Origin of the sequence: Nodularia harveyana UHCC-0300, assembly GCF_034931085.1 — a bacterium.
Taxonomy (GTDB): domain Bacteria; phylum Cyanobacteriota; class Cyanobacteriia; order Cyanobacteriales; family Nostocaceae; genus Nodularia; species Nodularia harveyana.
This window is the reverse complement of record NZ_JAYGHG010000001.1, coordinates 222,066-279,736: the sequence shown is the minus strand read 5'-3', so window position 1 is coordinate 279,736 and position 57,671 is coordinate 222,066. Positions and strand designations below refer to the sequence as shown.

The following is a 57,671-nucleotide window of genomic DNA, read 5'->3' as shown; positions in this document are numbered from 1 at the left end:
TATCATTGTCCATACATTGTTTGATAATAGTACAAACATAGAGAAAATAATATATGACTTAATCAACAATGCGGATATTAAGTTAACAAGCAAAGAAAGATGTGCGAATGTATATCAGAATATTAGCGATGCTAAATCTATAGATGACTTACCTGCTCTAAATTTATTAGAATTTATTGTTTCATCCTCTCAAATCAATTCTTCAGTTTCTAAGCGATACAATATTGCAAGTCAAAGTTCTAGATTATTCAAAATAGAACAATGTATTGAAAATGCCTTAACTGCATCTAACTTAAATAAAAATGAGAAGCAGTTGATTAGAGGAACATATCAGTGTATCAGAGCCGGAGAAAACATAGCTGATTTTGAGATTTTAAATCAACTTGATACAATTATTCAAAATAGTTCATTGCCTGATGAACTTAAACAAATATACTTTCGTTACAGTGTAACTGCTAGGGCAAGTACGGCTGATCTATTTATAGTAGATATAATTGATAGTTTTTCTGGTATCAAAAGTAGTACGCATAAATCTGAGATACTTAGTACCTATTCTGCAATCAGAGATGGTAAACAAGTTTCTGAGCAAGCAAATTTAAAATTATTAGACTCACTCATCTTAGATTCTCAGATACCAGATGATTGTAAAGTAATTTATAAGTTGATGCGTGAACAAGTGAGCAATCAGAACGGAAAGAAAAATGATGATGTTTTTGCCAAAGTCACAATAATCAGCGATTCAGTGAAAAAAGCGGCGGGAATTGTTCCAAATGCTATACAAATTGCATCAACAACTGGAATAAAAGCAGGAACAGGAATAGCTATAAGTACATTATCTGGAGGTGCCGCGACTAATGCAACTTTAGCTCTGTTAGGTGGTGGCTCTGTAGCTGCGGGTGGTTTAGGAATGTTAGGAGGATTAGCAGTAGCAACAGGTGGAGCCGCGTTAATTGGTGCAGCTGCTTTAGTATCTGTTGCTTCTGTTAGCCAAATGGATGCTGAAGATAAGAAGAAACTAGGAATTGCAGCCGGAGTTGGAGTTGCAACAAGTGCTGCTGCTGTTAGTACAGCTTGGGCTGCTATGGGTGCTTTTGGTGTTGCTAGTACAGGGACTGCAATTAGCACTTTATCAGGAGCCGCAGCTTATAGTTCTATCATGGCTGCTCTTGGTGGAGTTGGTGTCATGACTGGAGGTGCAGCTGTCATTGCTGCTGGTGCCGGTTTTGCAGCTTGGAAATTTTTCCAGGGAGATAAGAATAATCCTAAGCGGATATTAAAACAGTTAGAGGCTAAATTGTATTCCTGATCGCCTGCTCTATCCCTATTCAGCGTATCAAGTCAGTTTAGTTAGTTATCATAAACACTCATGAAAATTCTCTGCGACTCTGCGACTCTGCGTGAGATTAAATTATGTTTTGCCAAAAATGATAGTAGTTAAAATCTTAATTAAATTGTTGTTTAACCTGCTCATAAATTTCCAGAGTGATTAGAGATATACTATTCTCTTCAGCATAGACTTCAATCTTTTTACGGGCGAAAGGACGGACAAAAAAAGGAATTTCTTTCAGTTTAGCTTCAGCTTCCGCAGTCCATTTAATTGATTCACTCATTGATTTTTAGGCTTTAATTTCAATATAAATATTTCGATTTTTCCAAATTCACTCTTAACATGAATATCGTTACCAGGTTAACCCCAGTAACGACATTTAACGAGAATTAACTTAACCTTGAGTTACAGGTTCCTTCGCCAAGAACTTCTCAAGTTCAGTCAACGCATCAGCATCAACCTTGGTTTGCATGGGACAGAACTTAGGACCACACATGGAACAGAACTCAGCAGTTTTATAAATATCTGCTGGTAGAGTTTCATCATGATATTCCTTAGCTCTTTCGGGATCTAAAGATAATTCAAACTGACGATTCCAATCAAAGTTATAACGGGCTGCTGAGAGTTCATCATCTCTGTCTCTCGCACCTGGGCGATGTCTAGCAATATCAGCCGCATGAGCCGCTATTTTATAAGCAATCAAACCATTGCGGACATCTTCAGCATCCGGTAAGCCTAAATGCTCCTTGGGTGTGACATAACACAGCATAGCTGTACCGTACCAGCCAGCCATTGCTGCCCCAATTGCCGAGGTAATATGGTCATAACCAGGAGCAATATCTGTTACCAATGGTCCCAATACATAGAAAGGTGCTTCCGAACACTCTTCCATTTGCTTGCGAACATTGAACTCAATTTGATCCATTGGGACGTGTCCTGGCCCTTCTACCATCACCTGGACATTATGTTCCCAGGCTTTGCGGGTAAGCTGTCCGAGGGTTTTCAGTTCTGCTAATTGTGCAGCATCTGAGGCATCATGAGTACAGCCAGGACGCAGGGAATCACCCAAACTGAAAGAGACATCATATCTTTTGAAAATCTCAATGATGTCGTTGTAATGGGTATACAGAGGGTTTTGTTTGTGGTGATGTAGCATCCACCGCGCCAAAATTCCACCACCGCGAGAGACAATACCGGTGATACGGTCTCTGACTAATGGTAAATGTTCAATTAAAATCCCGGCGTGAATGGTTTGATAATCAACACCTTGTTGGGCGTGTTTTTCAATAATGTGCAGAAAGTCGTCGGCGGTGAGATTTTCAATTGTGCCGTGGACACTTTCTAAGGCTTGGTAAACTGGTACTGTGCCAATGGGAACAGGTGAAGCGTTAATAATAGCGGTGCGAATTTCATCTAAGTTACCGCCACCTGTGGATAAGTCCATGACGGTATCAGCACCGTATTTCACGGCTAGATTCAACTTATCTACTTCTTCCTGAAGGTTGGAAGAGTTGGGAGAAGCGCCGATATTAGCATTAACTTTACATTTGGAAGCGATACCGATCGCCATTGGTTCTAAATTGGTGTGATTAATGTTAGCCGGGATGATCATTCTTCCCCGCGCCACTTCGTCACGAATGAGATCCGCCGGCAGGTTTTCCCGCTTGGCCACGTAGTGCATTTCTTCAGTAATTACACCCTGACGCGCGTAGTGCATCTGAGTTACGTTACTCTGACCACGACGTTTAGCAACCCATTCTGTCCGCATATTGAAATTCCTCGATAAACAGCTTCCCTCCGCTGGTATTAGCCAGACTCAGGTGTTAAGGGTGTGATCTCAGCCTGAATATTCAGGCACCCCTAGCATGAATGAAATTGTATCACTTTGGTTAGGAATACTGCTGGGGCTGTTTACAATTCCTGTTGATATCAAGTCAGAACCCGAAGCAGAATTGGATATGAGGAAATGCAATTGGCTATACTGTAGGCGATCGCACTCTATCAGCTTTATCAGGTGAAATCACCATCTCACCTCAGTATTTATGACTAACCATTACAGATATATTATTTTTTATAAACCCTATGGTGTTCTCAGTCAATTTACCCAGGAAACACCAAAACATAGCACCTTGAAAGAATACATTCCCGTTCCTGATGTTTATCCTGTGGGGCGTTTAGACTGGGATAGCGAAGGTCTATTATTATTAACTAATGACGGACAATTACAACACCGCCTCGCTCATCCTCGCTTTGGACATCAACGCACATACTGGGTGCAGGTAGAGCGGATTCCTGATATTGATGCTATCAACAAGTTACAAACAGGTGTGGAAATTCAAAACTACCGCACTCAACCAGCCCAAGTCCGACTGTTGTTAGAAGCGCCGCCACTACCTGAACGCCATCCACCAATTAGATTTCGTAAAAATATCCCCACAGCTTGGCTAGAAATGACTTTGACTGAGGGTAAAAATCGCCAAGTGCGACGCATGACCGCATCCGTAGGATTTCCCACTCTACGATTAGTGAGAGTAAGTATAGCCCATCTACATTTAGAGGGTTTAAAACTGGGTGAGTGGCGGGATCTTTTACCATCAGAACTGAATTTTTCCGATAATTTGCCAAGATTTCCTCAGCGTGATGCAAAAATGAACCGCAGATAACGGGCAGCCTATACTTCCAGCACTTTAGGAAACAAATAACACATATGGTATAAGTATCTAGTACATATTCGTAAGTAAATTTACTAATGACACCACTATTGTTTAAGTCAGCCAAGAAGTCTAAAAAATCTCGGTTTCTGGATGCTATATATGTTGCTGATCCTAGTTTTCATCGTTGTCCAATGGTACAATTTATATGTCAGTATAAGATTTAAAAATCTACCGGGAAAATCGCGGAAAGTATCAGCCCAATACTTGACAAAAAGATGCAAGCAAATCTCACTCAGCCTGATTGGGCAAACTGAGTGCAAATCAAGGACTTGCAAAACCAGATCACAACATTCCGAAAGGGATAAGTTGTTAATCTCCCTAACTTTAGAATGGGAAAGCGTAAGTAAAAGCAGGTTGGAACGGGAATGAAGGAACTTTCACTATGCTGATTTGCCCTCAGTGTACATTTGAAAACCCCAATAGCAACAAATTCTGTCAAAGCTGTGGTGAATCTCTGACGGACAGAATTTGTGATGAGTGCGGTACTGAAGTACCTGTGAATACACTGGTTTGTCATAACTGTGGTGCGGAATGTGGAACAGTTTGGCAGGCGATTATTACTCAGTTAGTCACTGGGGAAGAAATAGAAAACAGTACAGGTGCAGATGATGCTCAAAATATCCCCGGTGGATTTTTGTCTTTATCACAACTGACAGCAGGTTCATTCTTAGAATCAGAGCAGCGCTATCAATTGTTGTCACCGCTTTCAGCCCCGGAGGAAAATTCCTCTCAGGCTGAAATATGCGTCAAGGTTTTGGATTGTCTGCCCTATCAAATATCGCCAATTGAGGCTATATTAGCGAGTCAGGAAGAGGATCTGATGATTTCATCGGGAGAAATCAGTGAAATTTCTCACCTTGCTAAAGCTTATATTGTTTTGGAATCCCAAACGGAATCAGCTATACCAGTAATTCATGATGCCTGGGAAAAAGATGATATGCAGGTGCTACTCATCGAAGACCGTTCAGATTGGCAGTATTTACTAGAACTATGGCAAGATAACACGACATCTACGTTACAACTTTTACACTATCTCTATGAGATGACTCAACTTTGGACGGTTTTAGAAACAGTCGATTGCTGTCAAAGTTTGTTAAATTTGTCCAATTTGCGTTTAGATGAAGACCAGACACTGGCGCTACAGAGATTGTATTCAGACTCATCGAGAAAGTCATCCTGTGAAGAGGGAGAACTAGAATCAGAGCAGCCTGTAACTATTCAAGCTTTGGGGCAAGTTTGGCAGGAACTATTTAGACAGTCCCAACGGACTCAGTTTGGTTCAATCATGAAGGTTTTAGCAGATTTAGAAGCAGGTAAAGTTGAGACCATTCTGCAGTTGCGATCGCTTTTAAAAGAAATTGCTGCTGAATTAGAAGCACCAGTCACCGCCAAAGCACCAACTACTCCAGAAACTATTTTGCCATCAGATGATGCTGATGATTTCTCCGCAAAAGGCGATGATGCACCAACTATTATGCTGTCAATGCAATTAAGTAGTTTGGATGATGCCGGACGCACTGATGTCGGTCGGAAGCGTAATTATAATGAGGACTACTTTGGGATCGTCACTAAAATCAACAAGCTGGATTGTCCACAAAATCGAGCCTTAGAAGCCCGTTGTTTGTATATTCTTTGTGATGGTATGGGCGGCCATGCAGGTGGTGAAATCGCCAGTGCATTGGCTGTTAACACTCTGAGGCAATATTTTGAGGAACATTGGGTTGATAACCAAATGCCTACGAAAGATATGCTCTGTGAGGCAGTATGTTTAGCTAATCAAGAAATTTATGAGGTAAATCAACAAGAAGTCCGTTCTGGAACTAAGCGGATGGGTACTACCTTGGTGATGCTATTAATTCAAGGTACTGAAGCAGCAGTTGCCCATGTGGGGGATAGTCGTCTTTATCGTCTGACACGGAAGCGAGGCTTAGAACAAATTACCGTAGATCACGAAGTAGGTCAAAGAGAAATGGCTCACGGAGTGGAGGCTAGCATAGCCTATGCCCGGCCGGATGCTTACCAGCTAACTCAAGCTTTGGGACCACGGGATCAACATTCAATTAATCCCGATGCAGAGTTTTTTGAGATTACTGAAGATAGCCTGTTTATTCTAGTATCTGATGGTCTATCAGATAATGACCTGTTAGAAACTTATGGGCAGAATATTCTGGCTCCTTTGTTACGTTCTGGGGCTAATTTGGAACAGGGAGTCACAGAATTAATTGATTTAGCTAACCAATACAATGGCCATGACAATATTACTGCTATACTTGTCCGCGCTAAATTGCGGCCGAATATGGACAGTTAAAAATATTTCTAGAGTGGGAAGTAGTAAGTTATTTCCCTATTCTTAATTCCGAACATCTAACTTTTCTTTTTAAGCTTATGCAGGTTGTATTGTGGTTATTCTGAAGTTGTTAGAACCGCAAAAAAAAACGCCCCTTCAGGAGTGGTGCTTTAAGGATTCCTTTGTAATTCGCATTGGTCGAGCAGAGGATAATGATGTGGTTGTAGCTGATAGTTTGGTTTCTCGCCATCATTTGGAACTGAGGCTAGTTAATGTTCCGAAAAATAAAAATGCCTCTTCTTGGCAGCTAATTAGTCAAGGCACTAATGGAACTTTTTTGAATGGGTTGCTGGTGCTTCAGTGTGATTTACCCGATAACTGTTTGCTGCAACTGGCTCAGGGAGGGCCGATATTACAGTTCCAATTTCAGGAAATCCCAGATACTTTGCTGGTAGCAGCTGAAGCAGTCAAGGCTTCAGAGAAGACTGCCGCAAATTTAGCTTATACTTGCAACCACGAAGGTAATTCACCTCAGAATTTATTTTGTATTCATTGCGGTCAACCCATCTCAGTTCAACGGACAATTCGTCAATATCAGGTGTTGCGAACTCTCGGACAGGGAGGGATGGGTACTACTTATCTGGCTTGGGATAGCGCTGGTGGCATTTCGAGTAAACCAAAGTTGTTGGTTTTGAAGGAAATGAATGCTGACATGGCAAAAATTGCCAAAGCTCAGGAGTTATTTGAACGAGAGGCATATACTCTCAAATCTTTGAAGCATTCGGGGATTCCTAAGTACTACGACTTTTTTGTCGTGGGTGGTAAAAAGTATTTAGCGATGGAATTAGTGCATGGCCAGGATTTAGAAAAGAGAATCTATAGCACTGGACCAGTGCCACCTAGTCAGGCGATCGCTTGGATGATTCAAACCTGCGATATATTAGAATATATCCATAGCCAGATCCCGCCACTAATACATCGTGATATCAAACCCGCTAACCTGATGGTGCGAAATTCTGATAATCATATAGTAGTGTTAGATTTTGGGGCTGTGAAGGAGATTGGGACTAAACCAGGGACTCGGATTGGTGCAGAAGGTTACTGTGCGCCGGAACAGGAACGGGGACAGCCTTTAACGCAATCTGATTTGTATGCCATTGGCCCAACCTTAATATTTCTCATCACGGGTGAAAATCCTTTCAATTTCTACCGCCATAGGGGACTAAATTCCCGGTTTGATGTATCTCAGATTCCCACAATTACTCCTAAGTTAAGAGAAATTATTGAACGGGCGACGCAGCATTTGCCGCGCGATCGCTACCAAAGTGCTAAAGAATTAGCTGTAGCATTAGCTGCTGCCAAAATATAAGCAGTGAGGAGTAGTTAAGTCTGAGAAACATCTACTCCCGATGCTTGATTATCTACTCTTCGTCCCAGGCTTCCACTGCTAGCAGTTCGCCAATTGGATCTTGCATACTAAAGCCAAAGTCTTGCAGTTCCTGTTTCCAGTGTTGCCAGTCGTTGCCATAGAGTAATGCAATTTTCCAAATGCTATCAGTTGGTTTGATGATATTGGATTCGATGAGTGATTGCACGTTACGTTGCAATTTCACCATTGGGTGAATCACTTGCTGAGTCATAGCCTCAATTGAATTCAGATTTTGTTTGGTAAATACTTAATCAAAACTGCTTTACGTTTTGCAATTTTCATCGATGCGTGGAGTATTGTAGTTGGTAAAGCTAGTCTTAACCTCTTAACTATACCATAATAAACTCTACTCTTGGATGGAAAAATTCAGATTTGTACGGTAATCACCACTACATTACTAAAATTAATCCTGTCTGCCATCGGAGATGCTATACGAAAAAGCTAGTCGTCAGAAAAATTACATAGAAAAGATGCTAAAGACGACTTGTAATTTTTGCGGGGTTTTATAGTCAACAGAATGTTTTTGATTGCTAAAAGACTATACAACAGGGGGTTTATGATGATTTTTGCGTAATGGAGCAAAAATGTTGATTACGCATATTTAACCCTTATATACATTATCGCAAACATCTGGAATTTAACAAACTTCTGGGAAATATTCATATAAATTTAATTATTTCTCATAAATAGGGAGTAGGGAGTAGGGAGTAGGGAACAGGGAATAGGGATGATTGGACTCGCTGGATAAGAACACGCATACAAAGAACCTAATCCCACTGAAAATTAAAGGGTAAACGAGTATAAATACCGTGAGGGTCGTTCATGTTTTGAATGATCACCATTTGTTGTTGCAGTTTCTGTAATTCTGACATCAGGGGATGAGAGGGTTGGGCTGCAACTCCGGTAATTTTTAACATAGTAGTAATTTCTTGAACTGCGCGACCCAAAAAGCGTTCTTCTAAGGTGCTGGCTCTGGGATATTCCTGTAATTCCCAATCTTTGCCTAGTTTTGCTTCTTGAGCGGCATATTCAATTGCAGTATTTAAACCACCTATTTCATCAATTAAACCATTTTTTTGCGCCGCTATTCCTGACCAAACTCGACCTTGGGCAATGTCGGCGACTTTTGCGGCTGGTAATTTGCGGCCTTCTACGACTCTATCGAGGAAGGTATCATAAATGCGATTGACACTGCGCTGATAAATTGCTAATTCCTGGGGTGTTTTCGGACGCGCTACGGTGTCGCTGTCGGCATAGCTGGCTGTTTTAACTGTATCCCAGGTAATGCCGTTATCATTGGCGAGTTTCTGCCCATTAAACAGGACTCCAAATACGCCGATGGAACCTGTGACTGTGGTAGATTCGGCAAAAATGCGGCGGGAATCGGTAGCTATCCAGTAACCACCGGAGGCGGCGACATTACCCATTGAGACTACAACAGGTTTGACTTCCTGGGTCAATTTTACTTCTCGGTGAATGATTTCGGAGGCGGTAGCGCTTCCTCCAGGACTATTAATCCGCAAGACTACGGCTTTGATGTTATTATCTTGGCGGATTCGATTGAAGATTCTGGCAAAGCGATCGCCACCTATTTGTCCATCTTCCCCTGTACCATCGACGATTTCGCCTTCAGCATAAACCACAGCAATTTTATTGGGGGAGTTGCGTTCTACACCTAGTGTTTTACCGGAAACTTGAGCGTAATTCCTGAGATTAATTTGCTGGAAGCTGCGATCTGTGGGGCTGCTTTCTGTGAATTCTTTGAGGTCGGTAACTACTTCATCGAGGTATGCTACTTGATCGATTAAACCTCTGGCTTTGGCTTCATCGGGTGTGAGAATGACTTGAGTATCGGCGATCGCCTGTAGTTGTTCCGGCGTAATTTTGCGCTGAGAACCCACTGTAGTCCGCCAATTTCCCCAAATATCCGTGAGTAATTGTTGGATTTGTTGGCGGTTTTCTGTACTCAATTCTTTGAGGATAAATGGTTCAATTGCGCCTTTAAATTTGCCCACCCGCACAGTCTGAACCCCAATTCCAAACTTGTCGAAAGCCCCAGCGAGAAATAGGGGTTGGCTACTTAAGCCTTTAACTTGCATCAAGCCGACAGGATTTATGACGATGGTATCGGCTACTGAACTGAGATAATATGACTTTTCATTCCAACCCACACCATAGGCGACAATCTTTTTACCAGATTCGCGGAACTTTGCCAAGGCTTGGCGAATTTCCATGAGGGATGCAAAGCCAGTATTACTAACTGTGCTGGTACTACTTGCATCTAAATAAATACCGATAATATGGGGATCAAGCCTGGCCTTTTCCAAAGTATCCAGAACGCTGCGGAGAGACATCCTGGGGATTTCTACTCCTGATAAGGCGCGTTGTAGCAATTCGCTAGAACTGGGGGGGCTATCGGTAATAGTCATGGACAAGTCAAACACCACTACAGATTTATCTGCGACTTGTGGGGTAGTATCTCTAGAACTGGTAACAGCAAATAACAGTAATAATATTCCCGTGGTGCTGATACCAAAGAAAATCATCAGTCCTAGTACAGTACCTAGTAAACTGGCAAAAGTTTGTTTAAAAAAATTACGCATTTTATTTATTTAGTTAATCTTATTTTTACGTAAACTTTCTGAGTTCTGCAAATTATTTAATGTAGTATTGCCCGTACAAAATAATACTGTAGTAATTTCTGCAATTAATACGTCAACTAAATCATACAATGCTGCTTCTGATACAACTGCGGCTTGGAGAAAAGGCATGGCTAAACCGGCGATATTTGCTCCCAGGGCGATCGCCTTGGCGACATCTAACCCGTGACGTAAGCCCCCCGAAGCAATTAAGGGGACATCAGGTGCGATCGCCCGAATACTCGTGATACATTCTGCTGTAGGCAAACCCCAATCAGCAAATGTCCTACCTAAACGCTGTTGCAAGGCATTTTCCGCCCGTTCACTTTCCACCTTTGCCCAAGACGTACCACCAGCGCCAGCCACATCAATAGCACTGACACCAGCAGCTAAGAGTTTTTCCGCCATTGTCGCAGAAATTCCATTACCCACTTCTTTGGCTATCACCGGCACTGATAATTTACTGCATAAAATGTGTATTTTATCAAGCAAACCCCGGAAATTAGTATCACCCCTGGGCTGAATAAATTCTTGCAGTGGGTTAATGTGTAAAATCAGGGCATCGGCCTCTAAAATATCAATAATTCGACGACATTCGTCTAAACCATAGTCATAATTCAGTTGTACAGCCCCCAAATTGGCAAATAACAAAACATCCGGCGCGTACTTGCGAATAGCAAAAGTATCAGCAACTTGGGGTTTTTCCACCGCCACACGCTGAGAACCAACACCCATAGCAATTTTATAGTTTTGAGCCACCTTTGCCAGACGTTGGTTAATCATTGCAGCTTGTGCGGTTCCTCCAGTCATAGAGGAGATTAACAGAGGTGCGGCGAGGTGTTTACCCAGAAAATCTGTCCTGAGATCAATATCATCGCGGTTGATTTCTGGTAAGCAGCAGTGATTAAAACGATAATGTTCTAGTCCACTAGTAACTTGGTGGGATTGTACATCTTCTTCTAAGCAGATGCGGATATGATCTGCTTTGCGTGATTGGGTTTGTTCTGAGTTGTTGTGGGCGTTCACTGGTAAATATAACTCACAGCAGTTGTAATCACTATTGTGACAGTTGTGGCATTTTTCTGGTGTTAAATATCTATTTCTAGTTAGGCGCAGTTAATCTAGAATTAGTATGAGTATGTGCTTAATCAAGTGCAACACAAAACAACATTTATGATTTTTCCCCTGTTCTTTCTTCAACTTTAAACATACTAATTAATACCCCAGCTATAGGAATAGATAGAAAAACCCCTACTAAACCTGCTACTTTTGCTCCTACCAATAGAGCCAAGAACATAAATACTGGATTCATATTGATTGACCCTTGCATTATCCGTGGCATTAATAGATTTTCTTCTATTTGTTGGAGGATAATACAACTGATTAATACTTGTATACTCAACCAAATACCTTGAGGTAAAACAATCACAGCCACTAGGCTAATTCCAATTGTAGCGCCAATACCAGGAATTAAATCAAATCCCCCGGCGATCGCCGCTAAAAATAAGGCATAAGGCAATTGCAGAAAAACAAAGACAATAAATACTGAAACCCCGAAAAATAAAGACAATAATAAACGCCCCCAAAAGAAACCTAAAAGATTTTGCTGGATTGCCACAGTTAGCTGATTACGAAGATGACGCGGGAAAACTTTAATCACGAAATCCCAAACTTTTTGACCATCCAGTAGCATAAAGAAAGCGACAACTGTAATTAAAACAAAATCAATTAAATTAGTTAATAACACTTGAAAAGTTGCCCAGCCAGTACCAATACCAGCTAAAATACGATTACGTAATTCTTCTTCAATTAATTGAAAATCAACCTTAAAGTTGAATCTAGTTAAGATATTTTGTAAGGTATCTAATAAAGAGATCACATATTCAATAAATTGAGGAGCTTGTTCAATTATTTGTTGAAATTGAGAAAGTATAGCAAAACCAAGGGTTGTAATTAATGCACCCAAAACGAAGAAGCTCAATAAAAATACTAAAGTAACAGCAATGCCATGTGGTAAAAACCGCTCAGACCACTTCACAGGATAACTCAGTAAAAATGCCAAAATTCCAGCAAATATAAAAATTACAATTACTGTACTAAAATAATCCAAAACTTGCAGAATTGCCCAACCAATAGCTAATAGTAATACATAGCGAATCAGCTTGGTGTTATTCAATTGCATCCAAAACTTTTGGATATTCGGCTCATTCATAATTTAGATATATTTAATATTAAAATATTGTTCATTATCGATACTAAATAACAAAAAAAATGTAGATTCTACCCCTAAAAACATAATATAGGCAGCACAAAAAATACCAGTAATCACGACGATAAAAGAATAAGCAACGCCATAAGCAGAATCAAAATTAGTACGACTGAGAAAAAGTCCAAAGAAATATTGTCCTATTAAAAACAACAGCGATGTAATTAATGCACCAACAATAGTATCACGCCAGGCAATCTCGGCATCTGGTAGTATACTATACATCATAATAAACATTAATGTTGTCCCACCAAAGGTAGTCAATAAGCTCAGGAGTGGAGTTTTTGGCTATCTTAGAGGATGTTTCAAAAGTTTTTAATGTATAAATAAACCCCTCTCCAAACCTCTCCCCGACCTCTCCCTAACCCTCTCCTACAAGGAGAGGGGAAAGGAATTACTTTTATTACTGGAGAGGCTTTGAAACCCCCATTCCCTGGTAGGGAAGGGGGGAAGGGGGGTTAGGTTTTTGGAGATTATTGGTTTCATCTAATACTTTTCAAACATCCTCTTATATTGAAATTTGGATATTAACTAACTTCAAAAGACTCATAAAATCTGAAGTTAATAAATCTGGTAATTAGCTTTTATTGGGGTTGATTGTCAATAGTTAATACATCACTAAATTTTAATGTGTAAATATCTGTAGGCATATTAATTTCTGCTTTTTCCAGTGCTTCTTTAATTGCTTGAGCCATCAAAGAAGTCGTTTCTAAAAATGGTAACCTTCGAGAATTTACCCAGCAGCGCACTTCGATATTGACTGTACTAGCACCTAATTCACGGACTAGAATATCTGGCTTGGGTTCTTTTTCGATTCCATAAATTCCTAAAACAGCATCATTAATTATTCTTTTAGCTTTCGTAATATCTGCATCGTAATCTATACCAACTATAATAGAGTTACGGCGAATAGTGGAAGCAGTATTATTAGTAATGACGGCACTAAAAACTTCTTGATTAGGAATATAAACGACACGTCCATCATAAGTTTTTAAAGTTGTAGCTCGCAGTTGAATTTGAGTAACAGTACCTTCAAATTCTTTAATAACTATCTGGTCACCTAAATGAAATGAACGAGATACCAGCAAAATAACACCAGAAAAGTAGTTACTCAAAATATCTTTGAGGCTAAAACCTATGGCTACACTGGTTAATCCTAAAGTTCCCAATAAAGTGGCAAAGTCTAATCCTAAAACTCCTAAAGCTACAATTGAACCTATTACCCAAATAAAGCCATATACTAAACGACTAACTAAGATTTTAGAATTGCGATCTACTTCCCAATATTGTGTAGCTGAGAGGGTGAGGTGGCGCATACTGGCTGCGATTATTCCAGTAGCTATTACTACTAATAGCATTCCTAAAAAAGATGGTAGGTTATCGATGCTCTCTCGCTGAAATTTTCTCAGAGTAGATAATAACCTTTGTCCAACATCAATTGCGAGTGGTGGTTGCTGAAAAGCCTGAATTAACTGCTTTGCCCACCATTGTCCTAATGTTTCTACATCTAGGTTAAAATCTTCAGCATCCTGTTTGGTGACAGTCATTAAAACCCGGTTACTCAGTTGTAATGTAGCGATACCACGCTGGGAATCTTTGACTACAGAAACTTTGCTGTCAGTTTGGGAACGCACTAAAACGCTAGCAATGCGACGGTTGATAATCTGCGCTCGTTGAATAGCACTGAGTTCTCCTAAACTACCAACTTGAAAAACAGGCTTTCCTCTAACGAGGATATCGGCAAAAAATATCCCATCTGTCTGAGTTATTGAGGTTTCAGTTATTGGTGATGTTATATCTATAGGAGATATCTCTTGTGTTAGCGCTTTTTGTATAGGTGAAATTAGCAAAGTTAAGAGAAATAGCACTGAGAGGAATTGACGAGAGTAATATTTGCGATCAATTTTGGGAAAGAAATTCACCATCATTTTTAATTTTTAAAATTCTTAGTTTAATTTGTCTGATTCATATCATAATAGCCAGTGCGATCGCTTGATGCTAAATATTGATTTTTGATAATTTTATAAATATCTCTCTCAAGTATGAAATTAACTTACTACTGTAGATAGTGGTGGCAATAATTTAAAAGATATATTATGGGTAGAGAAATTCCAGCATTCACTACATCAATTCCTGGTGGCGCGTACTGAGGATTGCTCTGCCCTCAATGTGGATTTTCTCCAAGTAACATTAACAGAGACTCGCACAATAGATATGAAAGTAGAAGAACTCCTGAAAAAGTATATTACAGGCGTGAGAGATTTTACTGGTGTTAATCTCAGTGAGGCGGATTTAAGAGAGTCTGACCTGAGTGGGGTGATTTTAGATAAGGCGATTTTAGATGGCGCTAAATTGAATCATGCTAATTTAACCCAAAGCAGTTTGATTGACGCAGACCTGAATGGAGCGGATTTAAGTAATGCTAATCTGACGGAATGTAATTTAGTGGGTGCTATTTTGGATGGTGCTATTTTAGATGGCGCGATTCTGGATGGTGCTGATTTGAGTCAAGCTAATCTGGAGCTTGCTAAGTTGATTGACGCGGATTTGAGTCAGGCGGAGTTGCAGGAAGCAAATTTACAAGCAGCAAATTTAGATGGCGCAGACCTGAGTGGAGCGGATTTAAGTGTAGCTGATTTAAGTCAGGCGAATCTTTCTGAAGCTGATTTACATCAGGCTAATTTGAATGGCGCTAATTTGGATGATACGGATGTAGGTGGGACAATTTTAGATTAGGAATAGGGAAGAACCTCACCCCCATTGCTTTCGCGTAGCGTCTCCCTTTGGGAGAAGGAGAGGGGGAAATTTAACGCGACTCAAGGGCGGGTGTTTTAGGATGATGGTGGGTTACGCTGTCGCTTTAGCGTAGCCATGCCCCCAGGGCTATACCCACCCTACATTTTTATGGTTTTTGCATGAGTTCCAATCCAGCATTGTGTAGCGCGATCGCCTATCATATTTCTACCAGTCCCCAAGGGCGAATTACTTTCGCTGACTTTATGGAGATGGCTTTATATCATCCTGAATACGGTTACTATTCCAGTCATGCTGTGAAAATTGGATTTCAGGGTGGTGATTTTTTTACTTCGCCTCATCTCGGTGCTGATTTTGGGGAGTTACTGGCGGTACAGTTTTTGCAGATGTGGGAGATTTTAGGCTGTCCTGTACCTTTTTCGGTGGTGGAAATGGGAGCGGGTACAGGTCTATTGGCTAGGCATATTCTCAGTTATTATCAGCTACATGATCCCGATTTTTTGGCGGCGCTGGATTATGTGATTGTGGAGAAGTCGCCAGGATTAAAGCAGGAACAGCAGGAACGGTTGCAAGATTTTTCTGTGCGTTGGTGTAATTTAGCAGATATCCCTAGTGAGTCGATGACTGGCTGCTTTTTTTCTAATGAATTGGTGGATGCTTTCCCGGTACATCAGTTTATTTTAGAGTCTGGGGAGTTGCGGGAAGTTTATGTGACAACGCACAAGGATGAGTCTGAGACGTTTTTTGTGGAGGTGACGGGGGAAGTTTCTACGCCGGAATTGCGAAAGTATTTGGATTTAGTGGGAATTGATTTGGCTGCTGGCGGTTATGAAGATGGCTATCGCAGTGAAATTAATTTGGCTGCTGGTGATTGGTTGGGTAGTGTAGCGGACTGCTTGCATCGGGGGTATGTGATAACTATTGATTATGGCTACCCGGCTGATCGTTATTATAATCCCAGGCGATCGCAAGGAAGTTTACAGTGTTATTTCAACCATCGCTACCACGATAACCCTTATGTCAACATTGGTGAGCAAGATATCACCGCCCATGTTGATTTTACAGCTTTGGAACGCTGGGGCGATCGCTTCAATTTACAAAAAATTGGGTTTATTCAGCAAGGTTTATTTTTAATGGCTTTGGGTTTAGGCGATCGCATTGCAGCTCTTTCTCATCAAGAAGTTCCCATCTCACAACTGCTACAACGGCGGGAAGCATTACACAGCCTCATAGATCCTACCGCATTAGGTGGCTTTGGAGTTTTAATTCAATGCAAAGGACTCCAACAGAAAGAAATAGCCCAACCAATCAAAGGGCTGACCATCCCCAACTAAAATTGAGAAACATTAAAACAGTCTTGAGGAATGCTAGCTCACCCTGATATAGATTAGGATGACATTGAATACTGTGCAGATTCAGCTAATAGGAAAGTATTAATTATGACGGCTCATGAACTATTCTTATTGATAACACTACTTAGCCCTGGCATTTTACTTTCAGTGATCATTATGGTGACATTTGCCGCCGGTGGCTGATTGTCAGCAAGTCATCTGTGAACAGTTATCTCTGGACAAAGATAATTGTTCACTAAGCGTACAATCAAACAATGGAAACGCGATATCTACGACTGGCTACACCTAAGCTGTACCAAAGGAACTTAAACAATGAAGGTGGCATTTCTGGGAACTGGACTGATGGGATTACCGATGGCTCAACGGTTGTTAGCAGCCAACATCGAGCTAGTAGCGTACAATCGCACCCCAGAAAAATTAGCCCCATTACAGGCTGCTGGTGCGGAAATTGTCACACATCCCCGCCTAGCAATTCGGCAAGCTGAGTGCATTATTCTCATGCTGACTAACGCCGCCGCAATTTATCATGTTTTGCTTTCTGATACTTCTTGGCGCACCCTAGAAGGGCGAACTGTGATTCAAATGGGGACTATTACCTCTACAGAAAGCAAAGAAATTCGAGATGCGGTAATTGGTGGCGGTGGCGAGTATATGGAAGCTCCAGTATTAGGTAGTATTCCCGAAGCTAAAGACGGTAAACTGATTGTCATGGTAGGGGCTGAAGAAAGACAATATCAACGCCATTTACCGCTACTGAAAAATTTTGGCGCAGAACCTGTACTAGTAGGTCCAGTGGGTGCGGCTTCGGGGGTGAAGTTAGCACTAAATCAACTAATTGCTTCCCTAACAACTAGCTTTGCTCTCAGTTTGGCCTTTGTGGAACGTCAAGGTATCAACATAGATTTATTTATGCAAATCCTGCGCGAAAGTTCACTTTATGCGCCTACCTTTGATAAGAAATTCCGCCGGATGTTAGATGGCAATTATACCAATCCTAATTTCCCCACAAAACACTTACTCAAAGATACAGATTTGTTTATCTCGGAAGCAAAATCATTAGGTTTGGATCTCGCTAGTATTGAAGCCGTCCGCCAACTTGTACACACAGCCGTGAAAATGTCATTTGCTAATGATGACTACTCTTCCGTATTTTCTGCTATTAACCAATGGGGAGAAGCTAGTGGGGAGTAGGGGTGAGGTGAGTGTGGGGAGTGTGAGGAGTGTGGGGAGTGTGGGAGGTGTGGGGAGTGTGGGGGGAAAGTTTTTTCCAACCCCCAGATCCTAGTCACTAATACAGCACGGCGTAAATAAGGCAACTATTACAAATCAATGAAACGCTTGTAGTATTGGAATTACGAATTACGAATTACGAATTACACTACAACCACGCCTAGCGCTCCTCCTAATGCTGCAAACATGGCGGAAACGAAAGCCGTGAGGAATAACCACCAAGAAGCTGTGGCGGCGGCTTTACGGGTTTCTTCTGCTTGGTGTTGTGCTTGATGTTTGACTTCTTCTAGGCGGCGTTGTGTTTCCTGTTGTAGACGTTCGGCTCGTTGTAATACTGTGTTACGCGCCCGTTCAATTTGGTCAATAACTCGGTTGACATCTGCTTCAGAAATGTCATCACGGGAACTCATAATCGCCACTAGGGTATTGCGATCAAAAGATGATAGGCGATCGCGTAACGCTTCAAACCCAGCCTGTGGATCATCAAAGAAACTGCGAACATCCCGCTTAATGCCATCATAGTTGAGTTCGGGGCGTTCCAAGGAGTTGAGATAGTTCCGAATCCGGGCAAAAATCCCTTCTATAACATTTTGAATCCGCCGTTCTATCCCCCGAACCTGTTCGAGAAATTGATCGCGCACAGAGAGGATATTATCAGCAATTCTGGCGGCTTCTGCATCGGTGATATCTTCCCGAATTTTCAGCACAGCAATGATGGTGTCACGGTCGAAATGCGCCAGGCGATCGCTCAAAGTTTCCATGCCCACGAGCGGATCATGCAACAATAATTGTAAATCCCGTTTGATACCTTCTGGGTTAAGTTCTTCTTTACCCGTTTGTCGCAAATAATCGGCTAAATAAGCTGGGAATGTGGCTATTTTTTGCTGTGTACGCACAGCCAGACGACGAGGCGCACCCACAATATTCCGAATCGAACTCTGGACTACATCAATAACCTCATTTACCTGCTGTTCACTCAAATCTCGCCGTTGACTGAGTAACTGCACTAAAGTATCTCTGTCTACCTCAGACAAACGACGGCGCAGGGCTACAACTCCCTCTTTGGGTTTAGCAAATAATCTGTTAATATCTCGTTGAATGTCTTCTGGATTTAGTTCTTCTTTTCCAGTATTGCGTAAGTAATCAGCGATGGTAGTGGTGACAGAATCATACTTGTCATGAGCTTTGGCTGCCAACCCTCGCGGTGTATCTTTGATACTATGCCAAGAGTCTTCCACAGCATGAATAATTTGATTAACTTGCTGTTCACTCAAATCTGGGCGTTGACTCAATAACTGTACTAAACTATCACGGTCAAAGCGAGCTAATCGGGCGCGGATAGCGATGATTCCCGCTTGAGGATCTTCTAGCAGCTTTTGTAAATCGGCGCGAATCCCATCAGGGTTTAACTCAGCTTTTCCGGTATTCCGCAGATGTGATTCAACATTCAACCACAAGCTTTCCGCTTGATATTTAGCTTGTTCTCTCAATCCTTGAGATTCTACCAAAACGCGATCGCGCTGCTTTTCTAACTCATTAATAATTGGGTCTACTTCTTCCAGTTGAATATCACTGCGCGATCGCAAGATTTTCCCCATTACCTGAGACTTACATTGCGCTAGTCGTAGGGAAAGAGTCTCGTAATCTGCTTCTGGATCTGATAATAATGGTTTAAAGTCACGCTCAATCCCTTCTGGAGTCAAATCTGCTTTCTTGGTAAGAATTAAATAACTTTCTATTCGCTGTTGTAAGTCTTGGAGAATTTCTTTTTCTGACGCAGCGCTAACTGTAAATAATACTTTTTGACGCACAGTTTCCAACTGGTCAGCAATACCTTGGATTTGTCCTTGGGTTAACAGTCCCCGTTGTTGCAGAGTATGGGCAAAATTTCGGCGAGACAGTCGCTCTAGTTCGTTTTTAACTATACCAGGATCGGCGGCTGGGTCATATATCACATCCCGAAATTCCTCAGCAATTTTCTCTGGACTCAATTGCCAAGCATAAGTGTTCAGGAGGTAATTTTCCACATCAGCCCGAATGGGGCTATAGGGTTGTGATGGTAAGAGTAAACCTAGTTTATCAGCTTGTGTAGTGGCTTTTTCTTTAGCTGTGGAGAGCGATCGCCAAATTTTTTCCACATCCAGATCCGATAAATCCGCCCTTTTTAACACAATACCAATCAATGGAGTAATTACCTGTGGCAAAGCCTGTTGCATCAAACCGGGTTTTTCTCCTACTGATGCTGACTGAGAACTCCGCATTTGTGCAATTAACCGATCCAATTTAGCATTTAGTTCATCAGTCTTCCCTTCTCCTGGTGGTAGTGACTTGAGATAACTGACTAACTCAGCTAAATCATCTTGAGTAGGTTGTTGCTGACCAACTACCTGTTGCCAAACATTGTATAAAACATCGCTGATTCGGTTGACATCTCGCGGAGAAAAATCAGTGCGACTACTGACTAAATCCATAAACTTTTGGCGGTCAATATTACGCAGGTCTGGACTCCCCGCCACCCCTTGTAATTGCGGATCTTTGAGTAAATTTTCAAACTCCCCGCGAATCCCAGATATATCCAATTCTGGGGGACGTAACTGATCTAAGTAATCTTGTATATTTTCCTGAATAATAGTCGGATCAAAACCATTACCTAATTCCCGACGCACAGCCGAGGCCGCCGCTTCAGCCGTTGCTACCACTTGCTGATTCACCGCTTTAGTACCCAATGCAGACGTAGCAGTCCCCATAATCGCTTGAAAACCAGAAGTAGCAGAATTGACGACCGAACCAACCAGGGAACCCACAGTCGTAGAACTCACCCACACCAGCAGCAAAAAATATGCACCCCAAATTACTAATCCTAAAATTGCCCCTAGTCTGGGGTCTAAAACCAGTAGACTTAATTTAACTGCCAGAAAACAAGCAGTTAATAAAGCAATAGTCACAGTTACTAAAGTCCACAAACCAAGTGCTGTACCAATTCGGTGAATCTTACCGCCGAAACCTCCCACCTCACTCTGGTCTATTTCATCAGCATGAGATGGTCGTCCCAAGTAGGAAATACCAGCCGCGACTGAAAGGTTAGTTAATACTAATTGGAAAGCAAAAGCGAGGATGACACCAGAGATTAAAGCCACAAAAAAGCGCGGACCAGAATTGATAACTGATGCTTGCGCTGGTGTAATTCCCGTAGGAACTATTGGAGTTTGTGCCATCCACCATAGTGGCTGATAAACTTCTAATATGTTGTCCGTAGATTCAAACATTATTTGTCCTTAATTAAGTTAAAATTTATGGAGCAGGATTTATTTGTTTTTGCATCTCCGGTAATACAACACTATTCATAAGTTTTAGAATCCTGTAATTTAGCCATTTCATACATCCATCTCAAGTTGGAAAGACATATCTATCTAGAGACAGAAAAATGATAATTCAAAGAAAATAATATATGTTATTAAATTAGACTCAAGAGGTTTTATTGTACTTTAAAATATTTAATTATCACAAAAATATGCTTCATATCTATAGAAATTCTAAATAAGACATGAAAACCCCGAATTTCTCTACCTCTGCGCTCTCTGTGTCTCTGTGGTATGCCTAACGCCACGCTCTGCGAACGTTAAAAATTCGGTTCTTACGTCTCTTTTATAATAATTGAGGATGGTTATCAGGACTTACGCAAAATCTACGTTTTCTTGGCGTTCTTGGCGGTATGCGCTTCGCGCACGCTACGCGAACGATAAATCAAGATTTTTGGCAATTGTTGCGTAAGTCCTAGTTATGAAGAGTCATGGCATAATTTTAAGTAAAATGCCTACTGAATAAGGATTTTAACAATTTTGAAGCTGGTTTCCCATAAAAATCATCGAAGAACCATAAATTTTAAATTTAAATCATAATAAATTTTGTTTTTTCAACTTAAATAAAGCATCCTCCGCAGCTGCTTTTTCAGCATTTTTTATATTACGTCCGTGACCTACTCCATATTCTTTTTCCAGTACAAATACTGTCGCTTTATATTCTGGTGCGTGAGACACACCACCTACTTGTACCGTGACATATTCGGGAAGAGTTGGAGGTGGAAAGTTACGTTGTACCCATTCCTGAAAGCGATTTTTCGAGTCTACATTAGAGCGAGATACAACGATTTCCTCCGGTACACCATCAAACAATGGTTCAACTACAGCACGAACTATTTCAACATTGCAATTATTATCTAAATAATAAGCACCAACAACTGCTTCAAAGGTACAACTAAGCAAATTAGGATTTTGGTAGCCACCATCGCGGATTGCACCTTTTCCCAACCGCATCCTGAAGTCCAAACCCACCTCAATCGCAAATTTTGCTAGTTGCTTCTCATCCACCAGTGCGGAACGTCTTCGGGTTAATTCATCTTCTGCTTTATCTGGGTGACAGCGATAGAGATATTCACCGCTTAAAAAATTTAATAGCGCATCACCGAGAAATTCCAAACGTTCGTTATGTTCGCCTTCTCCTGGATTTTCATGGACATAAGAACGGTGGGTAAGTGCATGACGGAGAAGTTTTTCATCTTGGAACATTAAAATTTTGTGCATTTTTATATTTTATCTAATTACGAAAATAGTTTCTTGAAAATCAGAAATGTTGTACTGTTTTAAGACAGAAAAGGCTTGTTAGAACCCAGTTAAGTCAATAAACTGGGTTACTCAAAGCTATCTTATGCAGCCAGTCTGTCTGTATTGATCAAAAACAATTCCTCATTTTTTTTCCGAATTTTACCATCTTTGACAGCAGCATTTATAAATTGACTGAAGTTTTTAAACTTTTTACCATCATGTGTGCAGATAGAAGAAAATCCCTGATATTTAGCACAACTCTGACGCATCAATCTATCAATGAAGCCAAATTTTGTTTTCTTGCTTTGGCTTAAAGCAGTTTTAATCGCTTCCGTCAAACAATCTATAGCTTCATTGTAATTAATCTGAGAACAAATAGCAGTGCTTTGAGACTTAGTTTTATTCTGGACTAAGTTATCTAACTCATCTACATAGTGGAAGTTCTCGTTACCAACTAAGTTAATTAACTTTGGACTAGCACTACCTCTTTCAGCAAAAACTATCACTGTTTTACCCAAAGTCTTTAGAACAGAAATTAATCCGGCGAAGTCCCAATCTCCTAATACCAGAATAATTATATTAGGATAAGCAGGTAATTTAGGTGCAAATAATTTTAAACAGTCAGCCATCAATCGATAATCTGCACTGTTTTTTGACCCATCAGGAACATCCACACCAAGAAAACCTAGTTTTTCTAAACTACTCTTGGCAGTATTTTGACTGCTGTGGTGTGAATTATAGTAGACATTTTTGCTAATTACACGCCCTTGGGATTCGGCAAATTGTATTAATAAATCTCCTTTTCCTTTAATTGAGGGGACATTCTGAATATCACAAAAAACGCCAACACAACTTTTTTGTCTGCATTCTAAAGTCTGGGAAACTTGATGAAAGTCTGACATTGTATTTTGTCCAAATTTTAAATTTGCTTTTTGGACAGCATCAAAATCACAAGTTCATAATATTTGCACAAACATCTGTGCTTTTACTGATTTTAGTCTCAGTATTACAAATTCTGCTTCTTACAAAGCCTCTATTCAACCAGGTCAATGAACCTTCTAATCAATATGTATAGGTATTGAGTATCTCGAACACTCATTGAACCAGTGAAATAGAAACTAAGTAAGATACAAAATTAATCTCTCTGAGACAACAATCAGTTTACTTACTAAGATTTTCTCTGTCCTTTACTTATAATCTGATCAAAAAGTAAGTTTGTCAATGGTCAAATGGTAAAAACTAAGTAATTTATTTTATAAATTGGATTAGCTAGCATCAGTATATTATATGAGGATATGCACAGTCGCCAGTCTATGGTTTTAGAGATAAATTAGCCATAGAGTGCTTTATCGGCAAAAAACACAATTAAAACTTTGCGCCTAACGCACTTCGTGCTAGAGCTTACAGCACGCTTCGCTGATGCGTGATAAAAACCATAAATTCAGAGTGCTAAAAATTGTTATGCTAAAAGCCGAGACTCGCTATTGTGCCAACCATGCCCGCGCCTACAATCAACCCCACAATCACAGCCTTCCCCTTGACAGCTGTAGTCGGTCAAGAAGCCATAAAATTAGCCTTGCTGTTAGCAGCAGTTGATCCCGGTTTGGGCGGAGTGGCGATCGCCGGCCGTCGCGGTACGGCAAAATCAGTAATGGCTCGTGCTATCCACGCCTTACTACCACCCATCGAAATTGTTAAAGGTTCCATTAGTAAATGTGACCCCAACTACCCAGAAGATTGGGATGATTATCTGTCAGCAGAATATGAAGATCAAGATACTCAAAATGTCCCCACAGAAATTATTCCAGCACCCTTTGTCCAGATTCCTCTAGGAGTCACAGAAGACAGACTACTAGGATCTGTGGATGTAGAAAAGTCTGTTCAAGAAGGTGATACAATTTTTCAGCCTGGGTTACTCGCCACAGCTAACCGAGGCGTGCTGTATGTGGATGAATTGAATTTATTAGATGACCAAATCTCCAATCAGCTGCTGACAGTATTATCTGAGGGACGTAACCGCATTGAGCGGGAAGGTATTAGTTTTCAGCACGCTTGCAAATCCTTATTTATCGCCACCTATAACCCAGAAGAAGGTGCATTACGGGAGCATTTATTAGATAGAATTGCCATTTCTCTTTCTGCTGATGGTGTTCTCGGCCTAGATCAAAGAGTATCAGCTGTAGAGCAAGCGATCGCCTATTCTAAATCTCCCCAAGACTTTCTCGAACAATACGAAGAAGACCTAGACGGGCTAAAAACCCAAATTATCCTAGCGCGGGAATGGTTGAAAGAAGTAACCATCAGTCAGGAACAAATTACCTATTTAGTAAATGAAGCCATTCGCGGAGGAGTCCAAGGACATCGCGCCGAATTATTCGCCGTGCGTGTCGCCAAAGCCGCCGCAGCCTTAGAAGGAAGAACCGCAGTTAATGCCGAAGACCTCCGCCGGGCTGTAGAATTTGTGATTGTCCCCCGTTCCACAATCGTCCAGACTCCACCACCAGACCAACCACCCCCACCACCACCACCACCTCAGAATCAAGAAGAAGAAGAAGACCAGGAAAATCAAGAGGAAAACGAAGAACAAGAAGAACAGGAACAGGAAGAACAGGAAGAACCAGAACAACAACCCCCTGATATCCCAGAGGAATTTATTTTTGATCCTGAAGGGGTAATTATGGATGAAAGCGTCCTTTATTTTGCCCAAACTGCCAAAAGACAAGGAAAATCTGGCAGTCGCAGCATTATCTTTTCCGATGACCGGGGACGCTACATCAAGCCCATGTTACCCAAAGGTAAAGTGCGCCGCATCGCCGTAGATGCCACACTCAGAGCAGCTGCACCCTATCAAAAAGCCAGACGAGCCAGACAACCAAATAAAAAAGTTGTGGTGGAGCAAGGTGATATCCGTTCCAAGCGGTTAATCCGCAAAGCCGGAGCCTTGGTAGTATTTGTCGTGGATGCTTCTGGTTCAATGGCTCTCAACCGGATGCAATCAGCTAAAGGTGCTGTTATGCAACTGTTAACAGAAGCCTATCAAAACCGTGACCAAGTAGCCTTGATTCCCTTCCGAGGAGAACAAGCTGAAGTTTTATTACCCCCCACACGTTCCATTGCTTTGGCACGTAACCGCCTAGAAAGGCTACCTTGTGGCGGTGGTTCCCCCCTCGCACATGGTTTAACTCAAGCAGTGCGGGTGGGTGTAAATGCCCAGATGAGCGGAGATATTGGGCAAGTTGTGATTGTCGCCATCACTGATGGTAGGGGTAATATTCCGCTAGGGCGTTCTTTGGGTGAACAATTAGAACCAGGGGAAAAACCAGATATCAAAGGGGAATTATTAGATATTGCTGCCAGAATTAGAGCCTTGGGGATACAGTTATTAGTAATTGATACCGAGAGTAAGTTTGTCTCTACTGGTTTTGCGAAAGAATTAGCGCAAACAGCCGCAGGTAAATATTATAATTTGCCCAAAGCCAGTGATAAAACTATTGCTGCCATGACTAAAGGTGCGATCGCTGATCTAAAATCTCGATAACTTAGTCATTAGCCTTTCGGCTACGCTCAGGGTAAATCATTAGTCATTGGTCATGAATAGACCTTTGACTTTTGACTAAGTAGGTGGATGGAAAAAACCGAAATATCTCCCTGTTCCCTGTTCCCTTCTCATAAAAACATTTTTCAAGATCCAGTGGGTACTGTTTGCGGTTGTAGATAGCAAATAAGATCCTGAATACCTTTTTGCAAATATCGCGTCACCGTCATGGGACTAGTACCAATCTTCTTCGCCGCATCCTTGCGAGACAGTTCCTTTAAAAATACCATTTCCACAGCCATCCGAGGCTTGTCCTCTAACATATTAATAGCCCCTTGGAGTTGTTGTCGTTCTTCATCTTGTTGGCGTAGCGCAGTAGAACGAGGACAAGGAAGCGCCTCACCCAGGGTAACGTGGCAATCTACATAATGAACTGCGGTAGCATCTAAACTTAAAGGCATCCGATTTTGCGCCGCCAACTTCGTTTCTTGCCATTCCTGCACAGATACTTGGAGATGTTCCGCAATTTCTGCATCTCTGGGAGAGCGACCCAAGGTAACTGATAATTCCTTGCGAACTCTTTGCCCTTCGTTGTACAGTTCTTGCCAACGGCGAGGGATTTTTAATAGACTACTGCGATCGCGTAAAAAGTGCAGCATCTCACCACGAATATATGGCACAGCAAAAGAACTAAATGCATATCCTTGACTAGGGTCGAAGCGTTCAATTGCCCTAATTAGCCCAAAATAACCGATTTGCTCTAAATCTTCATAAGGCTCATGACATTGATAGCTGAACTTATGAGCTATCTTTCTCACCAAGCCAGTATGTAACTGCACCAGTTGATTACGAAGTTTAATAGAAGGATTTTGGTGGTATAAGTGCAATAACTCCATACCATCAATTCGCATAGAGGACTCACCTGTGGCCATAATATAGAAATTCCTTTTTTAGAACTCCTTTTTTTTTCAGAAAATGGAGCTGCGTATACTGCCTTTTAATCTGTCATTATTTTCCTTAGTCAAGGCTGAATAAACCATCGTCGTTTTACTGAAATTACGAAAATATCTACGTGCGTAATCAGTATTTATACGTATTTTTTTGTATTTTCATCTGTTGAAAGCTATGTTTTCCTACGCTTGATGATTAATCCCAAAAAAAATATGTCATTTTTGCCAAACCATCTAGCTATTTATCCTGAAAAATCAATACCTAACACAATAGCCATATTTCCACCTGAGTCCCATCCTCAGTTGATCTGAATTTTGGTCGTTCAGCATAAAAATTGGTAAAAATGGAACTAAAGCCGATATAAATTTCAAAAAAAATCACCTATGAGCAATTCCAGCAACTTCCGTAACGCCATACAAGAGGCTAAAACTCATGCCCTCATTGGCCCCAACGTCATTGCCAACGCCCTACCCTATGTGGGCGGAGGTCTTGTACTCACAGCAGTGGGAACCTATGGCGGTCTGAACGTCATTCGTACCAACCCCAGTATTTTCTTTCCCACCTTCATCGGTGCAATGATTGTGGAATTAATTCTGTTCTTTGTTGCCCGAAATGTTGCCGAAAAAGGTAACAAAACCTTAGCACTACCACTACTAGCAACCTACGGTCTATTATCGGGATATACCCTCAGTGGCTTGGTATTCCTGGCCTTACGAACCCAAGGTGTTGGCATTCAAGGCATTGGTTTAGCAGCCCTTGGTTGTGGCGTTACTTTTATTGTCGCCCGCCAAATTGGTTCCAACCTCTCCGAAGAAGATGGCATGGCTTTGACCAAAACTATCAGTTTAGGTGTAATTGCCTTAGTTGTAGTTTGTCTAGCCCAATTTGCATTTGCTCTGTTTGGTATTTACACCCCCAGTTGGTTAGAAATTGGTATCTCAGGTTTAGGAGTTTTCCTATTTGTCGGCGTATCTGTAGTTGATTTCTACATCTTGCCCCGTAGTTATAGAGATGATCAATATCTACCTGCTGCCTTATCTATGTACCTCACCTATATCAATCTATTTGTCTTTATCTTGCGCTTGCTAATTGCCATCAACGGTCGTGACTAAGCACCCATAAAAATTAATAGTCAACCGTGGTTCACATAAAGTAGCCACGGTTTTTTTTAATAAGATCAAGAATGAGAATTTTATACTACAATAATTAATTGACCTTCTTTAGCAAGCACTATGGAAGTATTAGAACTCAAGCGCGAAATCGAAATATTGTCCGGTCGTCTGGGTAAAGCCCAGGACTATCTTTGACATACCTGCACTCAATGCCAAAATTAACGATTTAGAACAAATAGCAGCACAGCCAGAATTTTGGAACGATCAAAATCAAGCACAAAAAACGCTGCAAGAACTGAACGAACTCAAAGCCCACCTCCAGCAATATCAGCAATGGCGTTCTAATCTGGAAGACACCAAAGCAGTTTTTGAGCTATTGGAGTTAGAAACCGACGCTGCACTATTGCAAGAAGCGGAATCTACAGTCACAAAGCTCAATCGTGAACTTGACCAGTGGGAATTACAACAGTTACTTTCTGAACCCTATGATGCTGAAGGGGCATTACTCACAATTAATGCTGGTGCTGGTGGCACAGATGCTCAAGACTGGGCTTTTATGTTGATGCGGATGTACACCCGGTGGGCAGAAGACCACGGCTACAAAGTTACTTTAGCCGAAGAATCAGAGGGTGATGAAGCTGGGATTAAATCAGCAACGCTGGAAATTACTGGTCGTTACGCCTATGGTTATCTGCGATCGGAAACAGGCACACATCGCTTAGTACGCATCTCACCTTTTAATGCCAACGGTAAGCGGCAAACCAGTTTTGCTGGTGTAGAAATTATGCCCCAGTTAGATAACTCCGTGCAACTGGATATTCCTGACAAGGATTTGGAAATTACTACATCCAGGGCTGGTGGTAAAGGTGGGCAAAACGTTAACAAAGTGGAAACAGCAGTGCGAATTGTTCACATCCCCACTGGTGTTGCCGTTAGGTGTACAGAAGAACGCTCCCAGCTACAAAATAAAGATAAAGCCCTCGCCCGCCTCAAGGCTAAACTGCTGGTAATTGCCAGGGAGCAAAAAGCCCAAGAAGTGGCCGAAATTAGAGGTGATATGGTGGAAGCTTCTTGGGGAAACCAAATTCGTAACTATGTGTTTCATCCTTACCAAATGGTGAAGGATTTGCGGACAAACGTGGAAACCACGGCCATTTCTGATGTCATGGATGGGGACCTTGATTTGTTTATTCAAGGCTATCTACGGCAAGAAAGCCAGCTAGTAGAAAATACTCCTGCTTAGGCAAGGGAGTTAATTCGACTTACTTCGACTTACTTCGACTGCGCTCAGTACAAGTTGCTCAGTAATCGGGGGAGTAGGAAATTAATAGTCTCTTCTCCCCCAAAATCACCAAAATGGCCATCTAACCCCTGAGAAACTGTTAGATTTATATTATCTACAAAAGTTTTGTAATCAAATTATTATGAGCAACTCCCCCACAGAAACTAAACCTAGCTATGTCAAACTTGCCATGCGAAACATGGTGCGAAAGGGAGGCACTTCCATCAAGCATTTTGCCCTCACTTCTGTAGGGCTTTTAGCTGTGTTAGTGGGTTTGGCTTACCTGACTCGCTAAAAACAAATTAAAATCCCCAGATGTGAGGAGATTTGATAACTGGTGCAAGTTGAATTAGATGTGCAGGATTTGTTTTATGAATCATCCTCAAAAACAGCTATAAATGCTGGGGATGAAGAGACGCGGGTTAGTCCAGAAACATGGGAAGACTGGTTCCAGTGCTGGTTGGAAACTTTAGAGCCGGATATTCCACCAGCCCCAATTTATGAAATTGGGCTGCGATTAACAGATGATGCGGAAGTTCAGTCATTGAATGCTCAATATCGTGATCAAGATAAACCAACAGATGTTTTATCTTTTGCGGCGTTAGAGGTAGATTTTCCTGACATTCCGGAAATGGTGGGAGCGCCTTTGTATCTAGGTGATATTGTAATTTCGATAAATACGGCTCAACGTCAAGCTGTACAGCAAGGACATACTTTGCCTACAGAATTAGCTTGGTTAGCTGCCCACGGGCTGCTGCATCTGTTGGGTTGGGATCATCCAGATGAAGAGCAGTTAATGCAAATGATTCAACAGCAAGTAATTTTACTGAAAAAAATTAGTATTGATATTGACATAGAATATTAAAGATTCTTGATGTCAGTAAATGTTTATAATATTTCTGTAGAAAATTGCTTTAAGATTGATTGCATGATAAGAAAATCGGAAAATCTGTGAAATTCTTCTGTAATTACCCTATTATCCTATTTTTAGGCTTATGTCCCCACAAATATCTCCTTCCCCAACACCAAACTGCTTACCAACGCTAATCAGTAAGGAAAGGGAATTTTCTTGGCAAGTTGCCTCTAATTTATTTATTAGCTTTAAATATGCTTGGGCTGGAATCAGCTATAGTTTTCATACTCAGCGTAATTTTCGTATTCATTTGAGTGTATGTGCTTTGGCGATCGCCTTAAGCCTTTTCTTACATCTGCAAGCAGTAGAAATCGCCATCATCGGTATCACCAGTGGTTTAGTGTTGGCATTGGAATTACTGAATACAGCCATCGAATCCCTTGTAGACTTAACCGTAAAGCAGACCTACCATGAATTGGCAAAAGTTGCCAAAGATTGTGCTGCTGGTGCTGTGCTGGTGTCCGCCTTGGTAGCTGTACTAGTTGCGGGTATGCTCTTGTTACCGCCTCTGGTGATTCTCATCATGTCCAAGTTCTAGGTTTACTTGTTATCCCACTCAAACTAGATTGTGTAGATGTCTTCATAATGTTCAATAATTAATGACTATATAGTGGTGATACAAACCAGGAGTTATAGGTTTTGATTATAGTCATTGATAATTATGATAGTTTTACATATAACTTGGTGCAGTATTTCGGAGAATTAGCACCAGAGTTCCCTGTAGCATCAGATATTAAAGTTTTTCGTAACGACAAGATCACAGTAGAGGAAATTCGAGCTTTAAATCCTCATCTTGTAGTCATTTCTCCTGGGCCTGGTCGTCCAGAAAATGCTGGTATCTCTCAAGATGTAATTAAACAGCTAGGTCACAACCTCCCGATTTTAGGTGTCTGTTTGGGGCATCAAAGCATTGGTCAAGTGTTTGGTGGTAAAATCGTTTCGGCCACAGATTTGATGCATGGTAAAACTTCTCAGGTGTCTCACTCTGGCTTAGGTGTTTTCCGAGGATTAGAAAATCCGATGGTCGCCACCAGATATCATAGTCTAGTCATTGACCGTGACACCTGCCCAGAAGTGTTAGAAATTACTGCGTGGGTGGAAGATGGCACGATTATGGGCGTGCGACACCGGAACTATCCTCATATCCAAGGAGTCCAGTTTCATCCAGAGAGTGTTTTAACATCTTCAGGTAAGCAGTTATTACGCAACTTTCTGGAAGAATTAGAATCGAGAGAGTAACAGATGAAACGACGACAATTGATAGGCTATGCTGGGGCGGGGTTAGTCACAGCGTTGGTTACTAACTTGAGTTCCCACCTGAAAGCTGACGCACAATCAAGCGGTTTATCAGTCAAGTGGTTGGGTCATACTTGCTTTCTATTTACTGGTAGCGGGGTGAGAATTCTCGTCAATCCATTTCAGACGATTGGCTGTACAGCTGGCTATCGTCCACCACAAGTTGAGGCTGATTTAGTGATGATTAGCAGTCAATTACTAGATGAAGGTGCGGTGGATGGACTCCCAGGAAACCCTAAACTAGTATATGCACCTGGTGCTTACGAGTTTCAAGGTATTAAGTTACAGGGAGTTGCCATAGACCATGACCGCAAAGGTGGTAGGCAATTTGGGAGAAATACTGCTTGGAGTTGGCAGCAGGGGGGAATTAATATCCTGCATTTAGGGGGCGCTGCTGCACCTATTTCTACTGAACAGAGAATCCTCATGGGTCGCCCAGATGTGGCGCTAATTCCAGTGGGAGGTAGTGATAAAGCGTATAATGCCGAAGAAGCCCAAGCCGCGACTAGGGTATTAAATCCTAAATTGGTGATTCCGACTCACTACCGCACAGAAGCTGCTGATGATGCTGTATGTGATATTTCGCCAGTGGATGAATTTCTTGGTTTGATGCAGGGCATGACTGTACGTCGTAGTAATACGGATACGATTACCCTGAACTCCAGTAATCTCCCGGAAAGTAGTGAAATTCAGCTTTTGACCTACAAATTTTCCGCAAAATAGGGGAAATTAATTAAATCAGTGAACAGTAAAGAAGGCATAAGGTGGGGGATTTAGACCTGACACCTTATGCCTAAAACTAATGGACTTTCAGTTATGTGATGTCTCTTGACTGATAACTGATAACTGATGACTGATAACTGATAACTGATAACTGTTAACTGATAATCTTAGGCAGTTAACCATTCTCCACCAAGTCTATTTTCTTCGGGAACAAAAGACTCAGTTGCAGTTGTGCCATTCATTGTCCAAACTCGGTCTACACCTGTTTGTCCATCACGCCAGTAGATGTCGGTTCTGCCATCACCATTGAAGTCACCGAATGATGGCATCAATGCAGTATCATTGCTGGGTAAGAAAGCTTCGGTAGTGACTGTTGTTCCATCCATTAACCAAGCTGTGTTTTCACCACTTACTTGATTGCGCCAGAAGATATCAGTTTTACCATCACCATTGAAGTCACCAATCTGAGATGTCCAGGATGAGTCTAGGGTTGCTAGTGTGGCTTCGGTGACAAAAATACCGTTCATTGTCCAAACCTTGTTCTCACCGGTTTCTGCATTGCGCCACAATAGGTCGGTGGTTAAGTCACCGTTGAAATCACCCAGGCTGAAGTCCCAGCCAACTTCTTGGGATTGTAGCCCCAGTTCGGTTTTGCTAGTACCATTCATTAACCAAACTTTGTTTTCACCGGTTTCTGTATTGCGCCAGAATATATCGCTTTTGCCATCACCACTGAAGTCAACGACGGTGGGAGCATAGGCTGTCTCTGTGGTGTCTACAATGGCTGCATCAACTACTGTAGTACCATCCATTGTCCAAATGGCATTTTGGCCTGTTTGACCATTATTCCAGAAAATATCGGTTTTGCGATCGCCGTTGAAATCGCCAATTTGAGCTGTCCAATTAGAATCAACTGTTTCTAGGGCAATTGTATTAGCAACTCTTGTACCATCCATTAGTACAATGCGATTGTCTCCTGTTGCCTGATTACGTAACAAGAAGTCAGTCTTACCATCACCATTGAAGTCGGCAATTTCGTAAGTCATGGATGATAGGTCAAATTGACCTAGTGAAGCCTCTTCCATCACTGTTGCGCCATCCATCAGCCGCACAATGATTTCACCTGTTTGAGCATTTACCCACAGCTTATCTGCTTTGCCATTACCGTTAAAATCTGGGACAATTGCTGCACTAGTTAGGTAAGGATTAGGGTTGGGGTTAGCTCCTTGAAATAGACTTGGCAGTGCTGGTATATTGTTTAATGGTGAGGAACTACTACTCGCGGGTAAAGTAGTATTTAATTCTGGGGAAGAATCAGATACTAAAAATGCTGATTTTGCCAAAGATTCATCAAATGAACTCTTTATTGTTTCCTGAAATCCCGAAGAATTTTGCTGCCCAAACATAGTGTATTTTTATGACTTGTTGTCCTACAAGTTTTATCTTTTTAATTAGATGAGTTTCTGTACTTAAAAAACATTTGTTGAGATTTAAAGATTTTATTATAAACATTTTGTTTTTATAAATGTCAGTCTTTATATACAATTTTGATTTTATTGAAAATGGCATTAAAATATCCTTTTTTTAAATAAATTTGACCTTAAAAATAAACTAATATCAGGCTTTGTTGACAATGTAATTAGTGTTTCTAACCTGATTATCATGAAAAATAGATATTTAGATTTCATGACTTTATTATAATTATGAATAAATTTAGAGGTAAACATGGCTTTTTTATCCTCAATCCGGTCAATACAAGAGTTAATTAACCACGGATAAATATAAATTAATTTGTACTTATATTGTGGGTTTATATCTGATTAATTAGATAAATATTGGCTAAAATAATTGTAGTTAGGAAAAACTTTATCCAGTCTACATTTGTCTAAAGTGTAGAATAATACTAAAATCTAAAATTTGATTAGCTATGCAAGCAGAATATCAGCAGCGTCGTGAACAGTTAATGGCAAAAATTGGTAATGGTACTGCTATTTTTTGCAGTGCGCCAATGGCGGTGATGCACAACGATGTCGAATACACTTATCGTCAAGATAGTGATTTTTTCTATTTGACTGGGTTTAATGAACCTCAAACAGTTGCAGTATTAGCGCCACACCATCCAGAACATCAGTTTGTGTTGTTTGTGCAACCAAAGGATCGAGAAAAGGAAGTTTGGACTGGTTATCTTTGTGGGGTGGATGCAGCGAAGGAAATGTATGGTGCAGATGCAGCTTACCCTATTGCTGAACTTGATGAAAAATTGCCCCAGTATTTGGAAAAAGCCGATCGCATATTCTATCATTTAGGACGCGATCGCAATTTTAATGATACTATCCTCAGACATTACCAAAGTTTACTCCGGACTTATCCCAGGCGAGGTACAGGTCCCAAAGGTATTGAAGATCCTGGAATTATTCTCAGCACCATGAGATTAGTTAAAAGCGAAGGGGAATTAAACTTGATGCGCCAAGCCGCAAACATCGCTGTGGAGGCACATAAACGCGCGATGGAAGTTACAGCACCCGGACGTTATGAATACGAAATCCAGGCGGAAATAGAACATATTTTCAGGTTGCGGGGTGGGATGGGGCCAGCTTATCCTTCCATTGTGGCTTCTGGTGCAAATGCCTGTGTATTACATTACATCGAAAATCATCGACAAATGCAGGATCAGGAATTACTGCTGATTGATGCTGGTTGTGCTTATGGTTATTACAACTCTGATATTACCAGGACATTTCCCGTAGGTGGTAAGTTTACACCAGAGCAAAAAACATTATATGAGATTGTTTTAGAGGCGCAAAAACAGGCGATCGCCCAAGTGAAACCCGGTAATACTTTTAACTCTGTACACGACGCAGCAGTCAGAGTTATCACTGAGGGTTTAGTAGAAATTTGCATCCTTAAAGGCGAAATTGATCAGTTAATTGCAGAAGCAAAATATAAACCCTATTATATGCACCGCACCAGTCATTGGTTAGGTTTGGATGTCCATGATGTGGGTGTTTACCAACATGGCGAAGATAAACCGCAGATTTTACAACCCGGTCAAGTGCTAACAGTGGAACCAGGACTTTATATTGTCCCAGATACCAAACTAGCAGAAGACCAACCAGAAACAGACCCGCGCTGGGTAGGGATTGGGATTCGCATTGAAGATGATGTTTTAGTCACACCTACAGGTCATGAAGTCTTAACAGCTGGGGTTCCCAAGGAAGTTGCGGATGTAGAAAGATAAAATCAATGGGATAGTTTACAGTTATCAGTTAAGAGGGATAACTTGTTAACTGTTAACTGTTCACTGTTAACTGATTTCAGTGCGATCGCATATTTGTTCCACAGAAATAGAAATATCTGGAAAAGCGAGAGGTTGAATTGTTCCGGTACTCAAGGTTTGTTTTGTCGCATATTCTCCATCTAGGATGTCTCTAAACACCACTAAATGGAACTTTTTGAGATTTACAACCCAATATTCTAAAATACCTGCTGCGGCGTAAATTTTGGGTTTTAATTCCAAGTCTTTATCTAAACTAGAATTAGCATACTCAATTAACCAGTAAATATTTTCTGGATAGGGATGATGTTCTCGATACTCCCGTCCCAAAAGTTGGACAATGGCTATATCTGGTTCCGGTTCCGAGTCGTTGGGTAAAGTAATGGGTTTAGCTTGACGAATTTTAGCGCGACTACCCAATAATTTTGCTAAATATTCACCACCTTCATCACTACAATAAGCATGGGGTTCTCCTTCTGGCGACATTTCAACAATTTCTCCTTCCAGTAATTCCACCTTGCGGTCATCTAAAATACCAGAGTCAATCATGCTGTGATATTCGTCAAGCGTCCACTTAGCCACAATCACATTCATGACGATTGATTCCTCCCAATGATTCTTTCATCTACTATACACCTGACCTGATTCAGCCTGTGATTTCCTGTAATTCCTCTTCTGGATAGTAGCAGTAAAGACAAAACTATCCCAATATATATAGCAGTTACTAATCAGATGAGGTAAATCATAGCCCCCTCCTCGCTTGCGGGGAGGGGGTTGGGGGTGGGGTTGTTGTAAAACATATTATTCTATGGGAAACCCAGGAATTAAACTATCAATTTCTTGCATTAAGCTCAAAGTTTCTGTTAAAGCAACAACGATTTTTTGATAATGAATAATTTCATCATCAGACAATAGCCGATGAGCATTTTTTCTATCTTTCAACCATTTATCTAATACTTGATATCCACCTATTTTAAATTCCCAAATATGTTGAGCAATATCTGTAAAATAACTCTGTTTATTGATATATACTCTTTGCAATTCTGAATTATAGGTAACTTCAGTAACTTGATTATTTCCCTGATTTGCAAATGTGGTAATTAAATTATTCAGCGTGGTAGATTTCATTAAATGTAAATTGACTAATTCTTCTCCTTTTTCAGCTAATGAGTTAAATAATTCCCGGTTACTGATTAAAGGAAGACGCGGAAAATCAATCTTCAGAAATTCAGCGTATCTACTGCGATAGGTGGGACTATGAAAAATAGCATAAGCATAATAAAATATTTTTTCTGGGTTTAGTGTTTTACCAAGTTTGTTTTTTATAGCTTCTAAAAATTTGGGGGATAGGTTAGGAGTTTTTTCTATGAAAAGATTAGTTTGTTTATTTTCTATATTAGGGTAGATATAAAGAGGTGCTAAAGTCATTGTTCCTTTATTGCTGTAAAAAGCACGATTATCTACAATACAATCAGAAACCATAAAATGATTATATGTATCATTTAAAGCTACTTGACGCATACAAACCAAAGCTAAGTTATCTTTTTGGAAAATATTATCCATAACTTCTTTTTTAGGAAGTTCTACAACATCTTGGTGGTGATAATAAAATCTTGTATCAAAAGGACGATATAGACAAGTAGTAAAATAATATTTCCAGTCTTGACTATGGAATAGTGATTTTCTTTTAGCAGTAATTTTCCAATCACGAGTATCTCGCAGATTATAAATATGAGATATATTTTCATCTGTGATACTTAAATCTCTAAAATCGCCTATTCTTTTAGACAGTTGTTCAAATTCAAAATCTATAACAAAATGATCTCGATGAGTTTTGATTCCTGTTGAATTTACAGGAAAAATATCTGTAACACTCCAACCTTGATTATATTCCGTTGCTAAATCAAAATCTTTCGGTGTAAAAAAGTAATTAGGTGCTGTTGGTTGTAACTCTATCCAGTCAAGATTATTTAAACTAGCAGATTCCAAAAACCTATATTTTTCTTCACGACTTCCCCAGAGATCATAATATAACACCTTCGCCATTTCCTTCACACCATCTCTGGATTTATAAGCAGTAGAAAAATAATCAGGTTCGCTTTTTTCCCGCACAGCAATCAAAATTGCTACTCCTTGCTGAATATCAAAAACATTTTGATCAACATTTCCTTCTGGTGTAGTTTCTTTTAATAAAGAATTACCATGCAAATCCATTATATATAATGTATCGAAATACTTTAATAATTCCTCTCTCATTCCCCGATGAATTAAACCATTGAGATAGGAATGATTAGTAATAAAGCCAATAATACCATACCCTTTGGGCGTTTTTTGAATTTGATATTGAGCAAAACGAATAAATTTAATATAATCATCATCTAAAGGTTGAATATTCTTTTCTTTTTCTAACCTAACTCGACCTTTATATAATTCTAAAAGTTCGCCAATATGGGTTAACTCAGTAATAGTTTTACCAGCTTTCCCAGTTTTATATTTCTTATTCCAAGCTGAACCAGTATATTCAACATCAGCTAAATATTTCTCATCTTGATTTAAGATTCTTTTGCGTTTACTCGCATTTTGCGAACTAACAGAATAAGGAGGATTTCCTAATACCACCATTACCGGAACTTCTGTTTTCACTTTTCCCGCTTGACTTGACTCTTCCGCAATAATTTGGGTAATACCAGGAATTAAATCACCTTGTTTTATTCCTTCCTCCAACGCATTTGTTAAATAAACTTTTAATCTTTCATCTGGGGAAAATTTATAACCTAAATCTCCTAATAATAAACCTAATTTTAAATGTGCTATGGTATAAGGAGTCATCAATAACTCAAAACCAAAGAGACGATTTACAAGTTTCGCATCTCTTAAAAAATTATTCCATTTATCAATTCCATATTTAGCAACATTATCTCGAATTTGTTTAATAACTGCATATAAAAATGTTCCTGTACCTGTTGCGGGGTCAAGAATAGTTACTTTGCGATTTCCTAAACCATATTGTAAATCAAAAATGTCTTCATTTTCTAAAATATCATTAACAACACGAACTATAAAATTAACTACAGGTTCAGGAGTGTAATAAACTCCGCGACTTTTTCTTAATTTAGCTTCATAAGCTGCTAAAAATGTTTCATAAAAGTGAATAACTGGGTCTTCTGTCCGGGTTTCTTGTCCAAAGGTTTCTAAAATATTGGTCATGTCAACTGTATTTAGTAACTCTACTAAATTTTCAATTGACTTATGAATTTTGCTAACGCTATCAGTAGCAATAACTATATCAAACAAACCTTTTAAAAAAGGGATTCTATCACTAATATAAATACTGGCTGTTGTGCGGTTAAATACAAATTCTCCAGGGTTTTTCGCATGACCAATTCTAGCGGTAAATAAACCATAAGCTATGGTTTGAGCATACATATCAGCAAAGCTTTGATTATCTATATCCAGAATCAATATTTGTTTAAATGTTTCTTTTAATTGATGTAATTGTTCTGTGGATGTTTCTTTTTCCAAAGATAAGAAAATAGCAGTTCTAATAGTTTTAGTATAATCTGCCATTTGTTGAGCCAAATCATAATAGTTATTAATATCTTTGGCTTTTTGATCGAGAAATAATTGCAGTAATTCTTCAATGGGTTGTAAATCATCAACTAGGATAATTTCACCTTGTTCTAAATGAGCTAGTTGAGCAGTTTTTTCACATTCTCCATCTACATACCAACGAAATTCGAGATAATTAGTTAAAATCAAGTTATAACCAATGTTTGATTCTAAATAACGTTTGAGTTGTTCTGTTTTTTCGGTTTTATCTAAATCAACATTAATATCTTTAGCTTCTATATGTCCTAAAAGTCTGTCATTTTTTCTGATGGTAAAATCAGGAGTACCTTCTTGATTTCCTTTTTCTTCAATTCCGGCATTAATTCCAATCATTAAACCTTTAATCAGTCGTTGTAAACTGGGGTAATGACTGCGTTCTCCACCGCGTTTAATGTTTGTTTCTAGGTCTTGGATATAGTTGGTAAATTCTGTCATGGCTATGAGGACATGATGATTATCTGTAATAATTCAGAGTAATTATTTTAAAGTACGAATAAACTATTATATAGCCAATCCTATTTGATTTATTAATTTATCGTTAGTAGTAACGCACCAAAGCCTTAAGAATGGTGCGTTACGCTGCGCTAACACACCCTACTGCTTGTACCTCACTTGAAACAGATGTGTTTAATTGATTAGTTATTAGTAAAAAAAATAGGGATGGTATCAACCATCCCCATTCATCTCAAATTCAATTCAAAATCTTACAGTTGTGGTACAAACTGATTTTTTTCAGGTAATTCAGCGTACTCAGCGACAATTTGGCGGAATTCTTCGCCGTCAATGGTTTCTTTTTCAATGAGCAAATCTACTAGGCGATCGCAGACAGTACGATGATCACGCATAATTTGTTTAGCGTTGTCGTAACACTTTTCTACAATTTCGCGGACTTGAGCATCAATGCGAGCCGCAATGGATTCAGAATACTCAGAACGGGTTGTCCAATCACGACCCAAGAAGACTTCACCCTGTTGGCTTTCCAGCGATAAAGGTCCTAAGTCAGACATCCCAAAGCGGGTGACCATTTGGCGAGCCATTCCTGATAACTGCTGCAAGTCTCCACCTGCGCCAGTTGTGACTTCCGCCGCACCAAATACCACTTCTTCCGCCGCGCGTCCACCCAAGGCCCCTGTAATTCTGGCTTTGAGTTGAGAACGAGAAATTAATCCTTGTTCTTCGTTGGGAGTAAACCAAGTTAAACCTTGTGCTTGTCCCCTGGGGATGAGGGTAACTTTTTGTACGGGGTCATGTTCTTTTAACAAAGTCCCGACTAAAGCGTGTCCGACTTCATGGTAAGCAATCAAGCGCTTGCTTTTGCTGTCTACCAATGGAGTACCTTCCATACCTGCAACTACTCTATCCACTGCATCATCAATTTCGTGGATGGTGATGCTTTCTTTGCGCCTTCTAGCGGTGAGAATTGCGGCTTCGTTGAGTAAGTTAGCTAAATCTGCACCTGTGAAACCAGGAGTCCGGCGGGCGATCGCATCTAAAGATACACTAGGATCAAGTTTCTTATTCCGAGAGTGGACTTGTAAAACTTCCAAACGTCCTTTAATATCCGGTGCATCCACAGTTACTTGGCGGTCAAAACGACCAGGACGCAACAATGCTGAGTCTAGGACATCAGGACGGTTGGTAGCAGCAATAATAATAATGCCGGTGTTGCCTTCAAAGCCATCCATCTCGGTGAGCAATTGGTTGAGGGTTTGCTCTCTTTCATCATTACCGCCACCAATACCAGCACCCCGTTGGCGACCCACAGCGTCAATTTCATCAATAAAGATGATACAGGGAGCGTTATCTTTAGCTTTCTTGAACAAATCGCGGACACGGGAAGCACCCACACCGACGAACATTTCCACAAATTCTGAACCGGAAATGCTGAAGAAAGGTACACCAGCTTCACCGGAGATTGCTTTAGCTAGTAAAGTTTTACCAGTTCCTGGAGGGCCAATTAACAACACTCCTTTAGGAATACGTGCGCCTACAGCCGTAAACTTTTCTGGCTGTTTTAGGAAAGTTACAACTTCTTGTAGTTCTTCTTTAGCTTCTTCAATACCTGCTACGTCGTCAAATTTGACTCCGGTTTTGGCTTCCATTTGGAAACGAGCTTTAGATTTGCCAAAGTTCATCGCTTGACCAGGGCCACCGGGCATATTACTAGAGCGACGGAACAAAAAGAACAATCCAGTAATCAATAAAATTGGAAAAATTAGATTCCCCAACAGTCCCCAAATAGCGCCATCATTACGCATGGGGTGGGCATCAAAACTAATGTTTTTTTCTTTGAGCTTGGTAATTAACTCAGGAGAATTAATTGGCAGATCCACCCGCCACCGTTGCACACGATCTTCGATATCTTGATCGTTAGCTTCGACAATTGCCGTTCTGCCGCCTTCATATAGATCCACACTGGTAACACGGTTAGCGTCCAAGTATTCCAGAAAGCGACCATAAGTCATGCGGGTATTAGCTGTATTTCTACTCATGTCAGCAGGAGCGCCAGCAAACGCCCCTTGCCAGAAGAAAAAGCCAATTACCAAAGCAGGCAATGTCCAGAGTACCGCGACTCTCCAGGAGAATTTCATTTTAATTTGCCTCTAGATGCCAATACAATTAACCGTCTCTAGCAACCGATGATCTGATCACCTGTCACTAGATAGGTGTGCCATTTTGTTTAATTTGATCTTTGATCCTAAATCGCTATCGCCATAAGGGCCTGACGGCGATGTCAAAAAGTATCTTAATTAAAGTTAACTTAATTTTAATACAACTTTGCACAAGACGGGAAGGAACTCCGGCAACAAAAGGACATATAAAACTACCACAACCCATATATCACGGTTATTGCAGGATTTCTAGACCACCTAAAAATTTTATGAGGACTGAGTGGAGAATGGAAATTTATGTGTTTTACCTTGTAAAGATGCGATCGCTCGCCTCACTACTGAACTTCTGTAATGTGTAACGTATAGGGAAAATACTTGTCTTTTTCGTATGAACCCACCCAAATTTCGTAAATTCCCGGTAGCCATTCCCCTACCATGCCAGGATTTTTGTCCTCAAAATCGTCATTACACCAAGTTCCCCCAGGGCCTTTGATCATGATTGTGGTATCTTGAGGACTTTCTATTAGTAGCTTCAGATACTCAAATCCACTGGTTAAGTGTAAGGTATGTGCTGGAGTTTGATCGACAAAGCCAGTACACGGGCCTGTGGGAGTTTTAGCTCGCCCAGCTACTTCTCTACCTGTTACTGAACCGCCACTCATACCCCTAACTGTCAAAGGGTCTGGAGAAAATTTTTGGTTGATCGTGATGTCTCCAAATATCGGTGGTGTTTCTTGACCATTGGCTACGCTATTAATTACTGATGTAATGCCGAGCGTAATGATCATCAACGATAATCTGATCCCTTGGTTTAGCGATATGTTCGACATTGTAGTTACATAATTTGCTCAGTGTTTTGTGATGACACGAATTTTACACAGTAAGTTCCCTGGATGAGGGATTGGGGATTGGGTATTTGAAAATCTTTCCACACTCCCCACATTCCCCACACCCCGGCTTCTTAATTAGTGGCGATCGCTTGCTGTAAACGTGACTTATCTAAACTAATCTGATTCAGGAGTAACCAAGATTGAATTAGATCGGGGCCATGAACATCTCCAGTTAAAGCGGCTCTGAGCGATCGCATCACTACGCCTTTCTTGAGTTTTTGCTCTTTCACCACCTGCTTAATAATCTCTTGGGCGGTGGTTTCCGAAAATTCTGGCTGACTTTCCACTGCTGCGAGAATCGCCTGAAGCGCCAAGGCTGAACCTTCTTTTTGCAGTTGTTCCCTAGCTTCTGCGGTCAACTCTACTGTGGGGGTAAAGAAAGGTTGACTCATAGCCACAGCATCTACCAGACGAGTTAAACTCTGGCTGAGTAAAGTTACTAACTGCTCTAACCAAGGGCGTTCTCTTCCTTCCCCAAATGTAAATCCGGCTGCTTCCCAAAAGGGGATAATTAAATCTGTCAGTTGGTCTATAGGCATATTATGCAGATACTGACTATTCAACCAATCCAATTTTGCCCAGTCAAATTTAGCACCAGCTTTGTTTACCCGCTCAAAGCTAAAGTTTTGCGCTGCGGTTTCCAATGTGAATATTTCTTCAGTGGATTCTGGTGGAGACCAACCCAGCAAAGTCATATAATTAACTAAAGCTTCCGCCGTAAAGCCCATATTCTGAAAATCAGTAATGGAAGTGACTCCATCCCGTTTAGAAAGCTTGCGCCCTTCCATATTCAAAATCAGAGGCGTGTGAGAAAATTCTGGAATTGTTGTCGCTCCCAAAGCTTCATATAACAGAATTTGCTTGGCGGTGTTAGCAATATGATCTTCTCCCCGGATGACATGACTAATTTGCATATCAATGTCATCAACTACAACTACAAAGTTGTACAGTGGTTGACCAATACCTGCTTCGGAAGCGCGGGCGATGACCATATCTCCACCCAAATCACTACCGCGCCAAGTCATGGTTCCCCTGACTAAATCATTCCACACAATTTCTCGGTCATCAGCAATTTTAAACCGAATTACACAGCTACGCCCTTCAGCTTTAAAAGCTGCTTCTTGTTCTGGGGTGAGGTGACGGTGGCGATTGTCGTAACGGGGAGCTTCGTTTCTGGCTTTCTGAGATGTTCTCAGGGCTTCTAGTTCTTCTGAAGTAGTGTAGCAGCGATAAGCTAAACCTTGTGCTAAAAGTTTTTCTACCGCCTCTTTATACATATCCAGGCGTTGGGACTGAAAAAATGGCCCTTCATCCCAGTTCAGTCCTAACCAGCGAAAACCCGCGAGAATATTTTCTGTATATTCGGGGCGCGATCGCTCTAAGTCTGTATCTTCAATGCGGAGAATAAATTTTCCGCCGTGGTGGTGGGCAAATAGCCAGTTAAATACAGCAGTTCTGGCTGTACCAATATGTAAATTACCGGTTGGACTCGGTGCAATACGGACTCTAATCGTCACAATTATTTCTCTCTTTCACAAAGCATGATCAATGTGCCTATACAAATAAATATCCCCAGTCAGATATATATTACTGCTAGGGAGTTCAAAAATTATTACTCGCTATGATAACGGGACTGACGGGGCTCGAACCCGCAACTTCCGCCGTGACAGGGCGGTGCTCTAACCAATTGAACTACAGTCCCTTGATTTCCAACTTCACTATTATGGCTGTTCTGCCTTAAATTGTCAAGTATTTTTTCCTAATAAATTCAGATACTTTTTAATAGCTTTTTATAGACCAAGTTAATCAAATCTTTATTAACACACAATTTAAACTTTGTCAACGTAATGGCGTTGATTGCAGCATTTGCGATTGCATCTGTTTATACTGTTGTCTTAAAAGGTTTTTGCTGATACCAGCTTGATTTGAGGGTGGTAGACTTTTACTCTCTGTTACCCAGGTTTTTAACATTTGCCTTTGTCCCTGTGGGATATAGCTACTGAGAACACTAGCGCAGGAATGGGGTGATTCTAGGGTAAAGCAAATTACCGGATAACGTTCATGAGTGGCTAATGAATCAACTAGTTGACGATTATGGGGATTTTGCAGATCCAGGTAACAGGGTAACCACTTAAAACCAAGAGTTGGAGCATAGATGATTGTCACCCATAGCAACATGGGATGGGGCGATTTCAGCCAGATAAATTGGTTATGGATCTGACAACCAGAACGTTGATGAATTTCTTGTTCCGATAACATCAGACAGATTGTGGCGACACTTTGCTGTGGAGTATTCAGCAGATGGGGAAAAACAATTTCCTGGATGGGTTTATTTTTCGGCCATCTGATTTGCCAACATTGTTTTTCTATGGCTGGGAGTAAACCAGAAACTAGCGGTTCATAGTTATGGGATTTCGCGGCTAAGGGTTGCGGCGCAGCATGAGATAGAGATGCTTCTACACTGTTGATCACTTGCAATATTTTTGTCATATTTTGAGGGCGATCGCTTGGTGCTTTTGCCAGACAAGCCATAATTAAATCATTGATTTCCGGTGGTAATTGGAGTTCGGGTTTGACTTGGGCGATCGCTCGCGGCGCTTCAAATAGATGAGCTTTATACCAAGCACCAAATAAATCTGTCTCTGGTTCCCAAGGTTTTTTACCTGTCAGCATTTCAAACATCATCACACCCAAACTATAAATATCAGAGCGGCTATCCAATTCTCCTTCATCTAATTGTTCGGGTGAAGCATAAGGTAGAGTTCCATGAAATTTTTGATTTCTGCTAATTTTGGCACTCTTTTTCAAAAAACCTGCTATGCCAAAATCCAAAATTTTTACTAACTCTCCTAACATTGGATCAGGAACCACTAATATATTCGCTGGTTTGATATCTCTATGAATTAAAGGACATATTTCACCATGAATGTTAATACCTTGATGGGCGGATTGTAATCCCCAACAAATTTGCCGGATCAGATGTAAAAATTTAGGTAAAGACATGGGAATTAAATCCTTTAAAATTTTGCCATTGAGATATTCCATGACATAAAAAGGTTTCCCGGCTTCATTCACACCATAATCATGCGCTCGTACAATATGTAAGCTTTTTTGACTCAAGGCTGCACTCACTAGAGCTTCATGAATAAAAGCCTGTTTAACTTTGGGACTAGAAACAGTTTGACTCAAAAATTTCACCGCAACTGGTATACCACCCAGCAAAATATCATTAGCTAAAAAAACCTCCCCCATTCCCCCTCTGGCTATCAACTTCTTTATTTGATAGCGGTTGGCGAGCAAATCTCTCTCTTGTGCAGAAGCAAATGTATTGTGGTTCACTGTTACCACCTTTTTGATTGCCACACTATTAAACTAGTCTATAATTTATAATATAGCTAGTATAACTATTGGCTTAATCAGTGACTAGTGTTTTTGGCGATGAGAGAAATTTTGCATAAATTGACATAATAAATGTGAAGCCCAAGTTTTCCAAGGATTTTTTTCCTCTGGGGTAGTAGCTCCAATGTTTTTGAGTATTCTCAATTTAAATTTTTTATATTCTGCTTTCAACATATTTTTAGCCTGGGTAGAAGAAATCAATTCATAGGCTTTGGGTTTGAGCATAAGCCAATCAGTTAGTTGTTGACGCTGGCTATCTGTTAAATTTAAAGTCATTACATGAGCGCAACGATCAGGTTCTTCCATCGCAAAAAATAGCAAATAATAGTATCCCGTATCGGCTAAAGCCTGGATGATCTTTTTTCCGCGATTATCTCTCATATCTAGGAAAAAAGATAGCCAACGTATAAGAGAAGACTGATTGTCAAATAGTACAGTTACCCATAATAACATAGGATATATATCCATTTTACCAATCAATTCAGTCCGATGTTTTTTTTGGATAAGTTGTGCAATTTCTGCTTTGGGTAGCATAGCCCAAAAAGTTGGCAATATACCTTCTTTGCTATGTAATAAGTGAGGAAAAGCAATAGGAGCAATTGGTTGATGCTTCGGCCAAGTTTTTTTCCAACACTCTTTTTCTGATGAAATGACAGGTACTAATTTTACAGCAGATGAATTTTCTATAATTTTCCTATTCTCAGGAGTCTGACTATGAATAATTTTTAATTGAACCTGTTTAAAAGTTGCTAAAATTTTATTAATATTTTCCGGGCGATCGCTGCGTTTTTTTGCTAAACAACTCAACACTAATTGTTGTAACTCTAATGGTATTATTACCTCTGGGTTAACTTCCTCAAACCCTAGTGGTTTTTGAAAGTGATGAGTATGATACCAAGTACCAAAAGAGTGGCTTAGAGTTTGAAATGGATGTTTTCCTGTGAGCATTTCAAACATTAAAATACCTAAACTATAGATATCAGAGCGGACATCGAGTGATTTACTTCCTTCCATGTGTTCTGGAGAACAGTACGGTAAACTACCAATAAAAGAATCAGTCAGTGTTACTCCACTGCGTTCAGTTAAAAACTTGGCGATTCCAAAATCAAGAATCCGCACGATTTCGCCTTGTTTAACATCTTCAGTAATAAATATATTTTCTGGTTTGATATCTCGATGTAGAATCGGATAAGTTTTACCTTTGAAGCTAATCCCTTGGTGAGCTTGCTGTAAACCTAAACAAATTTGATAAGAAATATATAAAAATCTTTTAATTCCTAATGGCTCGACTGTGAGGATTTTTTTTAAATTTTTACCTTGAAGATACTCCATTACATAAAAAGGAGTTTTATCATCTGTCATCCCATAACCTAAAACACGGACAATATTTTTACTTTTACGACCCAACTGAGCGCCAATAAAAATTTCTCTAGCAAAGCGTTGGGATATTTTTTCACTTCCTAGACTGACTACTAGAATTTTGACAGCAACTTCGATCCGTCCTTTGGCTAAATCTTCTGCTAGGTAAACTCTACCCATTCCTCCTTTACCAATCAAACTTTTTATTAAATAGCGATTATTTAAAAAATTGCCAATATAAACATCTGTTTCGCTTTTTGGCTGCGGCATATTAGGAAAGATTATGCTATAAAATAATTTATTAACTTAAAATTATATCAATCTTTGGGTAAATATAGCAATGATATTTTTGATAAATCATCAAGTCTTAAGACATCGGTAAACTTTAAACAACAGGTGCGCCACAGTTCTCCTCTAGCATTTCTCTCTGACTTGGTTTACTGAAAGTATTTGGTGGTATGGGGTACAGGAAGTTTATTCAATTTTTGACTACCCCATATTAGCTATCATGGGCAAATGTCATTAAATTTTACAGATGACATTGGTGAAAAAGTCTTAACTTTCAGGCTATAAAATGGGAATTAAGCTCCGGAAAAATCTCTTGATTGGTGATTCTAACTTGATTTTAAAAGCGAGAATTTGGTTACGTTGCAAAGACTGAAAATTGTCATCACTAATTAGTATTAATGAGCGGTATCCATCAGGTAGCTGAGGACCAAGGGTTAAGCCTTCTATATTATCTAATAGTACATCTAGAGTTCTCAAATCAAGTAGTATTTTTTTCTCAACTGGTTTGATTTTTCGGGAGTTAACTGCTAGAAGACTGTGAATATCTTGAATTTCATCAGCACCTGCTAAGGAAACCTGAAATAGGGAAATAGCTAAACCCCAGCCAGTAAAAGACCGTTCTATACTCAGAAAGTGACCATGATTATCTAAGGCTAGTAAATCAGGTAATCCACTAGCAAATTTACCTGTTAAGTTGAGGAATTGTGCGACTGGTTCAGTTTGGTACAAAAATTCTTTTTCTGGTAGATTAGTTAGTAGATTGTACTGTAAAATCCGGCAACGAGTAGGAAGATTAGGTTTAGCTGCTGGGCCATCTTGAATGAGAGCATTTTCTGTGGCTGTAAATAAATGCTGATTGTCTGGTGTAATGGTGAGACTTTCAAAGGCTAAGTTGTTACGGATACCTTGGGGAGGGTTGGTTTCTGGTAAAAATTTATCTGATATGGATAATGTTTTGAGTAATTTACCAGAAGTAAGGGAAAATTCTTTAATAAAGGGATTAATTAATTTTCTGACATCACCTTCTGAGGAAATAAAGAGAGTATCGCGGTTAGTAAAAGTAATACCCTCTGTATCGGTTTCGCTAGGAGGAAAGGGTTGATTATCTTGATTGAAGAGAGTGGTTACACCGACAGTCACAACATCACTATTTTGGAGTGTGTCTTTGCTCAAGTCTATTTTTAGGGTATAAAATCTGGGTGGTGCTTTCTGTCCCCGGTCGTCAGAGATGGCATAATAAATATCTTTTTTAGTATCATAGGTAATTCCCGATAATCCGCCAATTTCTGTGTTTTGAAAGTTTGTTTTTTGCGGTATTGTGGCTTCTCCCATGAATTTAATTTCACTAACTTCTAGGGAATTTATATAGGAATTATTCAGTAAGAAGCTGACGATGATAATGGGAATAATAATGTAAATAATTAACGGGTAAATGAACTTTTTTTTAATTAGCTTCATCTGCTGTTTAACAGTTATTTTAATGAGGTTAAAATGGTGCGTTGTGCTGTTGGACAACACACGCTACTTTAATTGCCAAAGGTATTATAAAATTAGCGGAGGTAGGAACGATGTTGTTTACGGCGTTTTTTGGTCAATTTGTTGAATAATAGGCGGAATTGGTTTGTATTCTGTTCAGGAGAAGTTGGGGAGTCTGTAGTGGTTTTTGATTTGTTTCTCCAGTGGTCAATTGAGTAAATATTGAAGTTGTGTCCAGCGAGTAAGATAAACAGTACTAAACCGTAACTAATCATGGATGTAGCAGCACCCCAGTTTTGGACGGAGGTGACACCCATTTTCAGGATAATCATTAAGATAAATGTGGCGATGAGGGCGCTACGAGTTGCTAAACCAATGGTGATTAATATTCCGACGATTAACTCTACTGGGGGAACGAGGTATGAGTTAATTCTGACGAGAAATGAGGGAAAGTAAGAATCTTGGAGTTGTTCTACTATACCTTCGGCAAATCCGGGAATATCGAAGATGCGGGTAAATCCATGATTGAAGTAGTTGACACCAATGAGAATTCGCAGTAGTAGGTAAGCGATCGCAATATCTTGGGGTTTGAGACTGATGTGAGTTTGATGATCTTTCATGGTTCTAAATGTCTGAAATAGTCAAAATTAAACGGACGGCGCGATCGCCTAGTAGATATGTATACAACCAAGTGAGTAGAACAAACAAGCGACTCCGGTATCCTGGTAAATATATTAAGTGAACGGCTAACCACATTAGCCAAGGTAATAAACCTGTCAATTCAAAGTTACCAATTTTACATACCCCAGAATAGCAGCCGATAATAGCTAATCTCCCTTTGTTGAAGTAGCTAAAGGGTTGGGGTGATTTACCTCGCAGTTGTCGTTGAATATTACGGGCGACTCTGACACCTTGCTGAAGTGCTTCGGGCGCAACTCCAGATAAGGGGATATGATTTGGCTCTATGTGTGATAAATCACCAATAGCATAGACGTTGGAATGTTCTTGTAGTTGTAAGGTGGGGTGAACTAATAATTTGCCTTTTTTGGCGATGGGTATCTCCTGAGATGTTTGGGGAACGTTGGCTTCTGACCCCGCAGTCCAAATTACTGTGGCGCTGGGAATGACTTCCTTGTTATCCAAATATACGGATGCTGGTGTGACTTGGCTAACTCTGGTTTTTAGGTAAATTTCTACTCCCAATTTAGTGAGTTTTTTGTAGGTATAAACTCCCAGCTTTTCGGGAAATTCTCGTAGTAGGCGATCGCCTGACTGGACTAAAATTAATCTCACTGACTGTAAATCTAGTGTGGGATAATCTCGGCGCAATTTACCCCGTAACATTTCTATGACACCACCAGCCATTTCTACCCCTGTCGCACCACCTCCAACAATGGTAAATGTTAGTAGTTGTTGGCGGATATCTGGATCTAATTCTTGACTAGCCAATTCCAAACAAGACAAAATCCGATGGCGTAATCTCACAGATGCTGCTAAATTCCCTATGGGAAAAGCGTATTCTGCTGCGCCAGTCACACCTAAATACTGAGTTTTGCTACCAGTAGCCAGTACTAAAAAATCATAGGCGATCGCACAACCATCTGTTTGCACAATTTGGGCTGTAAAATCAATACGCTGGACTTCCGCCCATAAAAACCGAGTTTTAGGCTGCTTCTGATATCTTTTCCCTGAAAACCGCCGTAAAATTGTGCGAATTGGGTAAGCAATATACTCTGGTTCTAATTGACTGGTGGCTACTTGATAAAGCAGTGGAACAAAAGTGTGATAATTATGACGATCAATTAAACAGACATCTAACCCAGAACTAGCTAATGATTGGGCTACTTGCAATCCACCAAATCCAGCGCCAACTATGACAATGCGGGGAGTTTTCAAATTTCCTCTCCTAATTCAGCTAGTTGGTTAAGTTTATATACACTATATTAATTTTTATCTCTAAACAAAAAATCTTACCCTCTACTAGAGGTAGAAAATTTTATCTGTAAAACTCTCTAAGTCAGTTCTCATGGATAGAATAAAATGGTAACAGCACAAAGATTTCAATTTTTAGCTGCTAAGAATCGTTAATCTTACACTCAGAAGATTATGTACACCTACCCAAATTTAACCTCAATCCTATCTTCCTTATCATCTTTAACTGTTTCAGAGTTAAAAGTGCTTCAGGAAAATATTGATGCGATTATCACTACAAAAAACGGAGGAAATAATCAGATAAATGTATCACATACATCTGAAGGTTATATATCTATTGATAAAACTCTAATTTCTCCAGAAATTTATAGTCTTATTTCTATATCCTTAAACCCCGCACCTATGGATAATTTAGGTTTATTTATAGAAAAATTAGAACAATTAAAAAATCCTCTAAATCAAAAGTCTCCCCCTGTGAAAAAACCTGAGCGTCCTTTAGGTGTATGGAAAGGAAAAGTCAAAATGACAGATGATTTCGACGAATTATCAAGCGATATTCTTTCTGAATTTGGTATGGAAGAATAATGAAACTATTGCTTGATACTTGCGCTTTAATCTGGGCGCTTGAGGATCATCCCTGTCTTTTACCTGAAGCACGTCAACAAATTGCTGATTCTGCAAATCAAGTATTCGTTAGTGCAGCTAGTGCGTGGGAAATTGAAATAAAAAAGCAGAAAGGAAAACTTGATTGTCCTGGTGATTTATTAGAAGCTATAATTTTTAGTCAGTTTAATTTTCTATCAATAACAGTTCCTCATGCGATCAAAGCAGGTTCTTTACCTCCATACCATAACGACCCTTTTGATAGAATATTGATCGCACAAGCAATGTTAGAAAAAATGATTTTAGTAACTAGTGACACTAAAATAATAGGGCAGTATGGGGTTGCATTTTTGCTGGCTAAAAAAATATAAACGTTACATTTTTTGAGAATCATCGCAGTTTCACGAAAATTAAAAAATTCGCCAACTAGATTCATTTTCCACAAATTCCACAAACCAATCTTTCACACTACGAGTAGCGCGACAATCATCCTCGTTATAACTTTGAATAACTTCTAACAAAGTGCGATCGCCTGTTTCCAGCCACTGATCATACCAATAAATACATTTAGCACCGCTAGCTTCTTTTTCTCGCCATTCAAAGCCTAACCACCTAGCAATGGCTTTCAGGGCGTAACTTTCTATAGGTAAAGCCACAGTCTTAGTTAATTGTTCATATATATCCACAAACCGATTTAACACCGGACGCACGGAAGAATTGGGAGTTTTGTAAAGTTTCGCCAGACGTTTCACCGTATCAACTTCGTACACACAAAAATGATAAATTGGCGCATGGGGATATTGCCAAACCAAATCTAGAAACTGTCGCCAAATTAACTCTTCATCTTCTGGGCCTTCAGCCAAAAATGAATGAAATGTTTCTGTATTAGCTTGCTTATCAACAACCAAAATCCCCAAGAGATAATCTAAATCCAAATCTGGCTGTGCTTCAATATCAAAATACATTTCGACAGGAGAGGTAATAATAATATCCTCTCTTGGTAAGGCATCAGGTAAAATAAAAGGTCGTTGATGCAATACAGACTGAGCCTGTACAATCAGCTTAGGTGCAACAATCCGATCAAAACCGGGAAGATTTTCCAGAATCACAGCACTGGTATCAGCGAGAGATGCTACTGTATTGATGGACAAAGCTTGGAGTTGATTGTAGCGAACAGGTGTGACTCCTGGTAATAAAGAAAGGTGTTGCTGTGATTGGGCGATCGCATAACATTGATTATACCAATGGCAAAAATTGCACTTCTGGCGGGAAATAAAGACTTCTGGCGGTTCTGATAACTCCAATGCTTGGATATACTCCAGCAAAATCCCCTGCATTTGTGGTATCCATTTAGATAAATCCACTGAGTAATTTCGCTCTTGACCACGTAAGACTAACCAAGCCGTTTCTGGAATTTTTAACTGCACCTTAGCCAATACTTGAGCGTGAAACGCCGCCACAATTTGATATTCCTGCTTAGGACGCTTCCCCAATTCGATATTTGTGGGTACATAGACCCAATCGCCAAACCGAGACTCACCAGGTTGTTTGACTAGTAAATCGGGACGGCTGAGAAAAGTGTATTCAGGAGATTTAGCACTGAGGGAAACATCTTGATCTTCCCCATCTACCAAATTGTCGTAATTGCCTAACAGCACACCGCGATAAATGTACGTAACGCCACGCTGCATCAAGTCTAAAGTTGCTGCTTCACCTGCTTTCCAGTCCCCCCGTGGAAAATCTGGTTTGTGATAATCACTCAAGTCTGCCAAAATACTCATACGATGAGCGACTTTATCTTGTTGTAACTTGAGTAGCAACTCATTAGGAGCTTCACGCTGGGGTCTATCGCCGTGAGCATCTAGGACAGGTCGGCGTTTACAGCGTTGATATTGCAGTAGGTGTTCAGCATTGATTAACATTCCTTTAAGTTAACAAGAATTGCCTAAATCTGGTTGCGAACCCAAGAACACTTTTATAGCTGGGGAGTAGGGAGTTACTTCGACTCCGCTCAGTAACCGGGGGAGTAGGGAGTAGGGTAAAAGCCTTTTGGTGTCTAACTTTTATGATCAGTTTATGTCCTAACTTCCTTGGCGGTTGCTATAAAACTCATTTCTTAGTGTACTGTGTGGTTCCTTTTCTCTTAACTTTTATAGGACTTACGCAAGAACTCTCTGAAACCCTCTTTACTTCGTGTCCTTTGTGTCCTTCTCCCAGGGGGAGACGCTACGCGAACGTGGTTCGTTTTTTCATAATTTTGCGTAAGTCCTGTTTTAAAACAATCCCTATTTTGAAGTAATTATGACTAATATTTCTACGACACAAACCAAATTAGAGCAACATCGCGCCCAATTTCCCGCTTTAGGAAATAAGACTTATCTTAATTATGGTGGACAAGGGCCGATGCCTCAAGGGGCGATGGATGCCATTACTCAAGTGGAAGCTGATATTCAAAATCTTGGACCTTTTGGGAATGAAGCCTACGCCAAAGTTAGCGAGGCTAATAAAAATCTCCGTAATGCGATCGCCTCCTATTTACAAGCACCACCAGAAACCATTACCCTGACTGAAGATGTCACAGTGGGCTGTAATATTGCCATGTGGGGTATTGACTGGCGGGCTGGTGATCACATATTACTTTCCGATTGCGAACACCCAGGAGTAATTGCAACATCCCAAGAAATCGCCCGCAGATTTGCAGTAGAAGTTAGCACCTGTCCCCTCAAGGAAACTTTGAACGCCGGCGATCCTGTAACAGTCATTGCGGAAAACTTACGCCCCCAAACTCGTCTAGTAATTTTAAGTCATGTCTTCTGGAACACCGGACAAGTTTTACCTATTGACAAAATAGTAGAAGTATGCAAAAAGAATAATTCCTTAGTATTAGTCGATGCTGCCCAATCTGTGGGTTTATTACCCTTAAATTTAACGGCATTGGGGGCAGATTTTTACGCCTTTACAGGTCACAAATGGTTATGTGGTCCGGCGGGTGTGGGTGGTTTATATGTCAGTCCCGCAGCGAGAGAAAAATTACAACCGACATTTATTGGCTTGCGTGGTGTGGTTGTGGATAGTCACAGTCAACCTGTGAAATGGCAACCCGATGGTAGAAGATATGAGGTATCAACCTCCGGGACTTCATTATATGTTGGTTTAACTCAGGCGATCGCCATTCATCAGCAATGGGGAACCCCAGAACAACGTTATCAGCAAATCTGCCGTAACAGTGAATATCTGTGGCGAAAATTATCACAGCTACCCAATGTCAAATGTCTGCGAACCTCTCCACCAGAAAGCGGGATAGTTTCCTTTCAACTCACCCATTCACAACCCGGAGTGCATTTCCAGTTAGTGCAATTCTTAGAAACCCAAAAAATATTAACCCGAACAATTGCTGACCCTGATTGTATCCGTGCGACTGTCCATTACTTAACTTTAGAATCAGAACTAGACCAGTTAATTGAGGGTGTACAAAAGTTTGTAAATAATCCCAATTCTTGATTAGCGCGGAATTATCGAACCACAAAGGACGCAAAGTACACAAAGAAAGAAAGAAAGAAAGAAAGAAGTTCTACTCCCACACTCCCCACACCCCCCACACTCCCCACACCTCCCACACTCCCCACACTCCCTACTCTGCGGAATTTTCCTGAGAAAATTGCTTGTGGATGCTTTGACTGTCTTCTCCATTAGCTGCAATGGCTGTCATCACATAGTTAATGGAGTTGTCGGAGAAGGGAATTCGCAGGTGGAAAGTACCATCTGATTTAATTTTGATGGGTTTCCCCGCAACATTGACTGTTGCACCCGGTTCTGTTGATCCGTGGATAATTAATTCAGCATCTGCGACAAACCAAAAGTCTGTTTGAGGGCGGTTGAAGACTCTAATTGTTTCTGAACGGCTGATCATCTCCCAGCTATTGGCTTCATTCATATATCCAAGTTCGGCCATGTAGTCTTGATCTGTGGCGGAAATTGCTACATAGCGATCGCGTGTGATGTCGTCGCATTCATACTGCTGTACTAGTTGCGGAGTCTGATAACTCAAGTCTATATCTGTGACATTATACAACCGCAGATATAGTCGGGAGATGTTCTTCTTTTCGAGTATTTGCTTGTCGGTTATGGAAATATACCAAGTTGCATAAGCCCATTTAGGTGTGCGAGATTTCAATACCACATTACTCGGATGATTTGTCTGGGGTAACTCGATAAATGTGGTTTCTTCTAGGTCTAGATTTTCTGCTGTGGTGTCTTTGAGGGGTGTACTAAAGACGCGAATTCGATTAGAACGGGCAATTCTTACCCAGCGTTCGCCTATGGTGATATAACCGATTTCCGCGATATAATCATGATCGCTTTGAGGAATACCAATATATTTCTCTTCTATTCTTGGCTCTAGTTGATACTCCTGAACCACTTGGGGAGTCTGATAGCTCAAGTCTATATCTGTGACATCATACAACCGCAGCCCTAATTGAGAAATGCCATTATTTTCCAAGGTTTCCTGACAATTTTGATCAAGATACCAAGTTGCATAAGCCCATTCTGCGTTCCGAGGTTTAAGAACAATACTTTGCTCCCCATCAAGATTAATCAGGGGGCTAGCAGTGGTGTCTCCTAGCGATGTAGCAAAGACCCTGACTCTGGGAGAACGGGCAATTATTACCCAGCGTTCGCCTGGGATGACATAACCGATTTCCGTGATATAATCACGATCGCTTTGGGGAATACTAATATATTTCTCTTCTATTCCTGGCTCTAATTCATACTGCTGTAATAGTTGGGGAGTTTGATAACTCAAGTCTATATCTGTGACATCATACAACCGCAGATATAGTTGAGAAATGCTATTATTTTGTAATATTTTCTGACAACTTTCCTCAATATACCAAGTTACATAAGCCCATTCTGCATTCCGGGGTTGGAGAGAAATACTGCGTTCCCCATCCAGATTGATCGGGTCTACTGTCGTATCTTCCTGGGGTGTAGCAAAGACTCGAACCCTTGAAGAAGCCGCAATTGTTACCCAGCGTTCGCCTGTGGTGACATAACCTATTTCCGCTACATAATCACGATCAGACTGAGGAATAGGGATATAACGTTCTATTTCTGAATTTAATTCATACTGCTGTAATAGTTGACGAGTTTGATAACTCAAGTCTATATCTGTGACATCATACAACCGCAGATATAATTGAGAAATGCCATTATTTTGTAGTATTTTCTGACAACTTTCCTCAATATACCAAGTCACGTAAGCCCATTCTGCATTTCTGGGATGGAGAACAATACTGCATTCCCCATCTAGATCAATCTCTGGGGTTCGTGTATTAGTCTGAGATTCTTCGCTACTTTTCTCTAAAAAAGCGACATTATCTGCAAAAATATCTTTTTCTTCTGGCGGAGAAGACACTATTTCATCTGGGATAGGTTCGGCTGCATCCGCGACATTATTTAAAATATCTTCCGTAATATCTGGGAGTGGGGGCGGTGTAGTTGTCTCCTGATCATCCCACGGATGCAAGATCCCCTCATCAGCAATACCTGATTCTGGTGTATTGTGATCATCGTCTGGGTCAGACCACAAACTAGCTGCGGCTTCCATTTCTCCAGCTAAATCTGATTCTTCAGCAATACTTGATTCTGGTGTATTGTGATTATCTTCTGGGTCAGACCACAAACTAGCTACGGCGGCTTCCATTTCCCCAGCTAAATCTGATTCTTCAGCAATACTTGATTCTGGTGTATTGTGATCATCGTCTGGGTCAGACCACAAACTAGCTGCGGCGGCTTCCATTTCCCCAGCTAAATCTGA

44 protein-coding genes, 1 tRNA gene and 1 riboswitch (1 of these 46 only partly in view) are annotated in these 57,671 nt (G+C 40.4%); of the genes, 19 read left to right on the top strand and 26 right to left on the bottom strand.

Going from position 1 to position 57,671, the window contains the following annotated elements:
* Window positions 1-1,306, top strand: the 3' portion of a protein-coding gene (locus VB620_RS01225; RefSeq protein WP_323194299.1) for a hypothetical protein. It extends 269 nt beyond the left edge of the window; the window shows 1,306 of its 1,575 coding nt (coding positions 270-1,575); the start codon falls outside the window, past its left edge; it ends in the stop codon at window positions 1,304-1,306.
* Between the two features lie 136 nt (window positions 1,307-1,442).
* Here VB620_RS01225 and VB620_RS01220 read toward each other — a convergent pair whose 3' ends face one another.
* Together VB620_RS01220 and thiC are read right to left on the bottom strand one after the other, a co-directional pair.
* Window positions 1,443-1,610 carry a PCP reductase family protein gene (locus VB620_RS01220; RefSeq protein WP_323194298.1) on the bottom strand — a complete coding sequence of 56 codons (168 nt, stop codon included), beginning with the start codon at window positions 1,608-1,610 and terminating at the stop codon, window positions 1,443-1,445.
* 111 nt (window positions 1,611-1,721) lie between these two features.
* The gene (gene thiC / locus VB620_RS01215) at window positions 1,722-3,095 is read right to left on the bottom strand and encodes a phosphomethylpyrimidine synthase (protein WP_323194297.1); all 1,374 of its coding nucleotides are present in this window, start codon (window positions 3,093-3,095) and stop codon (window positions 1,722-1,724) included.
* Between the two features lie 7 nt (window positions 3,096-3,102).
* Window positions 3,103-3,199, bottom strand: a riboswitch (TPP riboswitch).
* A 170-nt stretch (window positions 3,200-3,369) separates the two neighbouring features.
* Between thiC and VB620_RS01210 the strand changes: the two genes are divergently transcribed.
* The 3 genes from VB620_RS01210 to VB620_RS01200 all read left to right on the top strand — a co-directional run bounded on the left by VB620_RS01210 (window position 3,370) and on the right by VB620_RS01200 (window position 7,697).
* Window positions 3,370-3,990 (top strand): rRNA large subunit pseudouridine synthase E, encoded by a 621-nt coding sequence (locus tag VB620_RS01210; protein WP_323194296.1) that lies wholly within the window; start codon window positions 3,370-3,372, stop codon window positions 3,988-3,990.
* 433 nt (window positions 3,991-4,423) lie between these two features.
* Entirely contained in the window at window positions 4,424-6,349 is a 1,926-nt protein-coding gene (locus VB620_RS01205) for a serine/threonine phosphatase (RefSeq protein WP_323194295.1), read from the top strand.
* A 91-nt stretch (window positions 6,350-6,440) separates the two neighbouring features.
* Window positions 6,441-7,697 carry an FHA domain-containing serine/threonine-protein kinase gene (locus VB620_RS01200; protein WP_323194294.1) on the top strand — a complete coding sequence of 419 codons (1,257 nt, stop codon included), beginning with the start codon at window positions 6,441-6,443 and terminating at the stop codon, window positions 7,695-7,697.
* A 52-nt stretch (window positions 7,698-7,749) separates the two neighbouring features.
* On the opposite strand, the gene VB620_RS01195 is transcribed toward VB620_RS01200, so the two are convergent.
* The 6 genes from VB620_RS01195 to VB620_RS01170 all read right to left on the bottom strand — a co-directional run bounded on the left by VB620_RS01195 (window position 7,750) and on the right by VB620_RS01170 (window position 14,590).
* A complete protein-coding gene (locus VB620_RS01195) occupies window positions 7,750-7,968 on the bottom strand; it encodes a DUF4327 family protein (RefSeq protein WP_323194293.1) in 219 nt (72 codons plus the stop codon).
* Between the two features lie 556 nt (window positions 7,969-8,524).
* The gene (gene sppA, locus VB620_RS01190) at window positions 8,525-10,360 is read right to left on the bottom strand and encodes a signal peptide peptidase SppA (protein WP_323194292.1); all 1,836 of its coding nucleotides are present in this window, start codon (window positions 10,358-10,360) and stop codon (window positions 8,525-8,527) included.
* 9 nt (window positions 10,361-10,369) lie between these two features.
* Window positions 10,370-11,422 (bottom strand): type 2 isopentenyl-diphosphate Delta-isomerase, encoded by a 1,053-nt coding sequence (gene fni, locus VB620_RS01185; protein ID WP_323194291.1) that lies wholly within the window; start codon window positions 11,420-11,422, stop codon window positions 10,370-10,372.
* Window positions 11,423-11,567: 145 nt separating this feature from the next.
* The gene (locus tag VB620_RS01180) at window positions 11,568-12,608 is read right to left on the bottom strand and encodes an AI-2E family transporter (protein WP_323194290.1); all 1,041 of its coding nucleotides are present in this window, start codon (window positions 12,606-12,608) and stop codon (window positions 11,568-11,570) included.
* 3 nt (window positions 12,609-12,611) lie between these two features.
* Window positions 12,612-12,926 carry a YhjD/YihY/BrkB family envelope integrity protein gene (locus VB620_RS01175; protein WP_323194289.1) on the bottom strand — a complete coding sequence of 105 codons (315 nt, stop codon included), beginning with the start codon at window positions 12,924-12,926 and terminating at the stop codon, window positions 12,612-12,614.
* Between the two features lie 320 nt (window positions 12,927-13,246).
* Window positions 13,247-14,590: a mechanosensitive ion channel family protein gene (locus VB620_RS01170; protein ID WP_323194288.1), complete on the bottom strand. Its 1,344-nt coding sequence runs from the start codon at window positions 14,588-14,590 to the stop codon at window positions 13,247-13,249.
* 208 nt (window positions 14,591-14,798) lie between these two features.
* Between VB620_RS01170 and VB620_RS01165 the strand changes: the two genes are divergently transcribed.
* The 3 genes from VB620_RS01165 (at window position 14,799) to VB620_RS01155 (ending at window position 17,959) form a co-directional block, all read left to right on the top strand.
* Complete coding sequence (locus VB620_RS01165) at window positions 14,799-15,398, top strand: pentapeptide repeat-containing protein (RefSeq protein WP_407674173.1); 600 nt, start codon at window positions 14,799-14,801, stop codon at window positions 15,396-15,398.
* Window positions 15,399-15,577: 179 nt separating this feature from the next.
* A complete protein-coding gene (locus VB620_RS01160; protein WP_323194287.1) occupies window positions 15,578-16,750 on the top strand; it encodes a class I SAM-dependent methyltransferase in 1,173 nt (390 codons plus the stop codon).
* Window positions 16,751-17,080: 330 nt separating this feature from the next.
* Window positions 17,081-17,959 (top strand): NAD(P)-dependent oxidoreductase, encoded by an 879-nt coding sequence (locus VB620_RS01155; protein ID WP_323194286.1) that lies wholly within the window; start codon window positions 17,081-17,083, stop codon window positions 17,957-17,959.
* 182 nt (window positions 17,960-18,141) lie between these two features.
* Here VB620_RS01155 and VB620_RS01150 read toward each other — a convergent pair whose 3' ends face one another.
* From VB620_RS01150 to VB620_RS01140, 3 genes are all read right to left on the bottom strand, one after another.
* Window positions 18,142-21,264, bottom strand: coding sequence for an MFS transporter (locus tag VB620_RS01150; protein ID WP_323194285.1), 3,123 nt, complete (start codon window positions 21,262-21,264; stop codon window positions 18,142-18,144).
* Window positions 21,265-21,891: 627 nt separating this feature from the next.
* A complete protein-coding gene (rnc, locus tag VB620_RS01145; RefSeq protein ID WP_323194284.1) occupies window positions 21,892-22,578 on the bottom strand; it encodes a ribonuclease III in 687 nt (228 codons plus the stop codon).
* 122 nt (window positions 22,579-22,700) lie between these two features.
* Window positions 22,701-23,501 (bottom strand): NYN domain-containing protein, encoded by an 801-nt coding sequence (locus VB620_RS01140; RefSeq protein ID WP_323194283.1) that lies wholly within the window; start codon window positions 23,499-23,501, stop codon window positions 22,701-22,703.
* A gap of 593 nt (window positions 23,502-24,094) precedes the next feature.
* On the opposite strand from VB620_RS01140, the gene bchD reads away from it, so the two are divergent.
* The gene (gene bchD / locus VB620_RS01135; protein WP_323194282.1) at window positions 24,095-26,137 is read left to right on the top strand and encodes a magnesium chelatase ATPase subunit D; all 2,043 of its coding nucleotides are present in this window, start codon (window positions 24,095-24,097) and stop codon (window positions 26,135-26,137) included.
* A 143-nt stretch (window positions 26,138-26,280) separates the two neighbouring features.
* Here the strand turns inward: bchD and VB620_RS01130 are convergent, their stop codons facing one another.
* Window positions 26,281-27,066 carry an RNA polymerase sigma factor SigF gene (locus VB620_RS01130; protein ID WP_323194281.1) on the bottom strand — a complete coding sequence of 262 codons (786 nt, stop codon included), beginning with the start codon at window positions 27,064-27,066 and terminating at the stop codon, window positions 26,281-26,283.
* 402 nt (window positions 27,067-27,468) lie between these two features.
* Here VB620_RS01130 and VB620_RS01125 point away from each other — a divergent pair, with 402 nt between their 5' ends.
* From VB620_RS01125 to VB620_RS01095, 7 genes are all read left to right on the top strand, one after another.
* Window positions 27,469-28,197: a Bax inhibitor-1/YccA family protein gene (locus VB620_RS01125; RefSeq protein WP_323194280.1), complete on the top strand. Its 729-nt coding sequence runs from the start codon at window positions 27,469-27,471 to the stop codon at window positions 28,195-28,197.
* Between the two features lie 120 nt (window positions 28,198-28,317).
* A protein-coding gene (gene prfB / locus VB620_RS01120) for a peptide chain release factor 2 (RefSeq protein WP_323194279.1) occupies window positions 28,318-29,440 on the top strand; the annotation gives its coding sequence in 2 pieces (ribosomal slippage) (window positions 28,318-28,389 and window positions 28,391-29,440; 1,122 coding nt in all).
* A 181-nt stretch (window positions 29,441-29,621) separates the two neighbouring features.
* Window positions 29,622-29,774 (top strand): DUF3285 domain-containing protein, encoded by a 153-nt coding sequence (locus tag VB620_RS01115; protein WP_323194278.1) that lies wholly within the window; start codon window positions 29,622-29,624, stop codon window positions 29,772-29,774.
* Between the two features lie 42 nt (window positions 29,775-29,816).
* Window positions 29,817-30,344, top strand: coding sequence for an rRNA maturation RNase YbeY (gene ybeY / locus VB620_RS01110; protein ID WP_323194277.1), 528 nt, complete (start codon window positions 29,817-29,819; stop codon window positions 30,342-30,344).
* A gap of 130 nt (window positions 30,345-30,474) precedes the next feature.
* Window positions 30,475-30,930 (top strand): diacylglycerol kinase family protein, encoded by a 456-nt coding sequence (locus VB620_RS01105; RefSeq protein ID WP_323194276.1) that lies wholly within the window; start codon window positions 30,475-30,477, stop codon window positions 30,928-30,930.
* Window positions 30,931-31,031: 101 nt separating this feature from the next.
* Complete coding sequence (locus VB620_RS01100) at window positions 31,032-31,631, top strand: anthranilate synthase component II (RefSeq protein WP_323194275.1); 600 nt, start codon at window positions 31,032-31,034, stop codon at window positions 31,629-31,631.
* Between the two features lie 3 nt (window positions 31,632-31,634).
* Entirely contained in the window at window positions 31,635-32,411 is a 777-nt protein-coding gene (locus tag VB620_RS01095; RefSeq protein WP_323194274.1) for an MBL fold metallo-hydrolase, read from the top strand.
* 167 nt (window positions 32,412-32,578) lie between these two features.
* Here VB620_RS01095 and VB620_RS01090 read toward each other — a convergent pair whose 3' ends face one another.
* Window positions 32,579-33,817, bottom strand: a complete 1,239-nt coding sequence (locus tag VB620_RS01090) for an FG-GAP repeat domain-containing protein (protein ID WP_323194273.1) — start codon at window positions 33,815-33,817, stop codon at window positions 32,579-32,581.
* A 521-nt stretch (window positions 33,818-34,338) separates the two neighbouring features.
* On the opposite strand from VB620_RS01090, the gene VB620_RS01085 reads away from it, so the two are divergent.
* Complete coding sequence (locus VB620_RS01085; RefSeq protein ID WP_323194272.1) at window positions 34,339-35,649, top strand: aminopeptidase P N-terminal domain-containing protein; 1,311 nt, start codon at window positions 34,339-34,341, stop codon at window positions 35,647-35,649.
* 66 nt (window positions 35,650-35,715) lie between these two features.
* Here VB620_RS01085 and VB620_RS01080 read toward each other — a convergent pair whose 3' ends face one another.
* From VB620_RS01080 to VB620_RS01030, 11 genes are all read right to left on the bottom strand, one after another.
* Window positions 35,716-36,279 carry a Uma2 family endonuclease gene (locus VB620_RS01080; protein ID WP_323194271.1) on the bottom strand — a complete coding sequence of 188 codons (564 nt, stop codon included), beginning with the start codon at window positions 36,277-36,279 and terminating at the stop codon, window positions 35,716-35,718.
* A gap of 207 nt (window positions 36,280-36,486) precedes the next feature.
* On the bottom strand, window positions 36,487-39,729 hold the full coding sequence (locus tag VB620_RS01075; protein WP_407674172.1) for a type ISP restriction/modification enzyme: 3,243 nt from the start codon (window positions 39,727-39,729) through the stop codon (window positions 36,487-36,489).
* A 269-nt stretch (window positions 39,730-39,998) separates the two neighbouring features.
* On the bottom strand, window positions 39,999-41,885 hold the full coding sequence (ftsH2, locus tag VB620_RS01070; RefSeq protein WP_323194269.1) for an ATP-dependent zinc metalloprotease FtsH2: 1,887 nt from the start codon (window positions 41,883-41,885) through the stop codon (window positions 39,999-40,001).
* Between the two features lie 356 nt (window positions 41,886-42,241).
* Complete coding sequence (locus tag VB620_RS01065; RefSeq protein WP_323194268.1) at window positions 42,242-42,736, bottom strand: hypothetical protein; 495 nt, start codon at window positions 42,734-42,736, stop codon at window positions 42,242-42,244.
* Window positions 42,737-42,867: 131 nt separating this feature from the next.
* Window positions 42,868-44,313, bottom strand: coding sequence for a glutamate--tRNA ligase (gltX, locus tag VB620_RS01060; RefSeq protein WP_323194267.1), 1,446 nt, complete (start codon window positions 44,311-44,313; stop codon window positions 42,868-42,870).
* A gap of 111 nt (window positions 44,314-44,424) precedes the next feature.
* Window positions 44,425-44,498, bottom strand: a tRNA-Asp gene (locus VB620_RS01055).
* Between the two features lie 137 nt (window positions 44,499-44,635).
* Window positions 44,636-46,135 carry a serine/threonine protein kinase gene (locus tag VB620_RS01050; RefSeq protein ID WP_323194266.1) on the bottom strand — a complete coding sequence of 500 codons (1,500 nt, stop codon included), beginning with the start codon at window positions 46,133-46,135 and terminating at the stop codon, window positions 44,636-44,638.
* An 84-nt stretch (window positions 46,136-46,219) separates the two neighbouring features.
* Entirely contained in the window at window positions 46,220-47,824 is a 1,605-nt protein-coding gene (locus VB620_RS01045) for a serine/threonine protein kinase (protein ID WP_323194265.1), read from the bottom strand.
* A gap of 297 nt (window positions 47,825-48,121) precedes the next feature.
* On the bottom strand, window positions 48,122-49,300 hold the full coding sequence (locus VB620_RS01040) for an esterase-like activity of phytase family protein (RefSeq protein WP_323194264.1): 1,179 nt from the start codon (window positions 49,298-49,300) through the stop codon (window positions 48,122-48,124).
* Window positions 49,301-49,392: 92 nt separating this feature from the next.
* A complete protein-coding gene (locus VB620_RS01035; RefSeq protein WP_323194263.1) occupies window positions 49,393-49,938 on the bottom strand; it encodes a DoxX family protein in 546 nt (181 codons plus the stop codon).
* A gap of 4 nt (window positions 49,939-49,942) precedes the next feature.
* Window positions 49,943-51,214, bottom strand: coding sequence for an NAD(P)/FAD-dependent oxidoreductase (locus VB620_RS01030; protein WP_323194262.1), 1,272 nt, complete (start codon window positions 51,212-51,214; stop codon window positions 49,943-49,945).
* Between the two features lie 210 nt (window positions 51,215-51,424).
* Between VB620_RS01030 and VB620_RS01025 the strand changes: the two genes are divergently transcribed.
* On the top strand, window positions 51,425-51,835 hold the full coding sequence (locus tag VB620_RS01025) for a hypothetical protein (protein ID WP_323194261.1): 411 nt from the start codon (window positions 51,425-51,427) through the stop codon (window positions 51,833-51,835).
* Window positions 51,835-52,224, top strand: coding sequence for a type II toxin-antitoxin system VapC family toxin (locus tag VB620_RS01020; protein WP_323194260.1), 390 nt, complete (start codon window positions 51,835-51,837; stop codon window positions 52,222-52,224). Before VB620_RS01025 ends, VB620_RS01020 begins: the two co-directional genes overlap by 1 nt.
* 39 nt (window positions 52,225-52,263) lie before the next feature.
* Here the strand turns inward: VB620_RS01020 and VB620_RS01015 are convergent, their stop codons facing one another.
* Window positions 52,264-53,775 (bottom strand): TM0106 family RecB-like putative nuclease, encoded by a 1,512-nt coding sequence (locus VB620_RS01015; RefSeq protein WP_323194259.1) that lies wholly within the window; start codon window positions 53,773-53,775, stop codon window positions 52,264-52,266.
* Between the two features lie 379 nt (window positions 53,776-54,154).
* Here VB620_RS01015 and VB620_RS01010 point away from each other — a divergent pair, with 379 nt between their 5' ends.
* Window positions 54,155-55,354 (top strand): aminotransferase class V-fold PLP-dependent enzyme, encoded by a 1,200-nt coding sequence (locus tag VB620_RS01010; protein WP_323194258.1) that lies wholly within the window; start codon window positions 54,155-54,157, stop codon window positions 55,352-55,354.
* 130 nt (window positions 55,355-55,484) lie between these two features.
* Here the strand turns inward: VB620_RS01010 and VB620_RS01005 are convergent.
* Window positions 55,485-57,671: DUF4912 domain-containing protein (locus VB620_RS01005; protein ID WP_323194257.1), on the bottom strand; the 2,187-nt coding region annotated here is incomplete at its 5' end.

Excerpts from the sequence above, each read along its gene's own strand:
- VB620_RS01220 (WP_323194298.1), bottom strand. The coding sequence starts at position 1,610 with ATGAGTGAATCAATTAAATGGACTGCGGAAGCTGAAGCTAAACTGAAA.
- thiC (WP_323194297.1), bottom strand. The coding sequence starts at position 3,095 with ATGCGGACAGAATGGGTTGCTAAACGTCGTGGTCAGAGTAACGTAACT.
- VB620_RS01210 (WP_323194296.1), top strand. The coding sequence starts at position 3,370 with ATGACTAACCATTACAGATATATTATTTTTTATAAACCCTATGGTGTT.
- VB620_RS01205 (WP_323194295.1), top strand. The coding sequence starts at position 4,424 with ATGCTGATTTGCCCTCAGTGTACATTTGAAAACCCCAATAGCAACAAA.
- VB620_RS01195 (WP_323194293.1), bottom strand. The coding sequence starts at position 7,968 with ATGACTCAGCAAGTGATTCACCCAATGGTGAAATTGCAACGTAACGTG.
- sppA (WP_323194292.1), bottom strand. The coding sequence starts at position 10,360 with ATGCGTAATTTTTTTAAACAAACTTTTGCCAGTTTACTAGGTACTGTA.
- VB620_RS01180 (WP_323194290.1), bottom strand. The coding sequence starts at position 12,608 with ATGAATGAGCCGAATATCCAAAAGTTTTGGATGCAATTGAATAACACC.
- VB620_RS01170 (WP_323194288.1), bottom strand. The coding sequence starts at position 14,590 with ATGATGGTGAATTTCTTTCCCAAAATTGATCGCAAATATTACTCTCGT.
- VB620_RS01160 (WP_323194287.1), top strand. The coding sequence starts at position 15,578 with ATGAGTTCCAATCCAGCATTGTGTAGCGCGATCGCCTATCATATTTCT.
- VB620_RS01155 (WP_323194286.1), top strand. The coding sequence starts at position 17,081 with ATGAAGGTGGCATTTCTGGGAACTGGACTGATGGGATTACCGATGGCT.
- VB620_RS01150 (WP_323194285.1), bottom strand. The coding sequence starts at position 21,264 with ATGTTTGAATCTACGGACAACATATTAGAAGTTTATCAGCCACTATGG.
- rnc (WP_323194284.1), bottom strand. The coding sequence starts at position 22,578 with ATGCACAAAATTTTAATGTTCCAAGATGAAAAACTTCTCCGTCATGCA.
- VB620_RS01140 (WP_323194283.1), bottom strand. The coding sequence starts at position 23,501 with ATGTCAGACTTTCATCAAGTTTCCCAGACTTTAGAATGCAGACAAAAA.
- bchD (WP_323194282.1), top strand. The coding sequence starts at position 24,095 with ATGCCCGCGCCTACAATCAACCCCACAATCACAGCCTTCCCCTTGACA.
- VB620_RS01130 (WP_323194281.1), bottom strand. The coding sequence starts at position 27,066 with ATGGCCACAGGTGAGTCCTCTATGCGAATTGATGGTATGGAGTTATTG.
- VB620_RS01125 (WP_323194280.1), top strand. The coding sequence starts at position 27,469 with ATGAGCAATTCCAGCAACTTCCGTAACGCCATACAAGAGGCTAAAACT.
- VB620_RS01115 (WP_323194278.1), top strand. The coding sequence starts at position 29,622 with ATGAGCAACTCCCCCACAGAAACTAAACCTAGCTATGTCAAACTTGCC.
- VB620_RS01105 (WP_323194276.1), top strand. The coding sequence starts at position 30,475 with ATGTCCCCACAAATATCTCCTTCCCCAACACCAAACTGCTTACCAACG.
- VB620_RS01095 (WP_323194274.1), top strand. The coding sequence starts at position 31,635 with ATGAAACGACGACAATTGATAGGCTATGCTGGGGCGGGGTTAGTCACA.
- VB620_RS01090 (WP_323194273.1), bottom strand. The coding sequence starts at position 33,817 with ATGTTTGGGCAGCAAAATTCTTCGGGATTTCAGGAAACAATAAAGAGT.
- VB620_RS01085 (WP_323194272.1), top strand. The coding sequence starts at position 34,339 with ATGCAAGCAGAATATCAGCAGCGTCGTGAACAGTTAATGGCAAAAATT.
- VB620_RS01080 (WP_323194271.1), bottom strand. The coding sequence starts at position 36,279 with ATGAATGTGATTGTGGCTAAGTGGACGCTTGACGAATATCACAGCATG.
- VB620_RS01075 (WP_407674172.1), bottom strand. The coding sequence starts at position 39,729 with ATGACAGAATTTACCAACTATATCCAAGACCTAGAAACAAACATTAAA.
- ftsH2 (WP_323194269.1), bottom strand. The coding sequence starts at position 41,885 with ATGAAATTCTCCTGGAGAGTCGCGGTACTCTGGACATTGCCTGCTTTG.
- VB620_RS01065 (WP_323194268.1), bottom strand. The coding sequence starts at position 42,736 with ATGTCGAACATATCGCTAAACCAAGGGATCAGATTATCGTTGATGATC.
- VB620_RS01045 (WP_323194265.1), bottom strand. The coding sequence starts at position 47,824 with ATGCCGCAGCCAAAAAGCGAAACAGATGTTTATATTGGCAATTTTTTA.
- VB620_RS01040 (WP_323194264.1), bottom strand. The coding sequence starts at position 49,300 with ATGAAGCTAATTAAAAAAAAGTTCATTTACCCGTTAATTATTTACATT.
- VB620_RS01035 (WP_323194263.1), bottom strand. The coding sequence starts at position 49,938 with ATGAAAGATCATCAAACTCACATCAGTCTCAAACCCCAAGATATTGCG.
- VB620_RS01025 (WP_323194261.1), top strand. The coding sequence starts at position 51,425 with ATGTACACCTACCCAAATTTAACCTCAATCCTATCTTCCTTATCATCT.
- VB620_RS01020 (WP_323194260.1), top strand. The coding sequence starts at position 51,835 with ATGAAACTATTGCTTGATACTTGCGCTTTAATCTGGGCGCTTGAGGAT.
- VB620_RS01015 (WP_323194259.1), bottom strand. The coding sequence starts at position 53,775 with ATGTTAATCAATGCTGAACACCTACTGCAATATCAACGCTGTAAACGC.
- VB620_RS01010 (WP_323194258.1), top strand. The coding sequence starts at position 54,155 with ATGACTAATATTTCTACGACACAAACCAAATTAGAGCAACATCGCGCC.